Raw genomic sequence first — 55111 nt, forward strand, 5'->3', positions numbered from 1 at the left:
GACCAACGCCCTGTGGGCGTCCGGCGCCGAGGCGATCGCGGTCAACGACCAGCGGCTGACCGCGACCTCGACGATCCGCAAGGCCGGCGGCGCGATCCTGGTCGACTTCCGGCCGGTGACCAGCCCGTACGAGATCCGCGTGATCGGCCCCGGGAACCTTGAGGACCGGTTCAACGACAGCGCGGCGGCCGCCCTGATGCGTAAGGTCGCCGACGTCGAGCACATCGGGTTCGACACGCACCGGGAAGACGACCTGAACCTGCCCGCGGCCACCGAGCCGACGCTCAACTACGCGACCCGTCCGGCGCCGCCCAGCGCGACACCGACGCCCGTGACATCCTCCTCGAGCCCGTCCGGAGGCGGCTAGATGATCCCCGTACTCGCCCTCGTCGTGGGTGTCGTCCTCGGTCTGGTGTTCGGCCCGACCGTGCCCGGCTGGCTGGAGCCGTACCTGCCGATCGCGGTGGTCGCGGCCCTGGACGCGGTCTTCGGCGGCGTCCGTGCCAAGCTCGACGGCATCTTCGACGACCAGCAGTTCGTCATCTCGTTCATCTCGAACGTGCTGGTCGCCGCACTGATCGTCTACCTCGGCGACCAGCTCGGCGTGGGCGGCCAACTGTCCACCGGCGTCGTGGTCGTGCTCGGCGTGCGCATCTTCGGCAACGTGGCCGCCATCCGTCGACACCTGTTCCGGGCCTGACGCGGGAGGACCGAAGACGATGACCGACGACCCGCGCGAAAGCAGCGGCACCGAGCCCACCTCCGACGAGCCGACCCGGGCCTTGTCTCCTGAGCCGGCCAAGCCGGCCCGCCGCCCGACCCCCGGCCGTTCCGCCGCGCCCCGGCCCGCACCCGCTCCGGCCCCGGATTTGACGGAGGCCGACCAAGGCCCCGACGAGGAGACGGTGCGGCTCTCCCCGGTCACCGACGGCACAAACGGGGAGCCGTCCCCGCCCAAGGTCGACCCCGCACCGAGCGACACCGGTGCGGCCGAGGAGACGGTGGCCCTGCCCCAGACCGAGCGCTCCTCCGGGGTTACGGACGCTCCGTCGCGCGTATCAGATGACGATCCTGATTCTGAGGATCTTGACCCTCCGCCCGCTGCGACACGCAAGAAGCGCAGCACTGCTGGTGTGATCATTCTCGTGTTGTTGGCTCTGCTGGGGTTCACGCTCGCGATCCAGTTGGGCGGCAAGTCCGGCGACTCCGACCTGGCCGCCATGCGCGAGGACGACCTCGTGCGGCTCCAGTCCGACCTCCAGGCCCAGGAGGACCGTCTCCAGCGCGAGATCGCCTCCCTGCAGGACAGCCAGCGCCAGCTCCAGTCCGGCGCCCAGGGCCGCACCGCGGCGCTGGAGGAGGCCACCAAGCGGGCCGACGAGCTCGCCATCCTCGCCGGCACCGTGAAGGCGCAGGGTCCCGGGCTGACGATCCGGTTCGTCGCCGGTCCACAGGCGATCGCGGCGTCCGACATCCTCAACGCGGTGCAGGAGCTACGCGGCGCGGACGCGGAGGCGATGCAGATCGCCGGCGCGGACGGCACGCTCGTGCGGATCGTCGCGAGCACCTACTTCATCGACGCCGAGGGTGCGCTCGAGGTGTCCGGCAAGCGGCTGACCGGCCCGTACACGATCACCGTCATCGGAGATCCGCCGACGATGCGCACCGCGCTCAACATTCCGGACGGGCTGGTGCCGTCGATCAAAGCGGACGGCGGTAACGTGATCGTCGACGAGCACGACACGGTCGACGTCACGGCCATCGCCGCGCCTGTCGATCTCGAGCACGCCAAACCAGTCAGCTGACGACGAAGGAACCTCAGTGATCCCTGACGACCTGCGATACACCGCCGAGCACGAGTGGGTGCGCGGTGGCGACGGTCCGGTGCGGGTGGGCATCACCCACTTCGCGCAGGACTCCCTGGGCGACATCGTCTACGTCCAGCTTCCCGAGCAGGGCGCGCAGGTCTCCGCCGGTGACTCCTTCGGCGAGGTCGAGTCCACCAAGAGTGTCTCCGAGATCTACGCTCCTATCTCTGGGACCGTCGTCGGGCGCAACGACAAGCTCGTCGACGAACCAGAGACGATCAACGCGGACCCGTACGGGGAGGGCTGGTTGGTGGAGATCGACCCCAGCGACCCCGCGGCGTTGGACGCCCTGCTGACCGCAGACGCCTACCGCGAGCTCACCGAGGGCTGATCAAGCCTTCTCGACAGCACAGATGTGCCCGCGCGTCCGGTTGACCCTGGATTTCAGGGCTGGCTAGGCTCGCGAAGTTGTTTTTGACTTGTTCCAAGCTGCTGCCCACTGGCGGCCGGGGTGTCCGGCGCCGCTGCGAAAAGATCCGTGAGGTGGACCGATGACGCGCCCCGACGACGAGTTTCCCCCACTCGACGTCACGTCGACGCTCAACCTGGGCTCGCTCGACGAAGTGCTGGAGGGCCCCGACGCAGACGTCGTGCCCGGCCGCATGTCGGGCTCGCTGCCGCCGGGAATGGCCTTGCTGGTCGTCCGGCGCGGGCCCAACGCCGGAGCGCGGTTCCTGTTGGACCACGACGTGACCACGAGCGGCCGGCACCCCGACAGTGACATCTTCCTCGACGACGTGACGGTCTCCCGTCGCCATGCCGAGTTCCACCGCGACGGCGGCACGTTCACCGTGCGCGACGTGGGCAGCCTGAACGGCACCTACGTCAACCGCGAACGGGTCGAAGCGGCGACACTCAGCAACGGCGACGAGGTGCAGATCGGCAAGTTCCGACTGGTGTTCATCGCCGGGCCACGCCCCGACGAGGAGTCCGCGCGCGGCTAGGGAGTGGGGCGACGCGTGACCGAACGTGCCACGGGCGCGGCGGCCGGCGCCGACCCGCGCACGCTACCGCGCATGAGCATCGGCGAAGTCCTGGCGGAGTTGCGCCCGGAGTTCCCCGATACCACCATCTCCAAGCTGCGCTTCCTCGAGGCCGAAGGCCTCGTGGAGCCCCAGCGCACGGCGGCCGGCTACCGCAAGTACAGCTGGCGCGACGTGGACCGGTTGCGCTTCGTGCTGTCCGCGCAGCGCGACCGGTACCTGCCGCTGCGGGTGATCCGGGACGAGCTCGAGGCCCGGGACAGCGGTGATGACGTGGCGCCGCGCCGGCCTGTGCTGGTCGCGGTGCCCGACGAGCCGTCCGCCGCGCCTCCGGCCGACGCCCTGGTGCGCCGGGCGGAGCTGGTCGAGCGGACCGGCATCGACCCGGGCAGCCTGGCCGAGCTCGAGGACATGGGCATGATCACCCAGCGCACCCCCGGCTGGTACGACGCGGACGCGCTGGTGATCGCCGCGGCGGTGGCCGGCCTGGTGTCGTATGGGCTCGAGGTGCGGCACCTGCGCACGTACAAGGCGGCGGCCGACCGTGAGGTCGGTCTCTTCGCCCAACTGGTGGGCCCGCTGGCCCGGCAGAAGGACCCGGCGGCCCGCGCCCGGGCGGCGGCGGCCGCCCAGGAGCTGACCGGACTGGCCCAGCAACTGCGCGCGGCGCTGGTTCGGGCCGGTTTGCGCGACACCCTGGGTCGTTGACGCGCGGGCCGGACTGCCGCACCGTCACGCAGATCACGTAGGCTCGAAGCCGGTTCCCCCTCGGCACCGACGGCGCGTGCGGGACGCACTCCGCTCGCGCGTGTACCGTGCAAGGAAGGGGCCGGAAACGGTACTGGGACGACGACAACGACACGGAGGCGCAGTGCGTGAGCTGAGCGTGGTCGGGGTTCGGGTCGAGTTGCCCAGCAACCAGCCGATTGTGCTGCTCCGAGAGGTCGAGGGCGACCGCTACCTGCCGATCTGGATCGGTGCGGTGGAGGCGACGGCGATCGCCTACGAGCAGCAGGGCGTGAAGCCCGCCCGGCCGCTAACCCATGATCTTCTCCGCGACGTGCTGGCCGCGCTCAAGCAGCCGCTCAACGCCGTGGAGATCGTCGAGCTCAAGGAAAACGTCTTCTACGCGGACCTTTTGATCGGCGACAACAACCTGCGGATCTCCGCCCGGCCGAGCGACTCGATCGCCCTGGCCCTGCGGGTGGGTGCGCCGATCCGGTGCGCCGAGCAGGTCCTCTCCGAGGCCGGCATCGTCATCCCTGACGAGCAGGAAGACGAGGTGGAGAAGTTCCGGGAGTTCCTGGAGCAGGTCCGCCCTGAGGACTTCGCGGGCTGAGTCGCCCTGAGGACTTCGCGGGCTGAGCGTGGTTCTGAGCGTTGCTCGGGTGATGTCCTCAGATCGCGGCGTGTCGGCGCAAAGCCTGCGCCCCGCTGCCCGATCTGAGCTATAGGGTTGGCGCTGTTGACGGGTGCGCGTACCGGCACGACGCGGCACCCCGCTGGCGGGGAGGTAGCCACATGCCCGACCCACGTGATCCTGATCCTGCGGGTAGATCCAACGCCGACGCGGCGCAGGCCCCAACGGACGATGACTCCGTCGGCTACCGAGGCGTAACCGCCTGCCACGCGGTCGGCATCAGCTACCGCCAGCTCGACTACTGGGCTCGCACGACGCTGGTCGTGCCGAGCGTGCGCGACGCGTCCGGGTCCGGCACGCAGCGCCTCTACTCGTTCCGGGACCTCGTCGTCCTCAAGGTGGTCAAGCGCCTCCTGGACGCCGGCGTCTCGCTCCAGAACATCCGCAAGGCGATCGAGACGCTGCGCTCGCACGGCGTCGACGATCTTGCCGGGATCACGCTGATCTCCGACGGCACGACGGTCTACGAGTGCCGTTCGCCGGAGGAGGTCGTCGACCTGCTCCAGGGCGGCCAGGGCGTCTTCGGCATCGCGATCGGCGGTGCGTTCAAGGAGATCCAGGGCTCGCTGTCACACCTGCCCGCGGAGCCCGCCGAGCCGGCTCCCGCCGAGGACCCGGCCGACGACGCACCGAGCGGCGACGAGCTCGCAGCCCGCCGCGCCCGCCGCCGCGCCGGCTGACCGAAAATACTTAGCCCTTGCGCTAAGTATTTTGGGCGGCAATACTTAGCTTCATGGCACAGTATGCGGCCGAGCTCGACGGTGTGTTCGTCGCCCTGGCCGACCCGACCCGGCGCGGCGTCGTCCGGCGGCTCGGCCGGGGACCCACGAGCGTGGGAGACCTGGCGCGCGAGTTCCCGATGACACTCCCGTCGTTCATGAAACACGTGCGCACTCTCGAGACCACCGGGTTGATCCACACGGTCAAGGCCGGCCGCGTACGCACCTGCGTGCTCAACCGCGACCGCCTCGCGCTCGTGGACGACTGGCTCGCCGAACAGCGCGGGATCTGGGAAGGCCGCACCGATCGGCTGGCCAGCCTGCTCACGGAGGAGGACCAACCATGACCGATGCGGAGCTCGACCTGACGCTGGACCGGGTGATCCGGGCACCGCGGGCCGCTGTCTGGCGCGCCTGGACCGACCCGGCCCGCTTCGAGCGCTGGTGGGTGCCGGCGCCGGCCGTGTGTCGCGTCGACCGGCTGGAGGTGCGGCCGGGCGGGGCCTTCGTGACCCGTTTCAGCGAGCCCGGCGGCGTGCTCGCACCGCACATGGACGCCACCTTCCTGGTCGTCGACGACCAGGAACGGATCGTGTTCACCAACGCGGTCGACAGCGCCTGGCGCCCCGCCGCTCCGGAACCGGTCGCGATGACCGCCGAGATCACCCTCGCTGACCACCCGGACGGCACCGACTACCGGATCGTCGTCCGGCACGGCGACCCGGCGGCCCGCGCCCGGCACGCGGAGCTCGGCTTCCTTGACGGCTGGGGCACGGTCACCGCACAGCTCGCGGCGGTGGTGGAATGAGGATCGCGCTGACCGAGTTCGTCTCGCTCGACGGCGTCAGCCAGGGTCCCGGCTCGCCCGACGAGGACACCACAGGCGGCTTCACCCGCGGCGGCTGGCTGACCCCGCACCTGGACGGGCGGTTCGTCGAGGCGGCCGCACACTGGCTCTCGCTGGCCGACGGCCTGCTGCTCGGGCGCCGTACCTACGAGGAGTTCGCCGCCGCCTGGCCGCAGATCACCGACCCGGCCGACCCGTTCACGGAGCGGATGAACGGGCTGCCGAAGTACGTCGTGACCGACACGCTCGCGACGGCGGCCTGGCAACCCGCGACGCTGCTGCGGTTCGAGGACGTCGCGACGCTCAAGGACCGACCCGGACGTGAGCTGCAGATCCACGGCAGCGCCCGGCTCGGCAAGGCCCTGCTCGCGGCGGGCCTGGTCGACACGGTACGGCTCGTGGTCGCCCCGACCGTCGTCGGCACGGGCCGCCGCCTGCTCGACCACCCGGGCCGGCCGGTCGGCCTGCGCCTGGTGTCCCACGAGGCCACCGCGACGGGCGTGCTGCTCCTGGAGTACGAACCCACGGGCGCTGCGCCCGTCGGGGAGTACGCCGGCGTCGCGGCAGTCGGCTAGGACGGCGTTAGCAAGGGACCCTTCCTATGCGGAAAGCGTTAACAAGGGTCCCTTGCTTACCGCACCGCCCCGGACGTCTTGCTCGCGATCAGGCTGCTGGTGTCGACCACCTCGAAGTCGCTGCCCGTCAACGACTTCAGGGCGCGCAGGGCGTCGTTGTCCCAGTGGCTGTCGGGCGCGCCGGAGATGTACCAGGCCGAGCCGTGGTCCGCGACGATCACGCCGTACCGCTTCATCGCCTCCGCGACGATCCGCGCCTGCTTGGGCATCGATCCGGTGCCGACCGACGACTTGAGCCGCAGCCGCTGGCCGAGCTGGGGGAGGTTCGCGTCGGTGGCCGACGAGGCGGAGTGGGTGGCCGGCCAGGTGAAGCCGGTGCGGGTCTTCGGCACGGTGATCCGGATCGCGTGGTCGATCCGCCCGGTCGCGACCTCCTCGTAGCGGACCAGCCCGGCGAAGATCGAGAGGCCGGACGCGTCCGCCGAGGTCCAGCCGGCCGGCCGCAGCTTGTTGGACCGCAGGTCGAACACCGCGCCCGAGCCGGCCTTCCAGCCACTGCCCCGCGGGTACGCCGAGAACAGCTCGTAGACCTTGCACGCCGCCTTGTCGAACGCGATCACGTGCCGGTCACCGTCGGCCTGCGGGCCGCCCTCGACCTTCGCGTTGGCCGGGATCGGATACGGCCCGCGGTCGCTCTCGTCGGCGTACTCGAACTCGACCGAGATCTTCTTCTGCCCGGCCGGCACGGTGGTCACCGGTATCCCGATCGGCGCGCCCTCGTAGTCGCCAGAGCCGAAGTCGGGGTGCATCGCCGAGGACGCCCCGATGCTCGCCACCATGGCCGTCGAGCGGGCGTGCACGGGCAGCTTGGTCACGTCGGCCCGCCAGACGTTGTCGGCCGGCAGCGCGCCGTTGCAGCTCTTGGCCGGGGCCTTCGTCGGCGTCGCGGTGGGACGGGGTCCGTGGCCGAGCGCGTCGGTGCCGCCGGCGGGGGAGGCACTCGCACCGGCACCCGCCGAAGCGCCGGCGGGCGGCGCGGGGTCACTGCCGCATCCGGCCAACAGCGCCAGGAAACCGACAATCGCCACGGTACGGAAGGGAGCGCGCACCCGCGCATCCTGCCAGGGCGCTGATCAGTTGGCGAGGGCGTCCTGCACGCCGGTCTCCCGCGGCCCGAGAAACACCGGGTCCCGCCGGGTCGCGACGTCCCAGGCCGCCTTGACGCCGGCGAGCTGCTCGCGGAAGGCGCCCCAGTCCCAGGCCCGCTCGAACCGCTTCACCGTCTCGTCGCCGACGCCGACCGCGTCGATGCCGGCGTCCCGGCACAGCGCCACTGCCCGGTCGATGTGGAAGCCCTGGGTCACCACGATCATGCGGTCGACACCGAAGATCTTCTTGGCGCGTACGCACGAGTCGTAGGTGTCGAAACCGGCATGGTCCTGCACGACCTTGCGCTCCGGCACGCCCCGCTCGACCAACCACCGGCTCATCGCGCCCGGCTCGTCGTAGTGGAACTCCCGATGGTCACCGGAGACCAGCACCGCGCCCACCGTGCCGGCGGCGTAGAGCTGCCGGGCCAGGTCGAGCCGGGCGGCCAGGAACGGCGACGGTGTCCCGTCGGGATAGACCTGCGCGCCCAGCACCATGACGACCGGGGCCGCCGGCACCGAGTCGAGCGCAAAGACGTGGCCGCGGGCGCCCGCCCGCAGCCAGAGACCGGTGCCGACGACCGCGGCGGGCACGGCGACCACCACCGCGACCGCGGTGATCAGGAAGGCGCGCAGCCAGCGGCGCCTTTTCCGGGGTGGCGGCGACTCGGGTGTGGACACCGCCCCATTGTCGATCATCGCCGCCACCCCTGGCGCGGGCTCAGGCCGGGTTGGTGAGCGCCCCGTCGATCGCGTCGAGCTCACCGGCGGAGAGGGCCAGGTTGTCCAGCGCGCCGATGTTGTCCTCGAGCTGCCGGACGCTGCTCGCGCCGATGATCAGGCTGGTCATCCGCTCGTCGCGCAGCGCCCACGCCAGGGCGAGCTGGGCGAGGGTCTGGCCGCGCTCCTGGGCGATCAGGTTGAGCTCGCGGACGACCCGCATCGTCTGCTCGTCGAGCGCGCTCTCCTTGAGGAAGCCGCCGGTGGCCACCCGCGAGTCGGCGGGCACGCCGTCGAGGTAGCGGTTGGTCAGCAGGCCCTGCTGGAGCGGGCTGTAGGCGATGCAGCCCGCGCCGGCCTCGGCCAGGGTGTCGAGCAGGCTGTCGCGCTCGATCCAGCGGTTCATCATCGAGTACGAGGGCTGGTGCAGCAGCAACGGCGTGCCCAGGTCGCGCAGGATCTTCGCCGCCTCGGCGGTCTGGGCCGAGCTGTAGTTCGAGATCGCGACGTAGAGGGCGCGCCCCGACCGGACCGCGTAGTCGAGGGCCGTCATCGACTCTTCCAGCGGGGTGTCCGGGTCGGGCCGGTGGTGGTAGAACACGTCGACGTAGTCGAGGCCCATCCGCTTCAGGGACTGGTCCAGCGACGCGATCAGGCCCTTGCGGGAGCCCCATTCGCCGTACGGCCCGGGCCACATCAGGTAGCCGGCCTTGGTCGAGATGATCATCTCGTCGCGGTACGGCTTGAGGTCGCGGGCCATGATCCGGCCGAAGTTCTCCTCGGCGGAGCCGGGCGGCGGGCCGTAGTTGTTGGCCAGGTCGAAGTGGGTCACACCGAGGTCGAAGGCGCGGCGGCAGATGTCGGCCATGCGCTCGATGGGGCGCTCGTGGCCGAAGTTGTGCCAGAGACCCAGGGAGACAGCGGGGAGCCGGACCCCACTGCGGCCGGCCCGGCGGTAGGTCATCGAGTCGTAACGGTCATCGGCAGCGAGGTAGGTCACGGCTCGACAGCTTAGGTGAAGAGACCTCACGCACGCCGTTGCCCATTTGGATCATCAACACTGGTAGCGTTTGCGGTGCCGAACCATCCGCGTGGGAGAGTTCGCCGGCCTTCGGGTCGGACGGCGCCGAAGGGGCAAATCCTCCCCGGAACCTCTCAGGCAAAAGGACTGCGCGGACATGGCGACTCTGGAGGACCCGTTTCGGGTACGACAGAGGGGGAGGTTGCTTGCCGACCTCGTCCCTCGCCCCTCCAGGAGTTCCCGCCGATGAACACGTTCGCAGACCGCCACATCGGGCCGGACCGCGACAGCGAACGCCGGATGCTCGACCAGGTCGGCTACGGCACCGTCGATGAGTTGATGGACGCCGCGATCCCCGAGGTGATCCGCTGGCACGGCGGGCTCAACCTGCCGCCGGCCGCGTCCGAGGCCGAGGTGATCGCCGAGCTCCGCGCTCTCGCCGACCGCAACACCGTCAACGTCTCGATGATCGGCCTCGGCTACTACGGCACCCACACGCCGGCCGTGATCCGCCGCAACGTGCTGGAGAGCCCCGCCTGGTACACGGCCTACACGCCGTACCAGCCGGAGATCAGCCAGGGCCGGCTCGAGGCGCTGCTCAACTTCCAGACGATGATCGCCGACCTGACCGGTCTGACCACGGCCAACTCGTCGATGCTCGACGAGGGCACCGCGGCCGCCGAGGCGATGACGCTGGCCCGCCGCTCGTCCAAGAGCGGATCGCCCGTGTACGTCGTCGACGCCGACACGTTGCCGCAGACCCTGGCCGTGATCGAGGGGCGGGCCGAGCCGCTGGGCATCATCGTCCAGGTGCGCGACCTGTCCGCCGGCGCGTCCGCGCTGCCCGCGGACTTCTTCGGGCTCCACCTGCAGTACCCGGGTGCGTCCGGCGTCGTCCTGGACCACGCCGACCTGGTCACCGCCGCCCACGAGGTCGGCGCGCTGGTCACCGTCGCGGCCGACCTGCTGGCGCTGACCCTGCTGCGGTCGCCGGGCGAGATCGGGGCCGACATCGCCGCCGGCACGACCCAGCGCTTCGGTGTGCCCATGGGCTTCGGTGGCCCGCACGCCGGCTACCTCGCGGTCCGCAAGGGTCTCGAGCGGACGTTGCCCGGCCGGCTGGTCGGAGTCTCCCGCGACGCTGACGGCGCACCGGCTTACCGGCTCGCGCTCCAGACCCGCGAGCAGCACATCCGCCGCGAGAAGGCGACCAGCAACATCTGCACCGCGCAGGTGCTGCTGGCCGTGATCGCCAGCATGTACGCGGTCTACCACGGCCCCGACGGGCTGCGGGACATCGCCCGGCGCACCCACGCGCGCGCCGCCAAGCTGGCCGCCGGTCTGCGGGCCGGCGGGGTGACGGTCTCATCGGAGGCGTTCTTCGACACCGTGACCGTCTCGGTGCCGGGTCGGGCTGCCGCCGTCGTGGCCGCCGCGGCCGCGCAGGGCGTCAACCTGCGCCAGGTCGACGCCGACCGGGTCGGCATCGCGTGCGACGAGACCACGACCGACGCGCACCTGGTCCTGGTCTGGAAGGCGTTCGGCGTACCCGCGTACACCGGTGCCGTTGAAGCGGCCCTGCCGGACGCGCTCGCGCGTACCTCCGACTTCCTGACCCACCCGGTGTTCCACGCCCACCGGTCGGAGACGGCGATGCTGCGCTACCTGCGCCGGCTCTCCGACCTCGACTACGCGCTGGACCGCGGCATGATCCCGCTGGGCTCCTGCACGATGAAGCTCAACGCGACCACCGAGATGGAGCCGATCAGCTGGCCGGAGTTCGCCAACATCCACCCGCACGCGCCGGCCGCGCAGACCTCCGGTTACCGCGAGCTGATCACGTCGCTGGAGAGCTGGCTGGCCGAGGTGACCGGCTACGACGCGGTCTCGGTGCAGCCCAACGCCGGTTCGCAGGGTGAGCTGGCCGGCCTGCTGGCGATCCGCGGCTACCACCGCTCGCGCGGCGGCCACGACCGCGACGTCTGCCTGATCCCGTCGTCGGCGCACGGCACCAACGCCGCGTCCGCGGTGATGGCCGGCATGCGGGTGGTCGTGGTGGCCTGCGACGAGAACGGCAACGTCGACCTGGTCGACCTCGACGCCAAGATCGAGCAGCACGCCTCCCGGCTGGCCGCGATCATGGTCACCTACCCGTCGACGCACGGCGTCTACGAGACCGGGATCGCCTCCCTGTGCGCGAAGGTGCACGACGCGGGCGGCCAGGTCTACGTCGACGGCGCCAACCTCAACGCGCTGGTCGGCTTCGCCAAGCCCGGCCGGTTCGGCGCCGACGTGTCGCACCTGAACCTGCACAAGACGTTCTGCATCCCGCACGGCGGCGGCGGTCCGGGTGTCGGCCCGATCGGCGTACGCGGTCACCTGGCCCCGTTCCTGCCCGGCGACCCGCTGGGCGCGACGGCGTCCCGCACCTCGCACTCGGCCCGCGCCGGCGGCACGGCCGGTGGGGCGGCGGTGTCAGCGGCACGGCACGGTTCGGCGGGCATCCTGCCGATCCCGTGGGCGTACCTGCGGATGATGGGCGCCGAGGGCCTGACCCGGGCGACCGGCGCGGCGGTGCTGGCGGCCAACTACGTGGCGGCGCGGCTGCGGGAGCACTACCCGGTGCTCTACAGCGGCAACAAGGGCCTGGTGGCCCACGAGTGCATTCTCGACCTGCGGCCGCTGACCAAGGCCACCGGTGTCACGGTGGACGACGTCGCCAAGCGGCTGATCGACTACGGCTTCCACGCGCCGACGATGTCGTTCCCCGTCGCCGGGACGCTGATGGTGGAGCCGACCGAGAGCGAGGACCTGGCGGAGCTCGACCGGTTCTGCGACGCGATGATCGCCATCCGGGGCGAGATCGAGAGCGTCGGTTCGGGTACGTGGCCCCGCGACGACAACCCGCTCGCCAACGCGCCGCACACGGCGTCGATGGTGTCGGGCGACGAGTGGTCGCACGCGTACCCGCGCTCGGTGGCGGCTTATCCGTTCGGTGTCTCTCGGGTCGGCAAGTACTGGGCGCCGGTCCGCCGGATCGACGGTGCGTTCGGCGACCGCAACCTGGTCTGCGCGTGCCCGCCGCCGGAGGCGTTCGAATAAGGGCGCGCTTCACCCTTGGTCCGCGGGGGCCGGGCGGGGCGGGGGTGAGGTGAGCGACGGTGCTCGGATGGGGGAACCGGCTGGGTTCCCCCAGGCCGGCGGCTTACGATCTAGGCCGCGAGGACGGCGTGGCGGGCGGGCCCGCGGTGGGGGGCGATGCTGCTGCCGTCGGGCAGGAGCTCGCCAGTGTCCTCGAAGAGGATGACGCCGTTGCAGAGCAGGCTCCAGCCCTGCTCCGGGAAAGCAGCCACAGCCCTGGCGGCGTCGCGGTCCATCGCTTCAGCGGTGGGGCAGTGCGGTTGGTGCTGGCACATCGGGTTCTCCGGACGATGGGGGTGCTGTGTCATGGTTCACATGACCAGTGACGGAGGCTACTCCCTCAACGGGGGCACCTACGAGCAAGTAGCGGCCCAAACACGAAAGAATCCACCCTTCGTATGAGTAACCATGGGCCGGTCGGCGTGGGAACGCTTCCAGGTCTTTCTGCCGGATTGCCTGGTCGCGGGCATTTGTGCACGCTCCGTATAAGAGAGCGCTCCAGATGGGAGTGGCGCTCTACGGACGGTGGCGATCCGGCTCAGCATCTCGAAGATTTCCTTGTCGCCGACGGACTGAACGTGCGGTCCCTGTCTTCCCGAAGCCTGTCACGCTCCGTAGCCAAAAGCCAGGCCGGATCTCTTTGTGGCGCTGCTGTTTTGATCTCCGCAGCGGGCGGAGCCGCCATGCTCCGAGGTGGACCTGTGGCCCGCGCCACTCCGGCGCCGGCAGTCCCGGACCTCGTTGCCGTGATATACGAGCACACCGTCGCGGATGATGCGCCTGCGGATACGGACGGCCATCTCGTCCCCACACATGGTCACTTGCCCGCTCTGGCGCCGATAACTCCGAAAGAATCTGACGCGCGTCCGCCAGGTGGGAAATCGGCATGGCACCTGGGGGAGTGGACCCCGAGCTGGACGCCGGCGGAGCACGCGGCGGCGGTCTCCGCGGTCCGCGCGGCGATCGGCCGGGGAGACGTCTACGTGGTCAACGTCGTAGGCCACGCGTCTGCGCCGTACGTGGGGGACCCATTGCCGGCGCTGGCCCGGCTGGGTGCCCTCGCAGGCGCCCGCTACGGCGGTGTGCTCACCGGGGCGGGCTGGGCGGTGGGCTGTGCGTCACCGGAGACCCTGATCTCGGTCTCGGGCGGCCGCGTCGTGACCCGTCCGATCAAAGGCACCCGCCCGGCGACGGCGGCGGGGCGGCGCGAGCTGCTCTCGTCGGCCAAGGAGCGGGCCGAGCACATCATGATCGTGGACCTGGAGCGCAACGACCTGGCCCGGGTGGCGCGGACGGGCTCGGTCCGCGTCGACGAACTGTTCGCGATCCGGCGCTGGGTCGACCTGTGGCAGGCGGAGTCGGTGGTATCGGCCGAGCTCGCGGACGGCATGGGCCTGGCCGACCTGCTGCGCGCGACGTGCCCGGGCGGGTCGGTCACCGGCGCCCCGAAGCTGGCTGCCCTCGCGGAGATCGCCGCGCTGGAGCCGGTCGGCCGGGGTCCGAGCATGGGGGCCTTGGGCTGGATCGACGCCTCGGGCGACCTGGACCTGGGCCTGACGATCCGCACGGCGGCGGCAGACGCGGACCGCCTGCACCTGTGGGCGGGCGGAGGCATCACCTGGGACAGCGACCCGAACGCGGAGGTCGAGGAAGCGGCTGCGAAAGCGGCCCCCATCCGCCGTCTACTCGCATCTTCCTAGGACGCCCTAGGCGGTGTGACGGCGTCCAGGCCGCCCATTTCGACGACGCGTACAACCAGGGCTGCGGCGTTTTCGGCGGCGCGGGTCTGGTCACTGTCCTGCTTGTCGTGGCCCCAGTCGCAGATCCCCTTTACGAGAATCCAATCGATCTTGTTGCGGACCGCCGCCGTGTAGACCGCTCGTCCTTCCATCTCGCCGGCGATCGCCTCAGGGGCGACCGCGCGGATCTCCTCCCGGTAGGCGAACGAGTTGACCAGAACGCTCTCGGTGACGACCGGGCCGAAGCGCACCCGCGACCGCGTCCATCCGACACTCGCCGTGCGGAACCGGTCGAGAAGCTTGTGTGAGGGATGGACCTCGCCACCGCGGGTGAGCCTGCGGACCTCAGTGCGACCGGCGTCCTGCGCCATCTTTCGATGGGCGATCAGGCGTACCTGGTCCGCCACCACCACGTCGCCGATCCGCTGCGGTTCCTTGGCGTCGTCCTCTTTGAGGCCGTAGCAGATCCCGGTCAGGATGACGTGAGCCGGCGCCAGGTCAGCGATCAGCTCCGCGACGCTAGGACCTGCCGAATGTGGCGTCTCGCCGCCCGGGCCGACTCGCGCGAGAAAGAGCTCGGTCCGGCTGATGATGCCGAGCTCGAATACCGTCTGGCCCCGCAGGAACCTTGGCGTGAACGTAGGTCTGGCGTTGACCGCGGCCACCGCATCGACGACGGCGTTGAACTCGACGGCCTCGACGACGACGATCAGGGTTCCGCCGTCTCGGCGCGGCCCTTGCCGAGCCGGCTGCGTGACGGTGACCGATCCAGTCGTGCTTCCGCTACCAAATCCGATCGCTCCTGCGGTGACGTGTTCGAGTTTGTTGTGCTGGTGCGCCATGACGACTCCTACGAGGCTGACTGCGAGGCCGGAGGGGTGCCGCCCGAGGTGTGGGCGGTGCCGGTGGAGGGACCCGAGCCGAAGCTGATCGCTCCGGCCGTGACGTCGTTCAGATAGTTGTTCTGCACGTTGTTGATCACGGTTTCGACCTTGGCGAGGAAGTCGGCGGAGCTGATGTCGTGCGCGATCAGGAACTCCGCCATCGACTGGGTTAACCGTCGGTTGAGGCGAATCACCCGGTCCAGGGTGTCGCCGAGGGCGATGACGTGCATGTGTTGACCGAGGGCGAGCGCTTCGCGGAACGACAGTTGAGCGCCGAAGTCAAAGGTTGCGCCGCGGCGTCGCCGATATGAGTGATGCCAACCGCGCAGGACTCGCACCAGCGGCCGGACGGCGGACCAGGTCGCCCGTGCCATAGCGCCGAACGTGGTCGGCCAATAGGTGCGTGTTCCCACGGCCAGCCCCCGACCAACCGCCGCCTCCAGCGTCGGGATCAGCTCCTTCTCCTGACCCTGATCGGCACTATCCGCCGAGTCGAATCCGGTCGCCCGTCGAAGCAGACGGTCGAGAGCGTCGGCCTCGTCCTCGCCGCGCCCGATGACCTCAGGCAGAGCGTGGGTGGCGACCTCAAGGTGGAGGTAGTCGTCGAGAAGCACGGCGCGTACGAAGGTGGTCACGACGACGTGGCCATCCCGATCGATCATCTCGAAGCAGAGGTACGCCCGCTGGTAGTCGGTGGGTGTGCGGATTCCCTGGTCGATCAGACTCTGGTCGATGACCGAACGAGGCGGGCCCGCCGGTGACGCCTCAAGCAGGTTCTCGGTGGAGATTTCCGCAGCGGCGCCGGGTCCGCGTTCGGGGGAGTCCGTGAGCGACCGTCCGTCCACGTAGAGGCGGACCCGGGCGTTGACGGTGACATCGCTGGTGCCGATGCCAGTTCTCAGATGGTCGTAGAGGCTTCCGAGGTTGACCGGCTTCGGCTCGTGGGGGATCGCGTCGTCGGATCGCGCCCGCTTCGTGTCGACCAGAGGCGTGCGCCACGTGGCGAGCTGATGACCGGCTCCGACGAACGGACCGAGCGGGGACCGTGGACCCTTGGCCCGATCACGGGCGTAGATCAGCAGGTTGGCGGACCCGGTCGACCGTGCACGTCGCTCGAATCCGGCCGCCAGGGCGGGAGCACGGGTCAATTTGCCGACCTTGACCCGCACGGCCAGGAGCCGGGCCGCGACGGCGACCACGACCGCGACCAGCCAGCTGGCGACCATACCCACGATGACGACTAGGCCGCATCCGCGGCCCGTCGGCGTCAACACGACGGCGGCCAACGCCAGGCCTACGACCGCTGTCGCCACGAGCCTCATATTTCCGCCGGACTTCATCCATCGTTGCTTGACCGCGTCGTAGGCCCGGCGTGTGGTCATCTTCGCGCGGACCATGGAGATCCGCGCGACCGCGATTGCCACGAAGGCCGCGCCGACTGCTGCCAGCCCCTGCGGGCGCGGGCCGAAGACGGCCACGCTGACAATGATCATGACCAGCAACTGGAACGTGGTGATCACCCAGTCCCGGATCGCGTAGAGGCGGTCGGCGAGCGCCGCGTGTCGGAGCAGCGCCACCAGATCGATCGCGTAGCAGGGTGCCCATGACTGGTGCTGCCGATCGGTGAAGTGTTCGCGTACCAGGTCGCGGAGCCGGTCGTCGGTATAGACGAGTGCGCACAACGTTTTCGTCGGGTGGTTGAGCGGGACTGCGGCGTTGGGGGCGGCACCGAGCAGCAGCGGGGTGTGCGTGAACACGCCCCCGTCACGACTTGAGCGGCTGGGCCCGCCGAACCGGGAACGACCGTTGCCAACATGGGGTCGGCCGACGAACCGGGTGAGGCCGGACAGCCACAGGTGCAGGCGATGGGACTGGCGCTCGCGCCAGCCCACCGCGTTCGAGTCCAGCATTGACTCGCCTCTCGATCGAGGACATGGGGCAGGTCGTACGCGTCGAGCGACGCCGCTATTCGAATGGCGCCCGGGGTTGCGAAGGCTCTGCGTCCGTGTTGCTGGCGAGTTGGTGAGCGAGAACCGCGGTAGCGAGCAGTCCCACCGTCGCGAGGACGAGGATCGGGAGAGAGGAGAATGCGCTGTCCGAGTTCGCCACCACTGCCGCGACGGCTGGCCCGCAGAACGTCAGCAGCGAGACGATCACCTGAATGCGCTTGTGCAGGCGGTAGCCTGGCCGGCACCGATGAGCCGCTTCCCAGGTGAAGGTTCCGGTCGTCGGCGTCAGCCGAGGTGCGAGCACGTGTTCGATATGGCGCCCGATCTGCGTGACCTTGCGGTCGGTGCTCACGTACGTCCAGCCGAGGACCACGGACACGACGGGGACCAGTAGCAGGATCGTGCGGGCGCCAGCCTGCAGGGCGGCGCCGCCGACCGCCCCCGCAGTCGCCAGTGCCGCGTAGACGAGATGGTCTCGGCTCGTGATCCGTTGTCGCTGCTCTTCTTTTAGCTGTTGATACTCGATGATCACCAGCTCGGCACGGTCGTCGGGCACGTGCAGGCATCCAGGGTTGCGCATGATCCCTCCATCCGAGGGCAGCGACGACTTCCTATCCCGACGGTACGAACAACGGCTCGTTCATGTCAATATGACAATTAAGAAACCCGTCGATTTCTCCGGCGCCGTGATCCGGGACCGCGGTACTGCCGCGTCAGGAGTCCATCGAGGAACGGAGCATCGCCGGGTTGAGCCGCCGGATCGGGCCACGGCGGTAGAGGGCGGCAGGCCGCCCGACCCCGTCCGTCCGGCGGCTACCCACCGGCTCGACGAAGCCTTGGGTTTTCGTGACCTTGCGACTGAAGTTTCGCGGGTCCAGCGCGACACCCCAGACCGCCTCGTAGACGCCCCGCAGCTCGCCCATCGTGAATTGCTCACCGCAGAACATCGCCGCCACGGTGGTGGTCTCCAGGCTGGCGCGAGCACGTTCAACGGCGAGGTCCAGGATGTCGCAGTGGTCGAAGGCCAGCGTGGCGTCATCCAGAATCGAGGCCACCGGTGACCAATGGGCGCTGGTCGCGTCCGAGCCCGCTGTCGGCACCGGCAGGTCGGGGGCGATCGCGAGGTAGGGGACGCTGACTACCCGCCCGCGCGGGTCACGATCGGGGGCACCGAAGATCGGCAGCTGTTCCAGATGCAGCCGCAGACCGTCGAGACTGGTCTCCTCGCCCAACTCCCGCACCGCCGCCGCGAGGGGTTCCTCGTCCGGCCTCAGGAAGCCGCCGGGAAGCGCCAGATGGCCAACGAAAGGCTCGTTGCCCCGCTTGACCACGAGCACGTGAAGCCGACCGTCGCGGACGGTCAGGATGCTCAGATCCACCGCGAGGCGGAGGACAGCGTGGTCACGCGCCATGCCCGGAGCATAGCGAGATGTCACTCTGACATGAAGTGCACCGTCGGCGTAAGGAATGGATCAGACCCTATCATCCTAGGATGCTCTACAGGGTGTGCGCCGGCTGGCAACATTGGTGAAAGCAACGACGGGGGAGAGGGTCGGCCGTGCGCGTTTCGATGCCGAGTGATGCGGATTCCTGGTTGCGGATCACGTTGGACGTGCCGGGTGCGTCACCGGCCGACGTGGTCGGTGCCTTTCTCGACCCCGCTGCGGTCAACCGCTGGTGGGGCGGCACCCAGCTCACCGTCGAGGAAGAGGTAGGCGGCCAGTACGTCGCGTATTTCGACCGCCTCGACCAGACCATGCGCGGCGTCATCACCGAGCTCGACCCCGACGCCGGGCGGTTCGGTTTTTCCTGGGCCTGGGACCATGCGCCCGAACTGCCCCGCCGCCGGGTGGACGTGACCGTCGACCCGGGTGCCGTCCTACGACTGAACCACGGCGAGTACGACCACGCCAGCCGGATCGATCGGGACGACGCCGTCAGTCATCGCGATGGTTGGGAGTTCTTCCTGCCGCGGCTTGCCGAGGTTGTGCGGGCTCAGCGATAACGGGTTTCGGGTCAAAGCCGTCAGGGAACTCTCACAGTTGTCCGGGGGAAACAAATTTCGGCGACTGGAGTGACGATGAGCTTCACCGACAAGGTGCGCAACAAGGTCGAGGAAATCAAGGGCGGCGCCAAGGAGAAGTACGGCGACGCGACCGACAACGAGCAGCTTCAGGCTGAGGGCCAGGTCGACCAGACCGAGGCGCACGCCAAGCAGGCCGGCGAGCACGTCAAGGACGCCGGGCGCGATATCAAGGACGCGTTCAACAAGTAGCGAGAAAACAATGGGGGCCCCGAACCGGGGCCCCCATTGTCATGCCTGCGTCGCCCACCAGTCCTGGCCGGACTTGGGGAGCGTGTCGATCGGGTCGTAGTACGGGAAGCGCTTCGTCAACGCCTCGCCGTCGGCGGCCTCGATGGAGGTGCGGTAGTTCTTGGTCCAGTACGAGATGCCGCGCTCGCGGTCGTACTCGGTGAGCATGTGCACCCACCGCTTCCCCACGAACGGCACGTCGCAGACGATCCGCGGGGTCGCGTACCCGGGCAGGTAGCCCATCACGTCGTGCTGGAGCTGGTGGGCCTGCCACACCGGCACCCGCCAGTGCTCGGCGTTCGGGATCATGTCGCACATGTAGAAGTAGTACGGCAGGATCCCGGCCTCCCCCTGCAGCGCGAAGCAGAGGTCGAGCAGGTCGGCGGTGGTGGCGTTGACACCGCGCATCAGCACGCCCTGGTTGCGTACGTCGCGGACGCCGACTTCCAGTGCGGTCTGCGCGGCGCGCGCCACCAGCGGAGTCAGCGACTGCGCGTGGTTGACGTGCGTGTGGATGGCCAGGTTGACGCCGCGGCGGGAGGCGGTGCGGGCGACCCGCTCCAGGCCCTCGACCACGTCGGGCTGGAGCCAGTGCTGCGGCAGCCCCATGAGCGCTTTGGTGGCCAGCCGGATGTCCCGGACGGTCTCGATCGAGAGCAGGCTCATCAGGTACGACTCGAGGTTGCGCCACGGCACGTTGGCGACGTCTCCGCCGGAGACGACGACGTCACGTACGCCGGGATGCGCCTTCAGATAGGCGATGTGGGCGTCGTAGCGGTCGACCGGCTTCAGCGTCAGCTTGAGCTTCTCCACGGCGGGCGTGGAGTTGCCGACGAGGTCCATCCGGGTGCAGTGGCCGCAGTACTGCGGGCACGTCGAGAGGAGCTCGGCGAGCACCTTGGTCGGGTACCGGTGGGTGAGGCCCTCGGCGACCCACATGTCGTGCTCGTGCAGCGAGTCCCGGGAGGCATAAGGGTGGGACGGCCAGTCGGTGCGCCGGTCGGAGGCGACCGGGATCATGTAGCGCCGGATCGGGTCGAGGTAGAACGCCTCGGTGTCCATCTGGCCGGTGGGCATCATCGTGTTGATCATTTGCGGCGGTACGAGCATGGACATGGTGGCGAGGGCCTTCTGGTCCTCGATCAGGTCCTTGTAGAACGTCTCGCCGACCAGGTCGCCGAGGACGGCCTGGAGTTGTTTGACGTTCTTGACGCAGTTGACGCGTTGCCACTGCGCGGACTCCCACTGGTCGCGGGTGATGTGCCGCCAGCCGGGGAAACGGGTCCAGTCGGGTTCGACCAGGGGGCGCCGTCGGTATTCGTACGGCTGGCCGGCGGCCGCGGCGCCCGCCGCGGTGGGTATCGCTTCGGGGGTCCGCGAGCCGAGGTCGACGGTCACGTGGTTCCTCCTCTTTCCCGGCGGTGGGGTATACCGCAGCGAGCGAAGGCTACTGGAAAATCTTTTGTCTACAAACTATTCTGCCGTAAGTTTTCCTGCCGCACCGATTTGATCAAGGAGTCGTCCCGTGACCTCACCCGTCGGTCTGCACCGCGTCGTCGAACCGGCGGGCGTGCTGCCCCAGGCAGCGTGGCGTGTGGACAATCGTCCCGAAATCGGGCCGAACGAGGTGCGGATTCGGGTAGAAAGGCTCAATCTCGACGCGGCCAGCTACCGACAGTTGCGGGAGAAGCACGGTGGCGACGGCGAGGCGGTGCGCACCGAGGTGCTGAGCATCGTGGACGGCCGGGGCAAAATGCACAATCCGGTCACGGGTTCGGGCGGGATGCTGATCGGTGTCGTCGAGGCGGTGGGCGTCCGCTCTCCCCTCGGCCTCACGCCGGGTGACCGGGTGGCCACGCTCGTGTCGCTGACGCTGACCCCGCTGCGGCTCACCGACGGGCTCAAGAGCTGGGACGGCAACAGCGAGCAGGTCCCCGCCGAGGGCCACGCGATCCTGTTCGCGCGTTCGATCGTGGCCAAGCTCCCTGACGACCTGCCCGCCGCGCTCGCTCTCGCGGTGCTCGACGTGTGCGGCGCGCCGGCGCTGACAGCGAGGGTGGTCCAAGCCGGCGACACGGTGGCGGTGCTCGGTGGTGCGGGCAAGAGCGGTTCGCTCGCGCTCGCGGCCGCCCGGCGCGCCGGCGCGCGTCGCACGGTCGGCATCGTGCCGACGGAGGCGGAAGCACAGCGACTCCACGCGGCCGGCCTGGCCGACACCGTCGCCATCGCCGACGCCCGCGACCCGGTCAAGCTGGCCGAGGCCGTCACCCGCGCGCTGGGCAAGCCCGCGGACGTCACCGTGGTCTGTGTTGACGTGCCGGGCTGCGAGCACGGCGCGATCCTCGGGACCGACGACGGCGGCACAGTGATCTTCTTCTCGATGGCGACGAGCTTCGCCGCCGCGGCGCTGGGCGCCGAGGGCCTGGCGGCCGACGTGACCATGCTGGTCGGCAACGGGTACGTGCCGGGGCATGCCGAGTTCGCGCTGAACCTGCTGCGCACCGAGCCCGGCGTTCGGAACCTCTTCGACGCGCGCCTGCGGGCAGACTGAGCCCATGGAATCGACGCTCTACACGGGTGGCGCCCTCTACGCGCCGGCCGAGCCGAAGGCGACCGCCCTGCTCGTACAGGACGGCCGGATCGCCTGGTTGGGTCCCGACGCGGACGCGCCGAAGGCGGATGTCACCGTCGACCTCGGCGGCGCCCTGGTCACGCCGGCGTTCGTCGACGCGCACGTGCACGCCACCGACACCGGCCTGGTGCTGGGCGGGTTGGACCTGAGCGCGGCGGCGTCGGCCGGTGAGCTGCTGGACGCGGTGGCCCTCTACGCGACCACGCAGCCGTCCGACGGGCTCGTCATGGGCCACGGCTGGGACGAGTCGAAGTGGCCGGCGCAGGTCCCCCCGACCGCAGCCGACCTGGACCGGGTGGCGGGCGGCCGCCGGGTCTACCTGACGCAGGCGTCGGTGCACAGCGCCCTGGCCTCGACCGCCCTGCTCCAAGCGGCACCCCGGGCAACACAGGAGCCGGGCTTCTCTGACACCGGTTGGGTGCGGGAGGAAGCCCATCACGCGGTACGCGAGGTCGCGCTCGGCTCCATCAGCACGGCCCAGCGGGAACACGCGCAGCGGACGGCGCTGAGAAGGGCCGCGCAGCTCGGCATAGGCGCCCTGCACGAGTGTGGCGGCCCCGGCACGTCGAACGAGGCCGACTTCACCGGCCTGCTCGCCCTCGCGGGCCCGGAGCACGGGCTGCCCGAGGTGTACGGCTGGTGGGGCGAGCTGATGGCCGCCGCGAAGGCCAAGGAGCTGGGCGCGGTCGGTGCGGGCGGCGACCTGTACGCCGACGGCGCGCTCGGCTCGCGGACCGCGTACCTGCGGGAGCCGTTCCTGGGCGGTGGCGGTTGCGGCTTCTCCTACGTGTCGGCGGACCAGGCCCGCGACCACATCCTGGACTGCCACGCGCACGGCACCCAGGGCGGTTTCCACGCGATCGGCGACGCGGCGCTGCACGACGTCCTGGAGGGCCTGGCGGGAGCGGCGAAGGTGCTCGGCCTCGACGCGGTCCGGCAGGCCCGGCACCGGGTCGAGCACGCGGAGCTCGTCGACAAGGCGATGATCGCGGCGTTCGTCGAGCTGAACCTGACGGCGAGCATGCAGCCGGCCTTCGACCGGCTGTGGGGCGGACCGCGCCAGATGTACGCGCAGCGCCTGGGCGTGACCCGGTCGATGGAGTCGAACCCGATGGGTGCGATGCACGGCGTCGGTGTGCTGCTGGCGTTCGGCTCGGACTCGCCGGTGACGCCGCTGGACCCGTGGGGTTCGGTGCGCGCCGCGGTGTCGCACTTCAACCCGGCGCACCGGATGGCGCTGCGGTCGGCGTTCGCGTCGCACACCAAGGGCGCCTGGCGCTCGATCCACCGCGACAGTGAGGGCGTGCTGGCCAAGGGCGCGCCGGCCACGTTCGCGGTGTGGCAGACCCCGGCGGGTGTGACGGGCGGCCTGCCGAACCTGGTGTCCACCAACCCGGAGGAGCGCGGTCCGGACGACCCGACCCCTCTTCCCCGGGCGCTGCGCACAGTCGTACGCGGAGTGACGGTCTTCAAGGAATGAGTGAAGTGATGGCGAAGCTGGATCTCGACCCGGCGCTCGTGTCCCGGGCCCGGGAGCTGGCCCGCCGGGCCGGTCAACCGGTCGTGGACCTGGCCCGCAGCCACACGACGGTGTCGGTGGAGCGGGCGGTGCTGCGGCTGGCCGGGGTGACCGGTGCCGACCCTGACGGGATCCCGTGGGTCAACCGCCTCGTCGACGCGGTGGTCGACGAGGTCGGTCTGGAGCACGGGGTGGCGCTGCCGGTCTTCGACGCGCTCGCGCGGGAGGGCCTGCCGGCGGGTGACCTGACGCTGCTGGCACAGAAGGCGGCGGCGGGCAGCGTCCGGTTCGGCGTACCCACCGGGAAGGCGGCCACGGCGGCCCGCAAGGTGGCCAGCAAGGCGACTGGAGCGGGCCTGAAGGCCATCGACCGGCGGCGGGCCGAACGTGACCGGCTGATCAAGCGGTTCGGCGACCCGAAGCAGCGGCCGTGGATCTACCTGATCGTCGCGACGGGCGACATCTACGAGGACATCCCGCAGGCGCAGGCGGCGGCGCGGGCGGGCGCCGACGTGATCGCGGTGATCCGCTCGACGGGACAGTCGCTGCTGGACTACGTGCCCGAGGGACCGACCCGGGAGGGCTTCGCCGGCACGTACGCGACGCAGGAGAACTTCCGCCTGATGCGGGCGGCCCTCGACGAGTCGTCGCGGGAGCTGAAGCGGTACGTGCGGCTGACGAACTACGCGTCGGGTCTGTGCATGCCGGAGATGGCGACCCTGGCGGGCCTCGAGCGCCTCGACATGATGCTGAACGACTCGATGTACGGGATCCTGTTCCGCGACATCAATCCGATCCGCACGTTCGTCGACCAGCGGTTCTCGCGGCAGGTGCACGCCCGCGCCGGCATCATCATCAACACCGGCGAGGACAACTACCTGACGACGGCGGACGCGGTCGACGAGGCGCACACGGTGACGGTGTCGCAGTTGCTCAACGAGTTCTTCGCGCACGAGGCGGGCCTGGCGAACTGGCAGCTCGGGCTCGGCCACGCGTTCGAGATCAACCCGGAGGTGCCGGAGTCGTTCCGGCTGGAGCTCGCGCACGCGCTGCTGGCCCGGGAGCTGTTCCCGGACGCGCCGCTGAAGTGGATGCCGCCGACCAAGCACATGACCGGCGACGTGTTCCGCGGCAACCTGCTCGACGGCTTCTTCAACCTGGCCGGCGCGATGACGGGCCAGGGCATCCTGCTGGTCGGCATGATGACCGAGGCGGTCGTGACGCCGTGGCTGTCGGACCGCGACATCGCCCTGCAGAACGTCCGCTACGTGCTCGGCGCGGCCGGCGGCCTACACGAGGACTTCGTGCCGGCGCCGGGCGGCTTCATCCAGCAGCGCGCGAACCTGGTCCTGGCCGAGGCGGTGCGGTTGCTGGAGAAGATCGAGGGCGACACCCTCCTTCAGGCGATCGCCGAGGGCACCTTCGGGATCATGAAGCGCCCCGCGGACCGCGGCAAGGGCCTGGCCGGGGTGGCCAAGCACGCCGACGACTACTTCAACCCGGCGACCGAGCTGCTGGAGGCGTCGTGAGCGACATCGTGCGGCCCTACGGCGACACCACCGGCGACGGGATGGTGCAGCTGTCGTTCACGCTGCCGATCGCCCACGACAAGCGGGCCGAGGGTGCGGCGCTGCAGCTCGCCGGCAAGATGGGCATGGACCCGGCGATGCTGGTGCACGCCAAGCAAATGGGTGACGGGTTCACCTTCTTCGTCGTGTACGGGCGGGTCAACCACCTCGTCGACACCTCCAAGGTCGAGGTCGTCGAGCGGGACTTCCCGCTGTTGTCGGCCAAGGAGGTCAACGCGCTGGTGAAGCGGGGGCTGCGGCGCAAGCTGTCCGTGGTCGGCGCGTGCATCGGCACCGACGCGCACACCGTCGGCATCGACGCGATCCTCAACGTCAAGGGCATCGCCGGCGAGAAGGGTCTGGAGTACTACCGGGAGTTGAAGGTGACGAACCTGGGCGCCCAGGTGACCGTGCCGGAGCTGGTCGCGGCGGCGCAGCGGGAGCGGGCCGACGCGGTGCTGGTGTCGCAGGTCGTCACCCAGCGGGACGCGCACCTGCACAACACCCGGGAGATGTCGGCGGCGTTCCGGGAGGCGCTGCCGGCCGACAAGCGGCCGTTGCTGGTGGTCGGCGGGCCGAGGTTCGACGAGTCGATGGCGGGAGAGTTGGGCGTGGACCGGATCTTCGGACGGGGTACGACACCGGGCGAGGTGGCCTCCTACCTGGTGCACGAGCTGGTGCAGCCATGATCACTGTCAAGCATCGGCGGTACGTGCCGTACTCGCACGCCCACTACGGCGGCAACCTCGTCGACGGCGCCTACGTCATCGGGCTCTTCGGTGACGTCGCCACCGAGGTGTGCATCCAGATGGACGGCGACGAGGGCCTGTTCGCGTCCTACCAGGACATCCAGTTCCGGGCGCCGGTCCGGGCCGGCGACATCCTCGACATCGAGGCGCGGGTGGTCGACGTCGGCAACCGCAGCCGGGTGATCGAGTTCGAGTGCCGGGTGGTCTGCCGGGCCAAGCCGCACCACAGCGAGTCCGCGGCCGAGGTCCTCGACCCGCCGATCGTGGCGACGACCGCGATCGGCACGGTGGTCGTCCCGCCGAAGCCGTGAACCTGGCGCTGTGCGCCGACGTCGGGTCGACGTACACGAAGGTCGTGGTGGTCGACCTCGATAAGGGCGCGGTCGTCGCGGCGGCCGACCACCCGACGACGGCGGCCACCGACGTGCTGCACGGCCTGGACGCCGCCGCTGCCGCGACCGGGGTCACCGTCCCGCCAGAGCGTTGGTACGTGTGCTCGTCGGCCGGTGGTGGCCTGCGATTGGCCGTGGTCGGCTACGAAGCGCTCGTCACGGCGCAGGCGGGGCACCGGGTCGGCCTGTCCGCGGGTGCCCGGGTCGTGCACGTCTCGGCGGGGCCGCTGGATTCCCTCGCGGAGCTTCGGGCGTCCAGGCCGGACGTGGTGCTGCTGGTCGGCGGCACCGACGGCGGCGACGCGGCCGTGTTGGCGCACAACGCGCGGCGGCTGGCCCGGGCGCGCTGGCGGGTGCCGGTCGTCCTGGCCGGCAACGCGGACGCCCGTGAGGAGCTGACAGCGGTGCTGGCGGCCGCCGGGGTACCCGTCACCGCGACCGGCAACGTTCTGCCCCGCATCGGCGTGCTGGAGCCCTCGCCGGCCCGCGCGGCGATCCGTGAGGTGTTCCTGTCGCACGTGATCGGCGGCAAGCGGCTCTCCAAGGGCCGGCGGTTCCCGTCGCTGGTCCGGGCGGCCACCCCGGACGCGGTGCTCACCGGTGTGGAGACCCTGGCCGACCACCTGGGCGGCGACCTGCTGGTCGTCGACGTCGGCGGCGCCACCACGGACGTCTACTCGGTCCTGACCCCCGACGGCCGCACCGACGACGTGGCCGGCACGCTGTGGCGCTCCCGCACGGTCGAGGGCGACCTGGGAATGCGCTGGACGGCCCCGGACGTCGTCGCCGCCGCCACCGCGGAGCGCCTGCTAAGCAACGGTCCCTTGTTAACGCATTCCGCAGCGCAAGGGACCCTTACTAACGCCGGGGCCGAGGAGGGCGACGCTGGCGAGTTGGCCGCGCTGGAGACGGCGGCCGCGATGCGGGCCGGCACGCCCGGGTTCGTGCCCGACAGCGACGCGGAGCGGGCCATGGACCGCCGCATCGCGGCCCTGGCCGCCACCGTCGCGGTCCGGCGCCACGCCCGGGGGCCAGCCGGCCGGGTCGCCCGGGACCTGCGGGACGTGCGGCTCCTGGTCGGGTCCGGTGGGGTGCTCCGGCACGCCGACCCGGGGGAGGCCAAGGAGGTGCTCGACGCGGTCCTGACGGACTACGCGGGCGGGTGGCCGGTGCCGCGGGCCGCGCACCCGGTGGTCGACACGTCCTATGTGCTGGCCGCGGCCGGGCTGCTCGCCGCGGACCATCCGAACGCCGCACGGGCGCTCCTCGATCGGCACCTGCGCGGGGCATGATCGGGCATCCGCCGACGCCGATCGAGCCCCAATCCCAACACGCCGACGGCGACACGCCGGAACGCGGAATCCGCTATCTCACAACGGTTGACACGGACCCCGGTCCGCCGCGTACCTTCGTTGAGTCCTACAACGGGAAGCGATCTGTCGTTCGCTCTTCCCTCATTCCCGCTGGCCGAGCGGGGCCGGTGGTCCGCGACCGTCCGGCGCCTGCGGCGGCCAGGTCCAGCGGGTCGAGGGACGGCCGGCGCGGGGCGGCGCACCGAGCCGCCACGAATGACGGAACGCCGATTCCGGTGTACGGGCAAGGGGGTAGGCGCGGCCAGTAGACAACGGCCCGGCGGGGGTATCCAACCGTCGTCAGGTCGGAACGAAGGTCACGCGGAAAGCCTTTGCCGCACCGGCCGGGGATGGGCCTGGGAGCATCGGGGCGTGATCGCGAGATCACGCCCCGATTTCTGTGCCGGCACCGCCGTTCCCGGCACAGCTCGTGATCTTGGTTAAGGGCTGCCGTACCCTTCCCGGCATGGGTGAGCGATGGTGACCATGGTCGAGGTGGCGCCCGAGACGGTCGTGCCGCCGGCCCCGCGGCCGCTGCCGGCCAAGGTCGCGCTGCCGATGGCGCTCGCGGCGGGCCTGACCCAGTTGCTGGCGTTCCCCCGCTACGACCTGTGGTGGCTCGCACCCGTCTCCGTCGCCCTGCTCGCCGCCGCGGTCCACCGCCGCCGCGCCCGGGCCGGCGCCGGCCTGGGCCTGCTCGCCGGGCTGGTGTTCTTCGGCCCGCTGCTCGAGTGGACCAACCTGCACACCGGCATGCTGCCGTGGATCCTGCTGTTCGTCGCCGAGTCGCTGTTCATCGCGCTGCTCGGCGCCCTGGCCGCGTACGCGAGCCCGCTCGTCGACCGCCACCGCTGGACCTGGCCCCTGCTGACCGGGCTGCTCTGGGTCGGTCAGGAGGCGGCCCGCGACCGGCTCCCGTTCGGCGGCTTCCCGTGGGGCCGGCTGGCGTTCAGTCAGGGTGACGCGCCCACGCTGCGGTTCGCGGCCCTCGGCGGCGCACCCCTCGTCACGTTCGTCGTCGCGCTCGCCGGCGGCCTGCTCGTCGCCGCGGTGTGGCGCCGCAAGGGCCTGCCCAGCGTGCTGCTCGGCGCCGGAGCGGTCGCCGTCGCGGTGGTCGGCCTCCTGGTCCCGGTCGGCGGCGGCGCCGGAGACAAACCGGTGCGGGTCGCGATCGTGCAGGGCAACGTGCCGCGCCTCGGCCTCGACTTCAACGCCCAGCGCCGCGCCGTGCTGAACAACCACGTCACCGGCACCGTCGAGCTCGCCGGGCGGGTGGCCACCGGGCAGGAGCAGCAGCCCGACCTGGTCATCTGGCCGGAGAACTCCAGCGACGTCGACCCGTTCCTGGACCCGGAGGCGGCCGCCGCGATCAGCCGCGCCGCCGACTCGATCAAGGCGCCGATCCTGGTCGGTGCGGTGCTGCGCGGACCCGGTGAGAACGAGGTCCGCAACGCCGGTGTCGTCTGGCTGCCCGGGCAGGGCCCCGACGAGTCCCGGATGTACGTCAAGCAGCACCCGGTCCCGTTCGCCGAGTACATCCCGCTGCGCAACATCGCCCGCATGGTCAGCAAGGAGGTCGACCGGGTCCGGTCCGACTTCGTCGCCGGTGACAAGCCCGGCGTGCTCGACATGGGTCCGGCCACGATCGGCGACGTGATCTGCTTCGAGGTCGCCTACGACGGCATCGTCCGCGACACCGTGACCGCCGGCGGCGGGATCCTCGCCGTGCAGACCAACAACGCGACGTTCGACGAGTCCGAGGCCCGCCAGCAGCTCGCCATGGTGCGGCTGCGGGCCGTCGAGCACGGCCGGGACTCCCTGATGGCGTCCACGGTCGGAGTGTCCGGTTTCGTGTCCTCCGACGGCACCGTGCACCAGGAGACGGGGTTCAACACCCCAGGAGTCGTGGTCGCCGAACTGACGCCACGCGCAACGCGTACGCTTGCTACGCAGTTGGGCTATTGGCCCGAGATGGTGCTGTCCGGGCTCGCGGTGGCCACGCTGGTCGCCGCGGCCGTGATCCGGCGCCGCCGGCCCGTGCCCGGGACACCCGGCGGAACAGACCCGGATCCGGCACCATTGGCACCAGCAACATCACACACATCGACGCCGCCGGACGAGGTCGACGGGTCGCGAACGGAGGCAGGGTGAGCGAGGGCAACACGCCGGTTGGCGACGTGACGGAGGGCTACCCCGGTGTCGGACGGGTGCTCGTCGTGGTGCCCACCTACAACGAGGCCGACAACCTCGAGGTCATCACCGGCCGGATCCGGCGCGCGGTACCCGCCGTCGAGATCCTGGTAGCCGACGACAACAGCCCCGACGGGACCGGCGAGATCGCCGACCGGCTCGCGGCCGCCGACGACCACATCCACGTGCTGCACCGCCCCGGCAAGGCCGGCCTCGGTGCCGCCTACGTGCAGGGTTTCCGGTGGGCCATCGACCACGGCTACGACGCCGTCGTCGAGATGGACGCCGACGGCTCGCACGCCCCCGAGCAGCTCTCCCACCTGCTCGACGCCGCCCGCACCGCCGACGCCGTGATCGGCTCGCGCTGGACGCCCGGCGGCAAGGTCGTCAACTGGCCCTGGCACCGGTTCGTGATCTCCCGCGTCGGCAACACGTACGTGCGGCTCGCGCTGGGCATGCCGCACGGCGACGCGACCGGCGGCTACCGGGTCTACAAGGTCCCGGTCCTGGAGAAGATCGACTTCGAGTCGGTGTCGTCGCAGGGCTACTCGTTCCAGGTCGAGCTGACCTGGCGTACGCACAAGGCCGGTTTCCGGATCGTCGAAGTGCCGATCACCTTCGCCGAGCGCGAGCGGGGCGCGAGCAAGATGAGCTCGTCGATCGTCCGCGAGGCGCTGATGCGGGTGACCGTGTGGGGCCTGCGTTCCCGCCGGGACGCGCTGTTCGGCCGCCGCGACACCGGGGACAAACCCTGACGCGACCCTGACGCCGGCCGTGCACCCGCGTGTCATGCTGGATTGATGCGACGTCGAGGACTGATCCGGTGGCTGCCGCTGGCGATTTTGCTCACAGCGGCGGTCGAGATCGCCGTCTTCATCCTGGTCGCACACCTGATCGGCTTCGGCTTCTCGGTCCTGCTGGTGCTGGTCGCCTCGGCCGCCGGCGTGTTGCTGCTGCGCCGGGAGGGTACGCGGGCCTGGCGTGGCTTCAAGGCCGCCGCCGACGCCGGCCAGCCACCCGGCGCCCAGGTCACTGACGGGCTCGTCGGGCTCTTCGCCGGCGTGCTGCTGGCGATCCCGGGTCTGGTCACGGCCGCGCTGGGGATCCTGCTGGCGCTGCCGCCCGGGCGGCAGATCGCCCGGCTCGTGGTGCGTCGGGCCACCGAGCGGCGCCTGTCCTCCGCGCAGGCCGGTGACCTTTTCGGACCCCGGCGGGTACGCGTCAAGCGTGGCGCTCCCCGTCCGCCCGACGACGGCGGTGGCGCCGCTGGTCCTGGGCAGCCGCCGACCACCGGCCCCGCGCCGTCCGGTCCCACCGTCACGGGCCCGGCGGAGGCCGGCCCGCGGATCCATGCCACGACGCCCGACCCTGGTCCCAGCGGCGATCCTGGCCCCGTGATCGAGGGCGAGGTCGTCGAAGGCGAGATCGTCGAGCCCGGCCACCGCCGCTGAACGCGTGAAGAAAGCCCCCGCACCGGTTGGGTGCGGGGGCTTTCTCGTCAGCTAAGGCGGTTACTTGCCGCCGCGCCGGGCCCGGACCTCTTCCAGGCGCTCGGCCAGGATGTCCTCGAGCTCAGCGATGGAACGCCGCTCCAGGAGCATGTCCCAGTGCGTACGCGGCGGCTTGACCTTCTTCTGCTCCGGCTCGCTGCCGTCGACCAGCCGGGCCACGCTGCCGTCGAACTTGCACTCCCAGGTCATCGGGACCTCGGCGTCGACTGCGAACGGCACCTCGAACTGGTGCCCCTTCGCGCACAGGTACTCGCGGGTCTGGCGTGGGGCGAGCTCGGTGTTGCGGTCGGATTCGTAGCTGACTGCGCCTAGACGGCTGCCGCGCAGCATGCGCTCGCCCATGATCGGCTCTTCCCCTCGGTCGTCTTGCTAGTAGTCCACACGAAACAACGACGGGAGAAGCCGGGGGATTCCCGGCACTCACGCGCGTCTCGCTCCTTACAAAGGTACGTCGTCGTAAACGGTCAGAGCGTAGCGGCAGACGCGCGTTCATGAGCGGTTGTAGAACAGCGCGCCCTCGGACTTCTGGCGCCTAGTGTCCGGTATGTACGCGGTGTCCGTGGGCAAACGTCCGTTCAGCCGATGCGATCTAGGTCACCAGGCTCGCCAACCTGTGCGGGAGCTGTGGATCTGGGCTCGGGCGTGGCCGCGCGGGCCGCACCAAGGGCCGCCAGCGCGCCCGCGAGGTCACCGACCTGGCCGGCGAGCTGGGCGACCCGGTCGCGGGCCGCGTCCCGCTCCGCGGTGGCATCCGTTAGCCGTGCCCGCAGCTCCGCGAGCGCGGCCTCACCCGCCGCTTTGACCTGCCGCAGCTCGGCGTCCCGGGCGAGTTCGCGCTGCCCAGCCCGGTCGCGTTCGGCGGTGAGCTCCTTCTCACCGGCGACCACGGCGGCGCGGGCCTCGTCGGCCTCGGTCGTCGCCCGGACGGCTTCGGCGCGGGCCTGCGTCGCGTCCTGCCCGGCCGCGGTTGCCTCCGCGCGGAACCGGGCCGCCTGCTCGACCGCGCTCGCGGCGGAGTCGGTCGCCCGGCGTGCGTCGGCGAGCGCGGTGTCCCGTTCCCGACTCAGTTCGGCGACCTGCCGGCTGCTCGCCTCGAGCTCGCCGCGTAGCGCCCGCACGTCCCGCCGGGCCGCGTCCCGGTCGGCCTCCGCCTGCGCCCGCAGCGCCGCGGCGGCCGACGCGGCCTGCCGGGCGCCGTCACTGACCCGCTCGGCCTCCCGGGCCCGGGCGAGGGCCTCGTCGGCCTCCCGGCGGGCGGTGTCGGCGGCGTCCTTGGCGGTGGCGGCGTCGCGGTGGGCCTGGTCACGTTCCTGCCGGGCCGCGTGGGCGTCTGCGGCGCCCTGCTCGGCGGAGCGGCGGGCGTCGTCGCGCTCGGTCTGCGCGGCGGCGACGGCGTTGGCCGCCTCCGCCCGCACCTGGGCGACCTGCCGCTCCACACCGGCCGGCGACAGCTCCGCGTGCAGGGCGTCAGAGAGCGTCTCCACCACCTGGTCGAGTCGGTCCACGACCTCCCACGTGCGTGCGAGCTGCCCCGTCAGCCCGGGGGCGCCGCGCTGACGCATCCGCGCGTTACGGGACGCCTTCTGGCACTCGCCGTCGTTGTCGCGGCAGTAACGGAAGGGGCGCCCGGCACCCACGTTCTGCTCGACGGAGCGGCCACAGTGGGCGCAGGGCCGGGTCTCGACGGCAACGATGTCCACGGTGAAGGCACGCTACCGACCGCGGCGCGCCGGGCCGCCGCGCCGCGCCGCTTTGCTCTGCACCCATATCCGCAACACCCCCGCTGACCTGCGGTGCGTATTTGGGTGCAGAGCAAAGCGGCGAGATGGCATGCTCCACCGGCCAGGAAGGAGCCCGACATGACGAAGGCCTGGACCACCCGCCCTGAGCGCCCGAGCGACGTCGCGGCGATCCGCGCGATCAACGCCGGCGCGTTCCCCACCCAGGAGGAAGCCGACCTGGTTGACGCGTTGCGCGCCGACCCGGCCGTGTGGCTGCCCGACCTGTCGTGGGTCGCCGTCGCACCCGACGGCACCGTCGCTGGGTACGCGCTGCTGACCCGTTGCCACGTCGGCGACATCCCGGCGCTGGCGCTGGCCCCGTGTGCCGTGCTGCCCGAGCATCAGGGCCGGGGCGCAGGCTCCGCCGCGATCGTGGCGGCGTTGGATGCCGCCCGCCGCAGGGGTGAGAACCTCGTGCTCGTCCTCGGCCACGCCGACTACTACCCGAGGTTCGGCTTCACGCCGGCCTCCGGGCACGGGATCCGCCCACCGTTCGACGTCCCGGACGAGAACATGATGGCGCTGACCTTCGACCCCGCACATCCGGTCCCCGCCGGCACCATCCGCTACGCGGCACCGTTCGGCGTCTGACTGTCCGTAATGTCGACGCGGGCCTATGTGGACAGTGATGGATGGCTAGCGTTCCGCGCATGCGAGCATTGACGCCGTTCACTGACCGGCCACCGGCTACCCGCTCCAGACGCCGCGGTCTCATCCGGGCCGTCGCCGTCCTTCTCCTCGTGCCGTTGGCCCTGCCCTGGGGCGCGGCCGCGTCGGCCGGCGACGCCGAGAAGCCTCCGACACCGGTGTTCGACCCGCAGTCTGTCGACCACATCGATCCCGCCATCCGTGCCGAGATGCTTCAACAGGCCAAGCTGCAGCCGGCCGTCGACGCTCTGCACGAGGCGTCGCTGAAGACCAAGGACTCCGGCCTCGCCGGGGTCGCGTACGAGGGATCCGGTGTGACGCTCTACTACAGCGGCGCGCTGCCACCCACGATGTCCGCCGCGGTCGCCCGGGCCCGCGCGTACGGGTCGGTGACGGTGAAGCCGGCCGCCCACTCATTCGCCACACTTCAGCGCAACAGCGACAAGATCACTTCGGCCGCGGTCAAGGCGGGAAGCGACATCCAGGCCGTTCACCTGGCGTACGACGGCAGCGGGCTCACCGTCGAGCGGCTGCCCGGAGACGCCGCCGCGACGATGGCGGGCAAGCGGGCGCGGCTCGGCCTGGCCGCCGCCGTCCCCGCCCAGCAGATCGTCAAGACCGCGCGGGTCGACGTGCCCGTCACCATCACGACCGGCACCGAGACGATCGAGCCCGGGTACAGCCGCACCGACGACTTCGCACCCTGGAACGGCGGCGCGCGATGGGAGTCGTGGCGCAACGGTGCCGGGCGCCTGGTCTGCACCACGGGTTTCGGCACGAAGAACAGTGCCGGGCAGCGCTTCGTCCTGACCGCCGCGCACTGCGCCACGCCGCCCGACTACGCCCAACAAGGGCTGGGCGCCACCCTGGAATACATGGGGCCCTTCTACGACCAGTCGGTGTCCTACGACCTCGGGATCATCCGGGCGAACGGATCGTCGACCATCTTCGACGGCACGAACACCACCTCGAACACCAGGCACGTCGCCGGCTGGGCGCACTGGTCCACGAACCAGCTCGTCTGCCAGTCCGGCATCACCAGCGGCACGGTCTGCGGCATCCGGCAGCAGAACAGCATGGACAAGATCATGGGATGCTGCGATTCCGACGGCGACCAGGGCTACACGATCCGGGGGCTCATCCGGGCGCCCCGGGACGGCGGCGGCATCGCGTTCCGCAAGGGAGACAGCGGCGGCCCGGTCTTCACGATCAGCGGCGCGGACGTGCTCGCCAAGGGCATCTCGTCGCTCGGAGCGGACACCTCGACCCTGTACTTCCAGGACTGGGCCGACGTCACCCGGATCTGGGGTCTGACCCCGTTCTGATCCTGACCACCGTCGCCAGGCCCGTTCGTGGGCCTGGCGACGGTGAAGGTCTCGGGAGCGGCTAGCGGTCCAGGTTGCGGTAGCGGGCCACCGACAGCGGGAAGAACACCGCGATCAGCAGGACCGGCCACACGACCGCCATCAGGATCGCGTGTTGGGCCACCCACGAGTCGCCGCCCCAGCCGGGGTTGCCGAACAGCTCGCGGGCCGCGCCGACCGTTGACGACAGTGGGTTCCACTCGGCGATCGTGCCCAGCCAGCCCGGCATCGTCGACGGCGCCGCGAAGGTGTTGGAGAGGAAGCCCAGCGGCCAGACCAGGATCTGCACCGCGACCAGGGCACCTTCGCCGCGTACGACCAGGCCCAGGTAGATGCCGATCCAGAGCATCGCGAACCGCAGCAGCAGCAACAGCCCGAACGCCGCCAGCGCCGCTGCCAGGCCTGAGTGCCAGCGCCAGCCGATCGCCAGGCCGGACAGGGCCAGCACGCTCAGCGAGACGACGGCGTTGAGCAGGTCCGCGACGCTGCGTCCGACGACCACCGCCGAGGACGCCATCGGCATCGAACGGAACCGGTCGGTGACACCGCGGGACACGTCGGTCTTGATGGCCTGGAAGGTGCCCTCCAGGCCGAACACCATGGTCAGGGCCAGGGTGCCGGGGATCAGGAACTCCCGGTAGCCGGCCGCGCCGCTGCCGCCGGGCACGGTCATGCCGCCGCCCAGCAGGTAGCCGAACATCAGCACGATCATCACCGGGAACAGCAGCCCGATCACGACCTGGGCCGGCTGCCGCGCCCAGTGGTCGAGGTCGCGGCGGGTCAGGGTGGCGCCGTCGGCGAACGCCCAACGCAACCGGTTCACGCGGTCACCTTCTCAGCGTCGGAGTTGGAGTCGGTGGCGGTCAGGTGCAGGAAGACCTCGTCGAGGGTGGGCCGGCGCAGGGTCACGTCGTCGACCGCGATCCCGGAGTCGGCCAGCGCGCGTACGGTCGCCGTCAACGCCGCCATCCGGTCGGTGACCGCGACACCCACGCGGCGGTGGTCCTCGTCGGTGTCCGGGGTGTCGCCCGTGATCCGGGCCAGCAGCGCCGCCGTGGCCGGCAGATCGACAAGGTCGGCGACGACCACGTCGATCCGGTCCCCGCCGAGCTGTCCCTTGAGGGCGGACGGTGTGCCCGTGGCGATGACCCGGCCGTGGTCGATCACCGTGACCTGGTCGGCGAGCCGGTCGACCTCCTCCAGGTACTGGGTTGTGAGCAGCACCGTCGTGCCGCCGGCGACCAGGGCGCGGACCGCGTCCCAGACCTCGCCGCGGCTGCGCGGGTCGAGCCCGGTGGTCGGCTCGTCGAGGAACAGCACCGGCGGCGCGGTGATCAGGCTCGCCGCCAGGTCGAGGCGGCGGCGCATCCCACCGGAGTACGTGCTGACCGCCCGTGTCCCGGTGTCGGCCAGCCCGAACTCGGCCAGCAGCGCGTCGGCCCGTGCCCGCGCGGCCACCCGGCCCAAGTGGTAGAGGCGACCGAACATCTCCAGGTTCTGCCGGCCGGACAGGATCTCGTCGACCGCCGCGTGCTGGCCGACCAGGCCGATGTGCGCGCGGACCCGGTCGGGCTCGCGGCGCACGTCGAACCCGGCCACCGTCGCGGTGCCGTCGGTCGCGCGCAGCAGTGTGGTCAGGATCCGCACGAGCGTGGTCTTGCCCGCGCCGTTCGGACCGAGCAGCCCGTGCACCGAGCCCGCCGGTATCGCCAGGTCGACGCCGGCGAGCGCCTCGACCGAGCCGAACCGGCGGCGCAGGGCATGCGCCGTCACAGCCTCCATGGGCCACCCCTTATGATCAGTACGCTGTACGGAACGTTCCGTACGGCGTACGGTACACCGTACGGAACGAGGTGCCAAACGAAATGGCGATCGAATACAGCGGAACCGGTGACCCGGCGCGCAGCATGGCGCTGCTGTGGCGTGCCGCCGACCGGGAAGGCCGCACGGGCCTGTCGGTCGACCGGATCGTCGCCGCGGCCATCGAGCTCGCCGACGGCGACGGGGTGGCGGCGCTGTCCATGCGCAAGGTCGCCGAGCGGCTCGGCGTCGGCGCGATGTCGCTCTACACGTACGTGCCCGGCAAGGGCGAGCTGATCGACCTCATGATCGACCAGGTGCTCGGCGAGCCCGAACGCCCGGAGCTGCCCGCGAACTGGCGGGCCCGGCTCGAGCACGTCGCCCGCTCCAATCTGGCGCTCTACCGGGCGCACCCTTGGATGCTCCAGGTCGGCACTGCCCGGCCGCCGATGGGCCCGAACCTGCTCGCCAAGTACGACTACGAGCTCGGCGCGCTGGAGGGCACCGGCCTGTCCGACGTGGACATCGACACGGCGCTCACCTCGGTGCTGGCCTACGTGAACGGCGCCGCGTCCGCGGCCGTAGAGTCCGCCCAGGCGCCCGGCCGCAGCGGCATGAGCGACGAAGCGTGGTGGGAGGTGCAGGCACCCCTGCTGGAGAAGGTCTTCGACCCGAAACGGTTCCCCCTGGCCGCCCGCGTCGGTGCCGCCGCCGGCGAGGCGTACGGGCTGATCGACCCGGACCACGCCTTCGACTTCGGCCTGCAGCGGCTCCTGGACGGCATCGAGGCGTTCATCGCGAGCCGCTGAAACCCGGCTGCCCGTGGAGGCCCGAGCTGGATAGGTTGGCGTGATGGACCTCGACCAGCGCCGTGAGCGGATCCTGTCCGCGTTCCTCCACGACGGCCGCCTCACGTCGATCCCGGCCCGCGCCGCCAAGCGCCAGGTCGTGCTCGAGCACATCGTCACGGTCTTCGAGCCGGGCGTGAAGTTCCCGGAGAAAGAGGTCGACGCGGCCCTGCGGGCGTTCTACGAGCCGGACTGGGTCTCGCTGCGCCGCCACCTGATCGACACCGGCCTGATGGCCCGCGCCGACGGGCTCTACTGGCGCACCGGCGGCTACGTCGAGATCTGAGCCGCCCGACCCGCCAGATAGGCGCGCTCCGGCTCGCTGAGCGTCTGCCGGGCGGCCTGCTCGTACGCGGCCTTCGCACCGGCCCGGTCTCCGGCCGTCTCCAGCAGGTGCGCGCGGACCGCCGCCACCCGGTGGTGTGCGCCCAGGGCCGGCTCGGCGGCCGAGAGGGCGGCCAGGCCCGCGTCCGGCCCGTGCACCATCGCCACCGCGACGACCCGGTTCAGCGTCACCATCGGCCCCGGCGCGATCCGGTCCAGGGCGTCGTACAGGCCGAGGATCTGCGGCCAGTCGGTGTCGGCGGCGCTGGGCGCCTCGTCGTGCACCGCCGCGATCGCCGCTTGGAGCTGGTAGGGCCCGACCGCCGTCTGGGTCAACGCCGCACTGACCAGGTCGACGCCCTCGACGATCGCCGACCGGTCCCAGCGAGCCCGGTCCTGCTCGGCCAGGGGCACCAACGCGCCGTCGGGGCGGGTACGGGCCGGCCGGCGGGCGTCGGTGAGCAGCATCAGCGCCAGCAACCCGGCCACCTCGCCGTCGCGCGGCAGCCGCGCGTGGAGCGCGCGAACCAGGCGGATCGCCTCCGCCGTCAGCTCGACGCGGTGCAGCCGCTCGCCGGAGCTGGCCGTGTAACCCTCGTTGAAGATCAGATAGAGCACGTGGAGTACGGCGGCCAGCCGCGCCGGCAGCTCCTCGACCGGCGGCAGCGTGAACCGCGCGCCCGCCGCCCGGATCTTCTGCTTCGCGCGGCTGATCCGCTGCGCCACCGTCGCCTCGGCCACCAGTAGCGCCCGGGCGATCTCCGCCGTGGTCAGCCCACCGACCGCCCGCAGCGTCAACGCGACCTGGGAGGCCGGGGTCAGCGCCGGGTGGCAGCACAGCAGCAGCAGGGTCAGCGTGTCGTCGGCGGCCGGCGCCGGCGCGGCCGCGGGCGCGTCCAGGCGGGTCGCCGTGCGCTCGCGGCGGTCGCGGGCGCTGTCGCGGCGCCAGGCCGCGATCCGGGCCCGGGACGCCACCGTGATCAGCCAACCGCGGGGGTTGTCGGGCATCCCGTTGACCGGCCACTGGGTCGCGGCGGCCAGTAGCGCCTCCTGCACCGCGTCCTCGCCGGCGTCGAAGTCGCCGTACTGGCGCACGACCGCGGCCAGGACCTGCGGTGCGAGGTCCCGCAGCAGCGGTTCGAGGTCGGCCACCGCCCGATTCTCGCTCGCGCACCGCCCGCCGCGCGGGCACACTGCCGGCGTGAGCGAGATACCGAGGTTCCTGCGCCCGTTCGTCGCCGAGCACCCCGACCTGCCGCCGCCCGTCGCGGTCGCGGCGAACCTCGACCTGTACCTGCCCGACGGCCCCGGACCACACCCGGTCGTCCTGCTCGTGCACGGCGGGCCGATCCCCGACGACCTCGACGTCCCGCCGCGTGGCTGGCCGGTCAAGCACGGCTACGCGGCCCTGCTGCGCGCCGCCGGGCTCGCCGCTGCCGTGGTCGACCACCGGCTGCACGTCGTCGACGGGACCGTCGACGCGGTCACCGCCGCCGCCGACGTCGCCGCCGCGACCGCCGCACTGCGGGCCCACCCGGACGTCGACGGCGACCGGGTGCTCTACTGGGCGTTCTCCGGCGGCGGGCTGCTGTCCGCCGACTGGATCCGGGCACGGCCGGCCTGGCTGCGGGCGATCTTCCTGAGCTACCCGCTGCTGGCCTCGCCGGCGCCGTACCTACCGGAAGAGGACCGTCTGACCATCGACCCGCGGTTCGCGCCGATCGACGCGGTCGCCGAGGCCGGCGCCGCCGCGCCGCTGATCGTGCTGACCCGCTGCGGCCGGGAACGCCCGCTGCTGGCCGGGTTCGTCGAGCAGTTCGTCGCCGCCGCGTCCCCGGAGATCATCGACGTGCCGGACGGGCAGCACGCGTTCGACGTCCTCGACGACATCGACCAGTCCCGGGCCGCCCTGACCAGGGCCGTCGCCCGTGCGGCGGAGGTGCTGAACGAGAAGGTGATTTACGATCCGGAACGTGCCGCCCGCTGAACCGCTCGTCGTCGACGACTCCGCCGCCTCACCCGACCTCGCCGCCCTGCGGCGGGCACTGGACGTTCGCGACTGGGACGCCGCGACCGGAGTCCTGGCCGGCCCGCGCACCGACGGCCGCACGATGCTGATCCGCTGGGCGGCCAAGGACGCCGACCTCGACTTCCTGCGCAAGATCCACGAGAGCGACCCGGCGGACAGCACCGCCGGCGCCATGCTCGGGGAGCGCCTGATCCTCGACGCGTGGGCGATCCGCAGCACCAGACGGGCGCGCCACGTGTCCCAGGCGCAGTTCGACGCCTTCCACGCCGGCCTGGTCGAAGCGGAGCAGGTGCTCGCCGCCACCGCCGCCCATGACCCGGCCGACCCCGCGGTCTGGACCTCGCGGCTCAAGACCGCCCGCGGCCTGGAGATGGGCGAGGCCGAGACCCGCCGCCGGTACGCCGCCCTGGCCGCGATCGACCCGCACCACACCAGCGGCCAGTGGCAGCTCATGCAGCGGCTGTGCCCGAAATGGAGCGGCTCGCTGGACGCGATGCACGCGTTCGCCCGCGAGTGCATGCTGGCCGCCCCCGAGGGCGGGCACGCCGGGTTCCTCGTCGCGGACGCGTACCTGGAGGAGGTCGGTGACCTGCCCGACGCGGCGGCGCAGTCGCGCTTCCTCGGTCACCGCAGCGTCCGCGCGGCGCTGCGCGAAGCCGCAGCGCGTTCCGTGCTGCATCCCTCGTTCACGCGTACGCCCGGCTGGGTCCAGGTCGCTGGCACGTTCGGGATGATCCTCAGCTACGCCGGCGAGCTCGACCTGGCCCACCGCAGCTTCCAGCTCGTCGGGCCGTGGGTCTCGGCGTACCCGTGGGGTGCGACGGCCGACCCGGTCGGCTACTTCCGGCGGATCCGGGCCGAGTCCGCCACCGGCCGGCAGCGCGCCACCGCGGCCGTGCGACGGGCGTTAGGGCGCCCGCCGCGCTGATTGTCCGGCGGGACCGCGGCACCACAAAAGATCATTTACGCTCCGGCGCATGTCCGCCATGATCCGCACCGAGGTCGACGGGGTGCCGACCCTCGTCGCGCCGACGGTCGGGCCACGCCGGGCCGGACTGGTGTTCCGGGTCGGGCAGGCCGACGAGACCCTGGCCCGGCGGGGCATCACCCACCTGGTCGAGCACCTCGCACTGCACCCGATCGGCGGCAGCGCCTACCACCACAACGGCAGCACCGGCCTGACCGCCACCACGTTCTACGTCCAGGGCGACGACGGCGACATCGTCGACTTCCTCGCCCGCGTCACCCGGTCGCTGACCGAGCCGGACACCGGGCGCCTGCCGGCCGAACGCGACGTGCTGCGCACCGAGGAACACGGACGCGGCACCGGGCCGACCCGCGACCTGCCGCTGTGGCGGTACGGCGCGCAGGGCTACGGCCTGGTCAGCTACCCCGAGTGGGGACTGCACGCGATCACCCCGGACGACGTGCGCGCCTGGGCCGCGGCCCACTTCACCCTGGACAACGCCGTGCTGTGGATCGCCGGCGACGGCGTGCCGGCCGGGCTGCGCCTGCACCTGCCGTCCGGCCGGCGGCTGCCAGTCCCGGCGGCCACCTCGACGCTGCCGGTCGCCCCGGCCTTCTTCGCCAGCGGCGGGCCGCACACCGCGGTCGACGCGGTCGTGCCCGAGTCGCCGGCCGCCCTCGTCTACGCCCACCTGCTCCAGCGCCGCCTGCACCGGTCGCTGCGGCTCGAGGGCGGGCTGTCGTACACCACCGCCGTCGAGTATGCCGAGCGCGGCGACGGCCAGGCGGTGCTCAGCGCGTACGCCGACGCGCTGCCCGACAAGCAGGGCGCGGTGCTCGGCGGATTCGTCGACGTGCTCGCCGGACTGTTCGCCGTCCCCGCCGCAGACGCGGAGGTCGCGACCGCGCGCGCCACCGCCGTCCGCGAGGCCGCCGCGCCCGACGCCGCCGCCAACGAGCTGCCCACGCAGGCGTTCCGGCTGCTCACCGGCCGCCCGCTGGGCGACGCCGCGAGCGAGGTCGAGGAACTGCGGGCGGTCACCGCCGAGGCGGCGCACGAGGTCGCCCGGGCGGTGCGCGCGACGGCGCTGCTGATGACGCCGCCCGGCGGTGCCCAATGGGCCGGGTACACCCAGGCGCCGATCGCCTCGGAGACCCGGGCCGGCGGACGCGGCCACGTGCCCGTCGGTGGCGGCGGGCCGACGATCCACGTCGGCGACGACGGCGTCAGCGCGGTCGACACCGACGGCAAGATCGCCACCGTGCGGTTCGCGGAGTGCGCCGCCGTGCTGGTCAATCCGGACGGATCGCGGGTGGTGATCGGCCACGACGGGATGGTGGTCGTCGTCGAGCCCGCCCGCTACGCCGACCTGCACGCCGGGACCATCGACCGACGGGTGCCGGCCGAGCTGCTCGTGCCGATGCCGGGCCGCCCGTCAGAGTCGTCGCCGGAATCCGCTCCCGTGTCCGCGCGGCGCCGCCGGCTCGTGCCGGCCTGGCGCGACTGGCTCATGCCGGCGTGGCTGCGGGTGGGAGCGCTCGGACTCGTCACCGTCGTGGTCGGTGGTGCCGCGCTGGCGTACACGGTGGGGATGATCGCGGGTGTCGCCCAGGTCCGGGTGCTGGGTCTGATCGGCGGGTGGCTGATCGCCGGCTGGGTCGGGCGGGCGTTCCTGCGGGCCTGGTCCGCGCAGCGGGCCGGATCATGATGCGAGAATCGCCTGCGTGAGAGCTCCCACCTTCGACGACGTCCGCTCCGCCGCCGACCGGATCGCCGGGGTCGCGCACCGCACCCCGGTCGTGCGGTCCCGGACCCTGGACGCGCGCGCCGGCGCCCAGGTGTTCCTCAAGTGCGAGAACCTGCAGCGGATCGGCGCGTTCAAGTTCCGGGGCGCCTACAACGCGGTGTCGCGGCTGTCGGACGCGCAGCTCTCCCGGGGCATCGCCGCCTACTCGTCCGGCAACCACGCCCAGGCGGTCGCCCTCGCCGCCCGCGAGCTCGGCAGCACGGCGGTGATCCTGATGCCGGCCGACACCCCGGAGTCCAAGCGCGCGGCCGTCGAAGGGTACGGGGCGGAGCTGCACACCTACGACCGCTACACCGGCGACCGGGTCGCGCTCGGCGAGGCCCTGGCGGCGTCGCGGGGGCTGACGTTGATCCCGCCGTACGAGCACCCCGACGTGATCGCCGGCCAGGGCACCGCGGCGCTGGAACTGCTCGACGAGGCCGGCTCGTTGGACACGGTCGTGGCGCCGGTCGGTGGCGGCGGGCTGATCGCCGGGACCGCGACGGCCGCCAAGGGCCTGCATCCCGGCATCCGGGTGGTCGGCGTCGAGCCGGTCGACGGCGACGACACCCGCCGGTCCCTGGCCGCCGGTGAGCGCGTACGCATCCCGGTGCCCCGCACGATCGCCGACGGGCAGGCCGCCGACATCCCCGGCGAGCTCACCTTCTCGGTCAACCGCCGGCTCGTCGACGAGATCGTCCTGGTCACCGACGACCAGATCCGCGACGCGATGCGGTTCGCCTTCGACCGCCTCAAGATCGTGCTCGAGCCCAGCGGGGCGACCGGACTGGCCGCCGTGCTCACCGGACAGCTCAGCGGCCGCGTCGGCGTTATCCTCTCCGGCGGCAACATCGACACCGCGCGGTTCGCGAAACTGCTGGCCGGCTGACATGGTGGACGGGTGAACCTGGAAGACCTGGTCCGGCTGCGCCGCGCCCGCGACGCGATGGACCGCGACTACGCCGAGCCGCTCGACGTGCCGATGCTGGCCCGGGGCGCCCTGATGTCACCCGGTCACTTCTCCCGCAGTTTCCGTGCCGCGTTCGGCGAGACGCCGTACAGCTATCTGATGACCCGCCGGATCGAGCGGGCCAAGGCCCTGCTGCGGCGCGGCGACCTGTCGGTGACGGAGGTCTGCTTCGCCGTCGGATGTACGTCGCTGGGCTCGTTCAGCACCCGGTTCACCGAGCTCGTCGGCGAGAGCCCGAGCGCGTACCGGTCCCGCAGCCACGACGACGGCGCCGCGATCCCACCCTGCGTCGCCAAGATCTACACGCGGCCGATCAGGAACGGATAAGCGCGACCCGGTGGCCGCCCACTAGCGTGTGCGGCATGGCAATCTCGCTTTCCACCTGCTTCATCGCGGTCGACGACTTCGACAAGGCGATCGCCTTCTACCGCGACGTGCTCGGCATGGAGGTCCGCAACGACGTCGGCTTCGAGGGCATGCGCTGGGTGACCGTCGGCTCGCCGGAACAGCCGGGCGTGGACATCGTGCTCGAACCGCCCCTGGCGGACCCGAACGCCTCGCAGTCGGACAAACAGAGCATGGCCGAGCTGCTGGCCAAGGGACTGTTGCGCGGCGTCATCTTCACCACCGACAACGTCGACGCCACGTTCGAGCGCATCCGCGCCGCGGGCGGCGAGGTGCTCCAGGAGCCGATGGACCAGCCCTACGGGGTACGCGACTGCGCGTTCCGTGACCCGTCGGGGAACATGCTGCGCTTCAACCAGCCTCGGAAGGCCTGATCCGGGCGTTGAGGCGCGCGGCCTGGCGCGTCAGGTGGTCGCGTTCCGGGAGGTTCGGCGCCGCGCGCGCCGCCTCCGCGTAGAGCCGCGCCGCCGTGACCGGGTCGCCGGCCCGCTCCCGCAGGTACGCCTCGGCCGCCGTGTAGCGCGGCAGGGTCGGTTCGAGCTTGCCCAGCGCGGCCAGGCCAGCGTGCGCACCGTCGGCCTCGCCGACCGCGACGGCCCGGTTCAGGTGGGCCACCGGGTTGTCGGTGAGCGTCAGTAGCTCGTCGTACCACTCGACGATCTGCACCCAGTCGGTCTCGTCGGCGGCCTGCGCGTCGGCGTGCAGGGCGGCGATGGCGGCCTGGGCCTGGAACTCGCCGAGCTGGTCACGGGCCAGGGCGGCCTGGAGTACGTCGACACCCTCGGCGATCAGCGCGGTGTCCCACTTCCCGCGGTCCTGCTCGGCGAGGGGCACGAGCCGGCCGTCGGGATCGGTGCGGGCCGGGCGCCGGGCGTGGTGGAGCAGCATCAGCGCGAGCAGGCCGGCGACCTCCGCGTGGTCGATCGCGGCCGCGAGCTGGCGGGTCAGCCGGATCGCCTCGGCGGACAGGTCGACGTCGCCGGAGTAGCCCTCGTTGAAGACCAGGTAGAGCACGCGCAGCACGGTGGCGACGTCGCCGGGCTGGTCGAAGCGGACGCCCGAGACGGTCTTCTTGGCCCGGCTGATGCGCTGGGCCATCGTCGCCTCGGGCACGAGGTAGGCCTGCGCGATCTGCCGCGTGGTCAGGCCGCCGACCGCGCGCAGCGTGAGCGCGACGGCCGAGGCCGGGGTCAGCGACGGGTGCGCGCACAGGAAGTAGAGCTGGAGCGTGTCGTCGGACTCCCTGGCCGGACCCGGCTCCGGCTCGACCTCGACGCGCTCCTCACGGGCCCGGCGGGAGGCCTCGGAGCGGGCGGCGTCGACGAACTTGCGCCAGGAGACGGTGACCAGCCAGCCCTTGGGGTCGCGCGGCGGGTCGTCCGGCCACACCCGCAGGGCCTCGACCAGGGCCTCCTGGACGGCGTCCTCGGCCGCCGCGAAGTCCGCTCCGCGCCGGCCGAGGATCCCGATCACCGTGGGGGTGAGGGTCCGCAGCAGGGACTCGTCGACCACTAGTGGCAGTCCGTGGTGGTCTCGGGCTCGGTCAGGAACGGGCGCAGCTCCAGCCACTCGTGGATCGGCCTGCCACCCGCGCCGGGAGCCGCGGACAGCTCGCCGGCGAGCGCGACCGCCCGCTCGTACGAGTCGACGTCGATCACCATCCAGCCGGCGATCAGGTCCTTGGTCTCCGCGAACGGGCCGTCGGTGACCGGCGGGCGGCCCTCGCCGTCGTAGCGGACGAACGTGCCCTCCGGGGACAGCGCCTGACCGTCGACGAACTCGCCGGTGCCTTCGAGCCGCCGGGCGAAGTCGTTCATGTACTGGATGTGCGCCGTGATCTCCTCCGGCGTCCACTTGTCCATCGGCACGTCGTTGACCGCTGCCGGCGCGCCACGGTAGTGCTTGAGCAACAGGTACTTGGCCATCTTTGTACTCCTTGGTGAGGTACGGCCCCCATTCTGGCCGTGTTCCACTGCGGGGACGGAGCCGCCCGGCGGTTCTCGACATCACCCCGCCAGATTTTTCCGCGTGCGCTTCTCGATCAACTCCTCGACCGCGCTCGGCAGGGTCGTCTCGAAGTCGATCAGCTTCGCCCAGGTCGGTGTCACGACGATCCGGACCATCCGCTCGTAGAGCGAGCGCACCTCCGCCTCCCAGTGCACCCGCTGCTCGGCCGTCATCTCGTACGTGCCGTTCATCTGGAGGTACTCGTCGGGAATGCCCTCGACGACGTCGAGCTCGACCCGGCCACGGATGAGCAGGATCTTCGGCGGATGCACCTCGGTGTCGATCGTGAGCGCGACGACCGGGTTGTGCCGCAACGCCACCATCTTCGGGGCGTTCGGCGTGGTGCACATGACGACCTCGGACCCGTTCCAGGTGAACCCGATCGGGACGGTACGTGGCGTGCCGTCCTTGGCGACGTACGCCAGGCGGGTCAGGTCGCGGGCCAGCAACTCCCGGCTGAGCGGTCGGTTCAGAACCTCGGTGACCTCGTTCGGTTGCACGGCTCGTTCCTCCTCGGACAGTGCGCGGCGCGTTCTGGCCGCGTTCAGTCCAGGGACGGAGCTGCCCGGTCGTTCTCGACATCAGCGTTGCCGGTATTAGCGAATTACTGTTATTGGTAATCCAGTAATCCTCTGAGGGGTTCCTGGCGACAAAAAGCGCGTACACCATAATGACCGTTATGGTGTAACGCCAGGAAACCTGGTTGTGGGCCGTCCAGATGCTGCGGTGTTCTTGTCCCGTGACCCGACCCACCCTTGTCCTGACCGTCGGCCTGCCGGGTTCGGGAAAGACGACGTTGGCAAAGCGCGTCGCGGCGGAGCGGCGGATGCTGCGGCTCACCCCGGACGAGTGGATGGCGCCGCTGTTCCAGGACAGCGAGGCGGGCGGCCGCCGCGACATCCTCGAAGGCCGGATGATCTGGACCGCCCACGAGGTGCTGCGCGGCGGAGCCTCCGTGATCCTCGACTTCGGCTGCTGGTCGCCGGAGGAGCGCTACGCGATCCGCGCGATCGCTTCTGTCGCGGGCGCCGGGTTCGAGCTGTGCTATCTGGAGCTGACCGAGGAAGAACGTCGGTCGCGAGCCAGCCGCCGCTGGGATGAGAGACCGGAGTCGACCTTCGCGATGACCGACGCCGACCACGACCGGTTCCTGGCGCTGTTTCAGCCGCCGACGCCTAACGAGTTGGCCTACGGACCGATGCCCGCCCCGCCGCCCGGTTTCGACAGTTGGCCGCAGTGGGCCAGTGATCGGTGGCCGACCCTGCCGGAGCTGTCATGACGTACGCCGCTCTGCTGGCCCGCGCCGAAGCCGACCCGGACGTGGTCGGGGTCATCCTTTCCGGGTCGAAGGCGCGCGGCACCGACGGCCCGCACTCCGACTGGGACGTCCACGTCGTCGTGCGGGAGCAGACCCCGCGCTGGACCGGCTCCCACACTCGTGAGCTGGACACCGCCGTGCTGACCCTCGCGGCCCTCGCCGACGTCTCCGACCGTTGGGCGCGGTACGCGTACCGTGGCGCGGTCGTGCTCCTCGACCGCGGTGGCATCGCCGAGCTCGTCCACGCCCAGGCCACCCTGTCGCCGGCCGAAGTGGACCCGTTCGTGCGGGAGGAACTGGACGGGTACATCAACTTCGTCTACCGGGCCGCGAAGAGCCGCCGCGACGGCCACCACGACCTGGCCCGGCTCGACGAGCTCGAGGCCGGGCCCTGGTTCCTGTGGACGCTGTTCGCGTTGTACGGGCGGGTCCGGCCGTACAACAAATATCTGCGTTGGGAGCTCGACAACCATCCGCTGCCGGCGCCGTGGACCTTCGAACGGCTGGTCTCGACGCCGTCGGCGGTGTTCACCGACCTGGAGCGGCTCGCCCGCTCGCGGGGCTACGGCGACGTCTTCGACGCCTGGGAAGATCTGGACCTTCTGCGCTGAGCGCGGCCTCGGTCGCCTATCGCAACGCGATCCAGGTGAGCCTGGGCAGCCCGCAGGTGTTCGCCCAGTACCTGCGGGCCGCCCACGAGGCCTAGCTGAAGGGGACCTCGTCGGGTTGGCAGGTCGTGCCGCGGGCCGGGACGGTCAGGTCCACGAGGTAGCGGGTCCGCACCTCGTCGATGCACGCGCTGGCGATCTGGTAGCTCGGGTGGCCCCAGCCCTCGAGGGTGACCAGCACCGCGTTGGCCAGGCGCTTTTCGGTCGCCACGGCGTTGCGGTACGGGGTGCCGGGGTCGTACCGCGCGCTCAGCAGCAGGACCGGGTTCTCGGTCTGGGCGTTCCACGGCCCGGTGTAGCGGTCGGTCGCGTCGGCGGGCCAGCCGGACGCGCACGGCGCCCACAGCCACCAGCCGTTGACGGGACCCCACAACTCGCCGGCCTCGGTGAAGCGGGCGATCTGGGTGGGCCAGTCCGACGACGGCACGCGGGCGGGAGCGTCGCCGCAGGAGATCGCGGCCGACGTGGTCGCGGCGGTGAAACCGGCCGGCGTCTGCATCGCCCGCGCGGCGGTCAACAGGGCGCTGGCGTCCCCCTCGACGGCCGCGTCCAGGTCCTCCGCGAACTGGGGCCAGTCCGGCGGCACCCGCAGCGGGTTGAAGGTGGCGACCTGCAGGTCGCCGTAGGTGAGCTCGCCGGGCGGGTCCGCGTTCGGCGCCGGGATCGGCGTCAGACGGGCCTGGGTGAACAGGCGGGCCACCCGCTGCTGGACCGGCTCGTCGTGGCCGGCGAGCGCGCACTCTCCGGGCGCGCCGTTCTGGCACAGGTCGAGGAACTGCCGGAAGACCTCGTCGGCGGACGAGACGGTGTTGCCGATGTTCGTTTCCATGCTGGTGGTCGCGTCGACCGCGTCGACGATGCCGTCCATGACGATCGCCCGGACCCGTCCCGGGAACAGGTTGAGGTACGTCTGCCCGATCAACGAGCCGTAGGAGAGGCCGACGTAGGTGATCCGCTCCTCGCCCACGCCGGCCCGCAGCCGGTCGAGATCCCGGGCGGTGTCTGCGGTGGTGATGTGGGACAGCAGGTCGCCGCTGACCTCACCGCAGCGCTTGGCCAGCTCGACGGTCTTGCGCTGGTAGGCGGCGGACTCTTCCGGCGTGCTGGGAATGGACACGCCGTCCCAGAACGCGGCCTCCTCCTCGGCGCTGGTGAAGCACCGCACCGGTGAGCTGTCGTTGGTGCCGCGGGGGTCCCAGCCCACCAGGTCGAAGCGCCCGTCACCCCAGGCGTCGAGCTCTTCGCCGCTGTCGCCTACCAGGCCGACACCGCTCTGGCCCGGTCCGCCGGGGTCGATGAACATCGTCCCGATCCGCTCGTCGGGCTTGCTCGCGAGGTGCTTCATCACGGCCAGCTCGATCTGCTCGCCGTCGGGCTCGTCCCAGTCGAGCGGCACCGGGACCCGCGCGCACTGGAACTGATCGCCGAGCCCTTCGCAGCTCGTCCACTCGATGGTGGGTGCGCTCGGTGGTGGACCGTCCGAAGCCGCGGCGTGCCGGGCGCCGCCGGCGACCGCGGTGAGCGAGGCGACGAGTACGGCCGAGACCGCGCGCCGCGTGAGCCTGTTGTTGGTCATCCTGACCCCCGTCTTCCGATGACCGATTCCACTCAGGCTAACCAACCGTCACTCAACGTGAACCAGGTTTGCGTTCGCCTCAGTCCACTCTGGCCGCCGCGTGGGCGTCGGCCATCGCCAGGTCGGCGTTGATCATCGCGCCCGCGTTGAGGCCGGCGGCCGCGCTGACGATGACCTGGGCGCGCAGGTCGGTGACGTTGCCGGCCACCCAGACGCCGGGCACCGAGGTGGCGCCGTTCGCGTCGGCCTTGACGGCCACGCCGACCTCGATGTCGCCCATCAGCACCGGCCCGGTCTCGACGCCCAGGTCGGTCAGCAGGTCGTCGCGGGCCGTCATCCGGGTCGGGACCACCCAGACGTCGGGGGTCAGGGTCGCGCCGCCGGCCAGGTGGGCCGTGCGGTCCGGGTCAAGGGCGGTGACCCGGTCGTCGACGAGCGTGATGCCGCGGGCGGCCAGCAGTGCCGCGTCCTGCCCGGTCGGGGCGGGCTGGCCGTTGAGGACGACCGTGACGTCGGCACTCCACTGCCGCCAGAGCAGGGCCACGTGGGCGACGGCGGCCGTGGTGGCGATGATGCCGATCGCCTGGTCGCGGACCTCCCAACCGTGGCAGTACGGGCAGTGCAGCACGTCGCTGCCCAGCCGTCCGGCCAGACCCGGGATGTCGGGCAGCTCGTCGGCCAGGCCGGTGGTCACCAGCAGCCGGCGGGCCTTGAAGGTGCGGCCGTCGTCGAGGGTGAGGGTGAAGCTGTCGGCTGTTGCCTTGGCGCCGGTCGCCGTACCCGTGGCGAAGGTCGCCCCGTAGCCCTCGACCTCGGCCCGGCCTATCGCGAGCAGCTCGGCCGGCGGGGTGCCGTCCCGGGTGAGGAAGTTGTGGACGTGGCCGGCGGCGGCGTTGCGCGGCGTGCCGTTGTCGACCACCAGCACGCTGCGTCGTGCGCGCGCCAGGGTGAGTGCGCCGGCGAGCCCCGCGGGACCACCGCCGACGATGATGACGTCATAGGTTTCCATGCCCTGGACGCTCCCGCATGACTGCCAAAAGTGGCAACATTCGTTGCCGCTCTGGCAAATTCTGTGTCATGGACCCGAAAACGGTGGGCGAACGGCTACGCGCGCTGCGCAAAGAGCGCGGAGCCACCCTCGCGGAGCTGTCCGAGGAGACCGGCATCTCGGTCAGCACCCTGTCCCGGCTCGAGTCCGGCGGCCGCCGCCCGACCCTGGAGCTGCTGATGCCGCTGGCGCGGGCCCACCAGGTCCCACTGGACGAGCTCGTCGGCGCGCCACAGACCGGTGACCCGCGCGTGCACGCCCGCCCGATCCGCCGGGGCGCGCTCACGTTCCTGCCGCTGAGCCGGCGTCCGGGCGGCGTCCAGGCGTTCAAGTGGATCTTCCCGGCCCGCTACGAGCCACACGCGGAGCTGCAACGGCACGAGGGGTACGAGTGGTTCTACGTCCTCTACGGCCGCGTCCGGCTGCGCCTCGGCGACCACGACCTGACGCTGGAGGAGGGCGAGGTCGCCGAGTTCGACACCCGGACCCCGCACGCCATCAGCAACCCCTACGACCAGGCCGCGGAGCTGCTCAGCCTGTTCGGGCCGCAAGGCGAACGGATGCACGTCCGGGCCCGAACCGGCCCTAAGGATGCAGGGTCGCGCCCTTGAGGATCTTGTCGATGTCGTTGCGTGGGCCGTGGAGGGCGATCCCGACCAGGTCGAGCTTGTCGGCGTGTACGGCGGCCACCGCCTCCCGGTTGGCGGCGTCGTGGCCGGTGGCGAACAGGTCCGTGGTGAAGATCGCCGGGGTCAGGCCGCGCCGCAGCGCCCGTTCCCGGGCCGCGGTGAGCAGGACGGCGTCGCCCGCGAAGACCATCACCGGTTGGCGGAACATCGGCAGGTACGGGGTGCCGTCCGCGTCCGCGTACGGCTGGCCGATGGTTTCCGGTCGGGTGCCGGCGATCCCGCTGACCAGGAACGCGGTCACGTTGAGCCGCTGCCACGTCGCCAGGTCGTCGCGGAGCAACACGGCGATCTTCGTCTCGAACCTCATGCCGCCCAGCGTGCCGCCGCCCGCACCCGCCGGTCTTGTACGTTCCTGACATGGAGGGCCAGCGGTTGCGCGCCTGGCGTCCGGCGGTGCCGGGGGTCGCCGAGGTGCTGCACGCCCGGTTCGTGACGCACGCGTACCCGCCGCACACCCACGACGCCTGGACGCTGCTGGTCGTGGACGACGGCGCGATCCGCTACGACCTGGACCGGCACGGACACGGCGCGGTCGCCGACCAGGTCACGCTGCTGCCGCCGCACGTGCCGCACGACGGCCGCGCCGCCACACCGGGCGGCTTCGTCAAGCGGGTCGTCTACCTCGACGCCGACGTGGTCGGGCGGGAGCTGACCGGTGCCGCGGTCGACCATCCGGCGCTGGCCGACCCGCTGCTGCGCCGGCGGGTGGCTGAGCTGCACCGGGTGCTCGACGGTCCCGGCGAGGAGTTACACGCGGAGAGCCGGCTGGCCCTGGTGGTGGACCGGCTCCGCAGCCACCTGGGCGCGCCGCACCCGCAGCGGCCGCCGCGGCGGCTCGCCCAGGACCTGCGCGATCTCCTTGATGCGCACGTGACCAGCGGACTGACCCTGGAGGCCGCCGCGGCCCGGCTCGGTGCCCATCCGACCCATCTGGTCCGGGCGTTCACGGCGGCGTTCGGGCTGCCGCCCCACGCGTACCTGGTCGGCCGCCGCGTCGACCGCGCCCGAGCGCTCCTGCTGGCCGGCCATCCCACGGCGGGCGTGGCGGCCGAGGCCGGTTTCTACGACCAGGCACACCTGACGCGTACGTTCCGTCGCTACCTCGGCACCACTCCGGCGAAGTTCGCGGGCGGCGCGGCGCGCCGCGCGGCCGCGCCGCCGCCCGCTGGCTAGCGTCTGCGCGTGACCTCGCTCGTGCCGGCCGGCCGCAGTGTGCCGGCGCCGCGGTCCGGTGCGGGCGAGTTCACGGACGCGTGGCTCGCCAACCGGCGGTTGTCGGTGCACACGCGGGCCGCCTACAAGCGAGACGTCGGCCGGTGGCTGGCCTGGTGCGGCGAACACGGCGTCGACCCGCTCGCGGCGACGTTCCTGGACGTCAACGCGTACGCCCGCGAAGTCGAGGAAACGTCCGCCCCGACCACGGTCGCCCGCAAGATGTCGGCCCTGTCGAGCTGGTACGACTTCCTCGTCAAACTGCGCGCCCTGGACGCCAACCCGGTCTCCGGCGCGGACCGCCCCCGCGTCGACCGCGACCACTCGGCCACCGTCGGCCTGGCGCCCGAGGAGGTCGACGCGCTCCTGCGCGCGGCCGCCGTCGCGACCGGACCGACCGCCGCCCGGACCAGGGCCGCCCTGGCACTGCTCGCCGACCTCGGGCTGCGGGTAGGTGAGCTGGTCTCACTCGACGTCGCCGACCTGGGGGAGGAGCGCGGCCATCGCAGCATCCGCTTCACGGGCAAGGGCGGCAAGCATCGCCGCCGGGCACTGACGCCGGGCACCGCGGCGGCCGTCGACACCTATCTCGCCTCACGCGCCGAGGCGGCCGGCGTCCGCGCCGCCGACCTGACCGGCCCGCTGCTGGCGACGGCGTCCGGCGGTCGGTTGGATCGGCACGCGGTCTTCCGCCTGGTCCGCAAGGTCGCGCGCGACGCAGGCATCCCGGCCGCGGACCGGTTGTCGCCGCACTCGCTGCGCCACGCGTTCGCGACGACGGCCCGCTCGGAGGGCGTCGCGCTGGAGGACGTGCAGGACGCCATGGGCCACGCGGACCCGCGCACCACCCGCCGCTACGACCGCGACCGCCACAACCTGGACCGCGACCCGGCCTACGCCATCTGGGCCGCCCGCGCCCGCCGCACCCCGTAACGCCCGCCGCGCACCACTGCCGTCGTGGTGACCCCCCGCGCAGGACCAGCAGCGCCGCGACGCGTTGCCTGCGGACGCGGGGCGTTCGCGGGAGCCGACATGTTCTTCCATGTAGGCACACGGGAAAACACGTCGGCTCCCGCGAGACACCACCCCTGAGCCGCCGACACGCCCGCGGGCAGCGCGTCACGCCGACGAGGACTGCAGGCCAGACCTACGCGGATAGCTCCCGCTCAAGCGGCGTGCGGAACTTTGGCTTGACCCGGGCGTCGCCCAGCCAGTCCTCCAGTTCGGACGCGGCTGTCGTGATGCGCTTCTTGGTGCCGGCAGGCACCTCTTCGAGTAGTCGGTGCACGATCTTGCCGTCGGGGCGTTGCGACCAGCCGCCGACCACCCGGCCGTCGACCCAGACCGTCGGGCCAGGGTTGCCCGAGCGGTCGAACAGGGCCGGCGAGTGCGGCCCGAGGTACCACTCGCGACCGACCCAACCCATGATCGTCGGATCGAGAGCCGGCAGTAGGGCCACCCAAGGATCAGGCGACGAGACCGGGGCGACGTCGTCGGCCAGCACCACCCCGGCCGCGCCGTCTTCGAGGGTCACCTCTTCGACGTCGAGCCCAGCCAGGGCGGCCTTGACCTGGGCGCCCGTCCAGCCCGCCCACCACTTGAGGTCGGCCGGCATGGCCGGGCCGAACCGGGCCAGCCACAACCGGGCGAGCTCGATGCGGGCCGCCGCCGCGTCGTGCCGGTGGAGGCCCCCGGGAACCCACACGGACGCGGGCGCCCACTCGTATTGCGTCGACAACCACGACCCGCGCGGACGTCCACGGACGATCAGGCCCTGCATGGACAGCAGGTTGAGCACCCGGGAGGTGATCGCGGGCGCGGCACCGTAGGGCTTGTCCTCGTCGATCGAGAGCTGGGTGCGTAGTCGCGGCTCGTCGGCGGATAGCTGCGCCGCGGTGGCCGAGCCCCGGGCGACCAGGGCGGCCAACGTGGCCTGCTCGACGTCGCGTAGCCACGGGTCACCGAGGTCGTGGCCGGCCTCGGTCAGGTGCTTGAGCAGTAGCTTGCGCTGCACCACGGCGATCGCGTCGGTGCAGGCGGCCTGCACGATCGGGGCGTGCTCGACGGGCGCCACGAACATGGTGCGCCGCATGCCGAGCATCCGGATCAGCGTGCGGTCCGCGTACAACGCGTGCTCGAGGTCCTTGATGACCGGCGCGTGCAGCCGCGCCGCGGCGCCTAGATAGACGGTGGCCGCGTCGGTGGCGTGCAGCACCACGAGGTCGCGGGTGACCTCGACCGGGTCATGGGCGGGCGGGCCCGCCAGGCGGTGGCGGAGGGCCAGCCGGGCCCGGCGCTCGGTGTTGTCCATGCGTCGCGTCACGGCAGGAATCGTCGCACGACCCACCGACAAGAACCGGATGCAAAGGATTGCTTGCAAAGAAGTCTTGGCAAAGATACCTTTGCATACATGACAGAGCGCGAAGTCAA

The 55111-nt window shown here is 71.5% G+C and carries 61 protein-coding genes and 1 riboswitch (2 of these 62 cut by a window edge); of the genes, 40 read left to right on the plus strand and 21 right to left on the minus strand.

Annotated elements, in window-relative coordinates:
• From BLV39_RS25680 to BLV39_RS25730, 11 genes are all read left to right on the plus strand, one after another.
• Positions 1-367 carry the 3' end of a DUF881 domain-containing protein gene (locus tag BLV39_RS25680; RefSeq protein WP_090798447.1) on the plus strand. The gene continues 527 nt to the left of window position 1, outside the view, so the window shows 367 of its 894 coding nt (coding positions 528-894); its start codon lies off the left edge, out of view; it ends in the stop codon at positions 365-367.
• A complete protein-coding gene (locus BLV39_RS25685; protein ID WP_089243522.1) occupies positions 368-700 on the plus strand; it encodes a small basic family protein in 333 nt (110 codons plus the stop codon).
• Between the two features lie 19 nt (positions 701-719).
• Positions 720-1805 carry a DUF881 domain-containing protein gene (locus BLV39_RS25690; protein ID WP_090798449.1) on the plus strand — a complete coding sequence of 362 codons (1086 nt, stop codon included), beginning with the start codon at positions 720-722 and terminating at the stop codon, positions 1803-1805.
• 16 nt (positions 1806-1821) lie between these two features.
• Positions 1822-2199, plus strand: a complete 378-nt coding sequence (gcvH, locus tag BLV39_RS25695; protein ID WP_090798451.1) for a glycine cleavage system protein GcvH — start codon at positions 1822-1824, stop codon at positions 2197-2199.
• A 160-nt stretch (positions 2200-2359) separates the two neighbouring features.
• The gene (odhI, locus tag BLV39_RS25700; RefSeq protein WP_089243529.1) at positions 2360-2812 is read left to right on the plus strand and encodes an oxoglutarate dehydrogenase inhibitor Odhl; all 453 of its coding nucleotides are present in this window, start codon (positions 2360-2362) and stop codon (positions 2810-2812) included.
• Between the two features lie 72 nt (positions 2813-2884).
• The gene (ftsR, locus tag BLV39_RS25705) at positions 2885-3559 is read left to right on the plus strand and encodes a transcriptional regulator FtsR (protein ID WP_090800584.1); all 675 of its coding nucleotides are present in this window, start codon (positions 2885-2887) and stop codon (positions 3557-3559) included.
• 163 nt (positions 3560-3722) lie between these two features.
• Complete coding sequence (locus tag BLV39_RS25710) at positions 3723-4190, plus strand: bifunctional nuclease family protein (protein WP_089243531.1); 468 nt, start codon at positions 3723-3725, stop codon at positions 4188-4190.
• Positions 4191-4372: 182 nt separating this feature from the next.
• A complete protein-coding gene (locus BLV39_RS25715) occupies positions 4373-4951 on the plus strand; it encodes a MerR family transcriptional regulator (RefSeq protein WP_090798453.1) in 579 nt (192 codons plus the stop codon).
• Positions 4952-5004: 53 nt separating this feature from the next.
• Positions 5005-5337 carry an ArsR/SmtB family transcription factor gene (locus BLV39_RS25720; protein ID WP_090798455.1) on the plus strand — a complete coding sequence of 111 codons (333 nt, stop codon included), beginning with the start codon at positions 5005-5007 and terminating at the stop codon, positions 5335-5337.
• Entirely contained in the window at positions 5334-5798 is a 465-nt protein-coding gene (locus tag BLV39_RS25725) for an SRPBCC domain-containing protein (protein WP_090798457.1), read from the plus strand. Before BLV39_RS25720 ends, BLV39_RS25725 begins: the two co-directional genes overlap by 4 nt.
• Positions 5795-6412: a dihydrofolate reductase family protein gene (locus BLV39_RS25730; RefSeq protein WP_090798459.1), complete on the plus strand. Its 618-nt coding sequence runs from the start codon at positions 5795-5797 to the stop codon at positions 6410-6412. The genes BLV39_RS25725 and BLV39_RS25730 overlap by 4 nt, the downstream gene beginning before the upstream one ends.
• 56 nt (positions 6413-6468) lie before the next feature.
• On the opposite strand, the gene BLV39_RS25735 is transcribed toward BLV39_RS25730, so the two are convergent.
• The 3 genes from BLV39_RS25735 to mgrA are packed head-to-tail and all read right to left on the minus strand — an operon-like array spanning position 6469 to position 9280.
• Positions 6469-7521, minus strand: a complete 1053-nt coding sequence (locus tag BLV39_RS25735) for a hypothetical protein (protein WP_090798461.1) — start codon at positions 7519-7521, stop codon at positions 6469-6471.
• 24 nt (positions 7522-7545) lie between these two features.
• Complete coding sequence (locus BLV39_RS25740; protein WP_090800587.1) at positions 7546-8259, minus strand: SanA/YdcF family protein; 714 nt, start codon at positions 8257-8259, stop codon at positions 7546-7548.
• A gap of 22 nt (positions 8260-8281) precedes the next feature.
• On the minus strand, positions 8282-9280 hold the full coding sequence (mgrA, locus tag BLV39_RS25745; RefSeq protein ID WP_090798463.1) for an L-glyceraldehyde 3-phosphate reductase: 999 nt from the start codon (positions 9278-9280) through the stop codon (positions 8282-8284).
• An 82-nt stretch (positions 9281-9362) separates the two neighbouring features.
• A riboswitch (glycine riboswitch) is annotated at positions 9363-9461 on the plus strand.
• 86 nt (positions 9462-9547) lie between these two features.
• Between mgrA and gcvP the strand changes: the two genes are divergently transcribed.
• The gene (gene gcvP, locus BLV39_RS25750; protein WP_090798465.1) at positions 9548-12403 is read left to right on the plus strand and encodes an aminomethyl-transferring glycine dehydrogenase; all 2856 of its coding nucleotides are present in this window, start codon (positions 9548-9550) and stop codon (positions 12401-12403) included.
• A gap of 110 nt (positions 12404-12513) precedes the next feature.
• Here the strand turns inward: gcvP and BLV39_RS25755 are convergent, their stop codons facing one another.
• Positions 12514-12717, minus strand: a complete 204-nt coding sequence (locus BLV39_RS25755; protein WP_090798467.1) for a DUF5999 family protein — start codon at positions 12715-12717, stop codon at positions 12514-12516.
• A gap of 123 nt (positions 12718-12840) precedes the next feature.
• Here BLV39_RS25755 and BLV39_RS25760 point away from each other — a divergent pair, with 123 nt between their 5' ends.
• Complete coding sequence (locus tag BLV39_RS25760) at positions 12841-14142, plus strand: chorismate-binding protein (protein WP_090798470.1); 1302 nt, start codon at positions 12841-12843, stop codon at positions 14140-14142.
• On the opposite strand, the gene BLV39_RS25765 is transcribed toward BLV39_RS25760, so the two are convergent.
• The 4 genes from BLV39_RS25765 to BLV39_RS25780 all read right to left on the minus strand — a co-directional run bounded on the left by BLV39_RS25765 (position 14139) and on the right by BLV39_RS25780 (position 18426).
• Positions 14139-15023 carry a 5'-methylthioadenosine/S-adenosylhomocysteine nucleosidase family protein gene (locus BLV39_RS25765; protein WP_090798472.1) on the minus strand — a complete coding sequence of 295 codons (885 nt, stop codon included), beginning with the start codon at positions 15021-15023 and terminating at the stop codon, positions 14139-14141. The two genes, BLV39_RS25760 and BLV39_RS25765, sit on opposite strands and share 4 nt — an antisense overlap.
• A gap of 8 nt (positions 15024-15031) precedes the next feature.
• Positions 15032-16975, minus strand: coding sequence for a hypothetical protein (locus tag BLV39_RS25770; RefSeq protein WP_090798474.1), 1944 nt, complete (start codon positions 16973-16975; stop codon positions 15032-15034).
• A 55-nt stretch (positions 16976-17030) separates the two neighbouring features.
• Positions 17031-17594 carry a hypothetical protein gene (locus BLV39_RS25775; protein ID WP_090798476.1) on the minus strand — a complete coding sequence of 188 codons (564 nt, stop codon included), beginning with the start codon at positions 17592-17594 and terminating at the stop codon, positions 17031-17033.
• A gap of 133 nt (positions 17595-17727) precedes the next feature.
• The gene (locus BLV39_RS25780; RefSeq protein ID WP_090798478.1) at positions 17728-18426 is read right to left on the minus strand and encodes an NUDIX hydrolase; all 699 of its coding nucleotides are present in this window, start codon (positions 18424-18426) and stop codon (positions 17728-17730) included.
• A gap of 182 nt (positions 18427-18608) precedes the next feature.
• Between BLV39_RS25780 and BLV39_RS25785 the strand changes: the two genes are divergently transcribed.
• Both BLV39_RS25785 and BLV39_RS25790 read left to right on the plus strand, forming a co-directional pair.
• Entirely contained in the window at positions 18609-19019 is a 411-nt protein-coding gene (locus BLV39_RS25785) for an SRPBCC domain-containing protein (protein ID WP_176985078.1), read from the plus strand.
• A 75-nt stretch (positions 19020-19094) separates the two neighbouring features.
• Entirely contained in the window at positions 19095-19289 is a 195-nt protein-coding gene (locus tag BLV39_RS25790) for a CsbD family protein (protein WP_090800590.1), read from the plus strand.
• Between the two features lie 39 nt (positions 19290-19328).
• Here the strand turns inward: BLV39_RS25790 and BLV39_RS25795 are convergent, their stop codons facing one another.
• Positions 19329-20726 carry a KamA family radical SAM protein gene (locus BLV39_RS25795; RefSeq protein ID WP_373315211.1) on the minus strand — a complete coding sequence of 466 codons (1398 nt, stop codon included), beginning with the start codon at positions 20724-20726 and terminating at the stop codon, positions 19329-19331.
• Between the two features lie 127 nt (positions 20727-20853).
• On the opposite strand from BLV39_RS25795, the gene kdd reads away from it, so the two are divergent.
• From kdd to BLV39_RS25840, 9 genes are all read left to right on the plus strand, one after another.
• Positions 20854-21879 (plus strand): L-erythro-3,5-diaminohexanoate dehydrogenase, encoded by a 1026-nt coding sequence (gene kdd / locus BLV39_RS25800; RefSeq protein WP_090798482.1) that lies wholly within the window; start codon positions 20854-20856, stop codon positions 21877-21879.
• Between the two features lie 4 nt (positions 21880-21883).
• Positions 21884-23440 (plus strand): amidohydrolase, encoded by a 1557-nt coding sequence (locus tag BLV39_RS25805; protein WP_090798483.1) that lies wholly within the window; start codon positions 21884-21886, stop codon positions 23438-23440.
• A 5-nt stretch (positions 23441-23445) separates the two neighbouring features.
• Positions 23446-25008, plus strand: a complete 1563-nt coding sequence (gene kamD / locus BLV39_RS25810; RefSeq protein WP_090798485.1) for a lysine 5,6-aminomutase subunit alpha — start codon at positions 23446-23448, stop codon at positions 25006-25008.
• Positions 25005-25736 carry a lysine 5,6-aminomutase subunit beta gene (gene kamE / locus BLV39_RS25815; protein ID WP_090798487.1) on the plus strand — a complete coding sequence of 244 codons (732 nt, stop codon included), beginning with the start codon at positions 25005-25007 and terminating at the stop codon, positions 25734-25736. Before kamD ends, kamE begins: the two co-directional genes overlap by 4 nt.
• Positions 25733-26107 (plus strand): 3-aminobutyryl-CoA ammonia lyase, encoded by a 375-nt coding sequence (kal, locus tag BLV39_RS25820; protein ID WP_090798489.1) that lies wholly within the window; start codon positions 25733-25735, stop codon positions 26105-26107. The genes kamE and kal overlap by 4 nt, the downstream gene beginning before the upstream one ends.
• On the plus strand, positions 26104-27480 hold the full coding sequence (locus tag BLV39_RS25825; protein WP_090798491.1) for a glutamate mutase L: 1377 nt from the start codon (positions 26104-26106) through the stop codon (positions 27478-27480). The genes kal and BLV39_RS25825 overlap by 4 nt, the downstream gene beginning before the upstream one ends.
• A 537-nt stretch (positions 27481-28017) precedes the next feature.
• The gene (gene lnt / locus BLV39_RS25830; protein ID WP_090798493.1) at positions 28018-29691 is read left to right on the plus strand and encodes an apolipoprotein N-acyltransferase; all 1674 of its coding nucleotides are present in this window, start codon (positions 28018-28020) and stop codon (positions 29689-29691) included.
• Positions 29688-30485, plus strand: coding sequence for a polyprenol monophosphomannose synthase (locus BLV39_RS25835; protein WP_090798496.1), 798 nt, complete (start codon positions 29688-29690; stop codon positions 30483-30485). Before lnt ends, BLV39_RS25835 begins: the two co-directional genes overlap by 4 nt.
• A gap of 45 nt (positions 30486-30530) precedes the next feature.
• Positions 30531-31181 carry an FxsA family protein gene (locus tag BLV39_RS25840; RefSeq protein WP_090798498.1) on the plus strand — a complete coding sequence of 217 codons (651 nt, stop codon included), beginning with the start codon at positions 30531-30533 and terminating at the stop codon, positions 31179-31181.
• Positions 31182-31241: 60 nt separating this feature from the next.
• Here the strand turns inward: BLV39_RS25840 and BLV39_RS25845 are convergent, their stop codons facing one another.
• A complete protein-coding gene (locus tag BLV39_RS25845; protein ID WP_089243573.1) occupies positions 31242-31583 on the minus strand; it encodes an RNA polymerase-binding protein RbpA in 342 nt (113 codons plus the stop codon).
• 233 nt (positions 31584-31816) lie between these two features.
• A complete protein-coding gene (locus tag BLV39_RS25850) occupies positions 31817-32941 on the minus strand; it encodes a hypothetical protein (protein WP_090798500.1) in 1125 nt (374 codons plus the stop codon).
• 159 nt (positions 32942-33100) lie between these two features.
• Between BLV39_RS25850 and BLV39_RS25855 the strand changes: the two genes are divergently transcribed.
• Both BLV39_RS25855 and BLV39_RS25860 read left to right on the plus strand, forming a co-directional pair.
• Entirely contained in the window at positions 33101-33613 is a 513-nt protein-coding gene (locus BLV39_RS25855) for a GNAT family N-acetyltransferase (protein ID WP_090798502.1), read from the plus strand.
• Between the two features lie 59 nt (positions 33614-33672).
• Positions 33673-34995: a trypsin-like serine protease gene (locus BLV39_RS25860; protein ID WP_176985079.1), complete on the plus strand. Its 1323-nt coding sequence runs from the start codon at positions 33673-33675 to the stop codon at positions 34993-34995.
• Positions 34996-35056: 61 nt separating this feature from the next.
• Here the strand turns inward: BLV39_RS25860 and BLV39_RS25865 are convergent, their stop codons facing one another.
• Together BLV39_RS25865 and BLV39_RS25870 are read right to left on the minus strand one after the other, a co-directional pair.
• Positions 35057-35857, minus strand: coding sequence for an ABC transporter permease (locus BLV39_RS25865; protein WP_090798506.1), 801 nt, complete (start codon positions 35855-35857; stop codon positions 35057-35059).
• Complete coding sequence (locus tag BLV39_RS25870) at positions 35854-36816, minus strand: ATP-binding cassette domain-containing protein (RefSeq protein WP_090798508.1); 963 nt, start codon at positions 36814-36816, stop codon at positions 35854-35856. Before BLV39_RS25870 ends, BLV39_RS25865 begins: the two co-directional genes overlap by 4 nt.
• Positions 36817-36899: 83 nt before the next feature.
• On the opposite strand from BLV39_RS25870, the gene BLV39_RS25875 reads away from it, so the two are divergent.
• Both BLV39_RS25875 and BLV39_RS25880 read left to right on the plus strand, forming a co-directional pair.
• Complete coding sequence (locus BLV39_RS25875; RefSeq protein ID WP_090798510.1) at positions 36900-37643, plus strand: TetR/AcrR family transcriptional regulator; 744 nt, start codon at positions 36900-36902, stop codon at positions 37641-37643.
• A 43-nt stretch (positions 37644-37686) separates the two neighbouring features.
• Positions 37687-37968: a DUF2087 domain-containing protein gene (locus BLV39_RS25880; protein ID WP_090798513.1), complete on the plus strand. Its 282-nt coding sequence runs from the start codon at positions 37687-37689 to the stop codon at positions 37966-37968.
• Here BLV39_RS25880 and BLV39_RS25885 read toward each other — a convergent pair.
• On the minus strand, positions 37953-39158 hold the full coding sequence (locus tag BLV39_RS25885; protein ID WP_090798515.1) for an RNA polymerase sigma factor: 1206 nt from the start codon (positions 39156-39158) through the stop codon (positions 37953-37955). The genes BLV39_RS25880 and BLV39_RS25885 overlap by 16 nt on opposite strands.
• Positions 39159-39207: 49 nt before the next feature.
• On the opposite strand from BLV39_RS25885, the gene BLV39_RS25890 reads away from it, so the two are divergent.
• Genes BLV39_RS25890 through BLV39_RS25915 form a run of 6 tightly spaced genes read left to right on the plus strand, consistent with a single transcriptional unit; the run spans position 39208 to position 44537 of the window.
• The gene (locus tag BLV39_RS25890) at positions 39208-39993 is read left to right on the plus strand and encodes an alpha/beta hydrolase (RefSeq protein WP_239083472.1); all 786 of its coding nucleotides are present in this window, start codon (positions 39208-39210) and stop codon (positions 39991-39993) included.
• Complete coding sequence (locus BLV39_RS25895; protein ID WP_090798517.1) at positions 39980-40963, plus strand: hypothetical protein; 984 nt, start codon at positions 39980-39982, stop codon at positions 40961-40963. The genes BLV39_RS25890 and BLV39_RS25895 overlap by 14 nt, the downstream gene beginning before the upstream one ends.
• Positions 40964-41012: 49 nt before the next feature.
• A complete protein-coding gene (locus BLV39_RS25900) occupies positions 41013-42710 on the plus strand; it encodes a M16 family metallopeptidase (protein WP_090798519.1) in 1698 nt (565 codons plus the stop codon).
• 16 nt (positions 42711-42726) lie between these two features.
• Positions 42727-43677, plus strand: coding sequence for a pyridoxal-phosphate dependent enzyme (locus tag BLV39_RS25905; protein ID WP_090798521.1), 951 nt, complete (start codon positions 42727-42729; stop codon positions 43675-43677).
• Between the two features lie 57 nt (positions 43678-43734).
• Complete coding sequence (locus BLV39_RS25910; protein WP_204082635.1) at positions 43735-44085, plus strand: helix-turn-helix transcriptional regulator; 351 nt, start codon at positions 43735-43737, stop codon at positions 44083-44085.
• Positions 44086-44120: 35 nt separating this feature from the next.
• Positions 44121-44537: a VOC family protein gene (locus BLV39_RS25915; RefSeq protein ID WP_090798526.1), complete on the plus strand. Its 417-nt coding sequence runs from the start codon at positions 44121-44123 to the stop codon at positions 44535-44537.
• On the opposite strand, the gene BLV39_RS25920 is transcribed toward BLV39_RS25915, so the two are convergent.
• The 3 genes from BLV39_RS25920 to BLV39_RS25930 form a co-directional block, all read right to left on the minus strand.
• Entirely contained in the window at positions 44515-45675 is a 1161-nt protein-coding gene (locus BLV39_RS25920) for an RNA polymerase sigma factor (protein ID WP_090798528.1), read from the minus strand. The genes BLV39_RS25915 and BLV39_RS25920 overlap by 23 nt on opposite strands.
• The gene (locus BLV39_RS25925) at positions 45675-46088 is read right to left on the minus strand and encodes a YciI family protein (protein WP_090798530.1); all 414 of its coding nucleotides are present in this window, start codon (positions 46086-46088) and stop codon (positions 45675-45677) included. The genes BLV39_RS25920 and BLV39_RS25925 overlap by 1 nt, the downstream gene beginning before the upstream one ends.
• Before the next feature lie 81 nt (positions 46089-46169).
• Positions 46170-46670: a pyridoxamine 5'-phosphate oxidase family protein gene (locus BLV39_RS25930; protein ID WP_090798532.1), complete on the minus strand. Its 501-nt coding sequence runs from the start codon at positions 46668-46670 to the stop codon at positions 46170-46172.
• Between the two features lie 239 nt (positions 46671-46909).
• Between BLV39_RS25930 and BLV39_RS25935 the strand changes: the two genes are divergently transcribed.
• Both BLV39_RS25935 and BLV39_RS25940 read left to right on the plus strand, forming a co-directional pair.
• The gene (locus BLV39_RS25935) at positions 46910-47449 is read left to right on the plus strand and encodes a P-loop nucleotide/nucleoside kinase family protein (RefSeq protein ID WP_204082633.1); all 540 of its coding nucleotides are present in this window, start codon (positions 46910-46912) and stop codon (positions 47447-47449) included.
• Positions 47446-48099: a nucleotidyltransferase domain-containing protein gene (locus BLV39_RS25940; RefSeq protein ID WP_090798536.1), complete on the plus strand. Its 654-nt coding sequence runs from the start codon at positions 47446-47448 to the stop codon at positions 48097-48099. The genes BLV39_RS25935 and BLV39_RS25940 overlap by 4 nt, the downstream gene beginning before the upstream one ends.
• A gap of 91 nt (positions 48100-48190) precedes the next feature.
• Here BLV39_RS25940 and BLV39_RS25945 read toward each other — a convergent pair whose 3' ends face one another.
• Both BLV39_RS25945 and BLV39_RS25950 read right to left on the minus strand, forming a co-directional pair.
• The gene (locus tag BLV39_RS25945) at positions 48191-49732 is read right to left on the minus strand and encodes an alpha/beta hydrolase (RefSeq protein ID WP_090798538.1); all 1542 of its coding nucleotides are present in this window, start codon (positions 49730-49732) and stop codon (positions 48191-48193) included.
• Positions 49733-49811: 79 nt separating this feature from the next.
• Positions 49812-50741, minus strand: coding sequence for an NAD(P)/FAD-dependent oxidoreductase (locus BLV39_RS25950; RefSeq protein ID WP_090798540.1), 930 nt, complete (start codon positions 50739-50741; stop codon positions 49812-49814).
• Positions 50742-50809: 68 nt separating this feature from the next.
• Between BLV39_RS25950 and BLV39_RS25955 the strand changes: the two genes are divergently transcribed.
• A complete protein-coding gene (locus BLV39_RS25955) occupies positions 50810-51391 on the plus strand; it encodes a helix-turn-helix domain-containing protein (protein WP_090798542.1) in 582 nt (193 codons plus the stop codon).
• On the opposite strand, the gene BLV39_RS25960 is transcribed toward BLV39_RS25955, so the two are convergent.
• The gene (locus tag BLV39_RS25960; RefSeq protein WP_090798544.1) at positions 51366-51776 is read right to left on the minus strand and encodes a DUF2000 domain-containing protein; all 411 of its coding nucleotides are present in this window, start codon (positions 51774-51776) and stop codon (positions 51366-51368) included. The two genes, BLV39_RS25955 and BLV39_RS25960, sit on opposite strands and share 26 nt — an antisense overlap.
• A 50-nt stretch (positions 51777-51826) precedes the next feature.
• Between BLV39_RS25960 and BLV39_RS25965 the strand changes: the two genes are divergently transcribed.
• Both BLV39_RS25965 and BLV39_RS25970 read left to right on the plus strand, forming a co-directional pair.
• Positions 51827-52642, plus strand: coding sequence for a helix-turn-helix transcriptional regulator (locus BLV39_RS25965; RefSeq protein ID WP_090798546.1), 816 nt, complete (start codon positions 51827-51829; stop codon positions 52640-52642).
• Between the two features lie 21 nt (positions 52643-52663).
• Positions 52664-53614, plus strand: a complete 951-nt coding sequence (locus BLV39_RS25970; RefSeq protein ID WP_373315214.1) for a tyrosine-type recombinase/integrase — start codon at positions 52664-52666, stop codon at positions 53612-53614.
• Positions 53615-53828: 214 nt separating this feature from the next.
• Here BLV39_RS25970 and BLV39_RS25975 read toward each other — a convergent pair whose 3' ends face one another.
• Positions 53829-55004: a winged helix DNA-binding domain-containing protein gene (locus BLV39_RS25975; protein ID WP_204082632.1), complete on the minus strand. Its 1176-nt coding sequence runs from the start codon at positions 55002-55004 to the stop codon at positions 53829-53831.
• 87 nt (positions 55005-55091) lie between these two features.
• Here BLV39_RS25975 and BLV39_RS25980 point away from each other — a divergent pair, with 87 nt between their 5' ends.
• On the plus strand, positions 55092-55111 hold the start of the coding sequence (locus BLV39_RS25980) for an ArsR/SmtB family transcription factor (protein WP_090798552.1). The gene runs 559 nt beyond the window's last position; only the first 20 of its 579 coding nucleotides appear in the window; it begins with the start codon at positions 55092-55094; the stop codon falls past the right edge of the window.

The organism is Asanoa ishikariensis (assembly GCF_900107455.1).
In the GTDB taxonomy this organism is placed as follows: Bacteria; Actinomycetota; Actinomycetes; order Mycobacteriales; family Micromonosporaceae; genus Asanoa; species Asanoa ishikariensis.

Excerpts from the sequence above, each read along its gene's own strand:
- BLV39_RS25685 (WP_089243522.1), top strand. The coding sequence starts at position 368 with ATGATCCCCGTACTCGCCCTCGTCGTGGGTGTCGTCCTCGGTCTGGTG.
- BLV39_RS25690 (WP_090798449.1), top strand. The coding sequence starts at position 720 with ATGACCGACGACCCGCGCGAAAGCAGCGGCACCGAGCCCACCTCCGAC.
- odhI (WP_089243529.1), top strand. The coding sequence starts at position 2,360 with ATGACGCGCCCCGACGACGAGTTTCCCCCACTCGACGTCACGTCGACG.
- ftsR (WP_090800584.1), top strand. The coding sequence starts at position 2,885 with ATGAGCATCGGCGAAGTCCTGGCGGAGTTGCGCCCGGAGTTCCCCGAT.
- BLV39_RS25715 (WP_090798453.1), top strand. The coding sequence starts at position 4,373 with ATGCCCGACCCACGTGATCCTGATCCTGCGGGTAGATCCAACGCCGAC.
- BLV39_RS25720 (WP_090798455.1), top strand. The coding sequence starts at position 5,005 with ATGGCACAGTATGCGGCCGAGCTCGACGGTGTGTTCGTCGCCCTGGCC.
- BLV39_RS25725 (WP_090798457.1), top strand. The coding sequence starts at position 5,334 with ATGACCGATGCGGAGCTCGACCTGACGCTGGACCGGGTGATCCGGGCA.
- BLV39_RS25730 (WP_090798459.1), top strand. The coding sequence starts at position 5,795 with ATGAGGATCGCGCTGACCGAGTTCGTCTCGCTCGACGGCGTCAGCCAG.
- BLV39_RS25740 (WP_090800587.1), bottom strand. The coding sequence starts at position 8,259 with ATGATCGACAATGGGGCGGTGTCCACACCCGAGTCGCCGCCACCCCGG.
- gcvP (WP_090798465.1), top strand. The coding sequence starts at position 9,548 with ATGAACACGTTCGCAGACCGCCACATCGGGCCGGACCGCGACAGCGAA.
- BLV39_RS25755 (WP_090798467.1), bottom strand. The coding sequence starts at position 12,717 with ATGTGCCAGCACCAACCGCACTGCCCCACCGCTGAAGCGATGGACCGC.
- BLV39_RS25760 (WP_090798470.1), top strand. The coding sequence starts at position 12,841 with ATGAGTAACCATGGGCCGGTCGGCGTGGGAACGCTTCCAGGTCTTTCT.
- BLV39_RS25765 (WP_090798472.1), bottom strand. The coding sequence starts at position 15,023 with ATGGCGCACCAGCACAACAAACTCGAACACGTCACCGCAGGAGCGATC.
- BLV39_RS25770 (WP_090798474.1), bottom strand. The coding sequence starts at position 16,975 with ATGCTGGACTCGAACGCGGTGGGCTGGCGCGAGCGCCAGTCCCATCGC.
- BLV39_RS25775 (WP_090798476.1), bottom strand. The coding sequence starts at position 17,594 with ATGCGCAACCCTGGATGCCTGCACGTGCCCGACGACCGTGCCGAGCTG.
- BLV39_RS25780 (WP_090798478.1), bottom strand. The coding sequence starts at position 18,426 with ATGGCGCGTGACCACGCTGTCCTCCGCCTCGCGGTGGATCTGAGCATC.
- BLV39_RS25790 (WP_090800590.1), top strand. The coding sequence starts at position 19,095 with ATGAGCTTCACCGACAAGGTGCGCAACAAGGTCGAGGAAATCAAGGGC.
- BLV39_RS25805 (WP_090798483.1), top strand. The coding sequence starts at position 21,884 with ATGGAATCGACGCTCTACACGGGTGGCGCCCTCTACGCGCCGGCCGAG.
- kal (WP_090798489.1), top strand. The coding sequence starts at position 25,733 with ATGATCACTGTCAAGCATCGGCGGTACGTGCCGTACTCGCACGCCCAC.
- lnt (WP_090798493.1), top strand. The coding sequence starts at position 28,018 with ATGGTGACCATGGTCGAGGTGGCGCCCGAGACGGTCGTGCCGCCGGCC.
- BLV39_RS25840 (WP_090798498.1), top strand. The coding sequence starts at position 30,531 with ATGCGACGTCGAGGACTGATCCGGTGGCTGCCGCTGGCGATTTTGCTC.
- BLV39_RS25845 (WP_089243573.1), bottom strand. The coding sequence starts at position 31,583 with ATGGGCGAGCGCATGCTGCGCGGCAGCCGTCTAGGCGCAGTCAGCTAC.
- BLV39_RS25855 (WP_090798502.1), top strand. The coding sequence starts at position 33,101 with ATGACGAAGGCCTGGACCACCCGCCCTGAGCGCCCGAGCGACGTCGCG.
- BLV39_RS25860 (WP_176985079.1), top strand. The coding sequence starts at position 33,673 with ATGCGAGCATTGACGCCGTTCACTGACCGGCCACCGGCTACCCGCTCC.
- BLV39_RS25870 (WP_090798508.1), bottom strand. The coding sequence starts at position 36,816 with ATGGAGGCTGTGACGGCGCATGCCCTGCGCCGCCGGTTCGGCTCGGTC.
- BLV39_RS25875 (WP_090798510.1), top strand. The coding sequence starts at position 36,900 with ATGGCGATCGAATACAGCGGAACCGGTGACCCGGCGCGCAGCATGGCG.
- BLV39_RS25880 (WP_090798513.1), top strand. The coding sequence starts at position 37,687 with ATGGACCTCGACCAGCGCCGTGAGCGGATCCTGTCCGCGTTCCTCCAC.
- BLV39_RS25900 (WP_090798519.1), top strand. The coding sequence starts at position 41,013 with ATGTCCGCCATGATCCGCACCGAGGTCGACGGGGTGCCGACCCTCGTC.
- BLV39_RS25910 (WP_204082635.1), top strand. The coding sequence starts at position 43,735 with ATGGACCGCGACTACGCCGAGCCGCTCGACGTGCCGATGCTGGCCCGG.
- BLV39_RS25915 (WP_090798526.1), top strand. The coding sequence starts at position 44,121 with ATGGCAATCTCGCTTTCCACCTGCTTCATCGCGGTCGACGACTTCGAC.
- BLV39_RS25925 (WP_090798530.1), bottom strand. The coding sequence starts at position 46,088 with ATGGCCAAGTACCTGTTGCTCAAGCACTACCGTGGCGCGCCGGCAGCG.
- BLV39_RS25940 (WP_090798536.1), top strand. The coding sequence starts at position 47,446 with ATGACGTACGCCGCTCTGCTGGCCCGCGCCGAAGCCGACCCGGACGTG.
- BLV39_RS25945 (WP_090798538.1), bottom strand. The coding sequence starts at position 49,732 with ATGACCAACAACAGGCTCACGCGGCGCGCGGTCTCGGCCGTACTCGTC.
- BLV39_RS25950 (WP_090798540.1), bottom strand. The coding sequence starts at position 50,741 with ATGGAAACCTATGACGTCATCATCGTCGGCGGTGGTCCCGCGGGGCTC.
- BLV39_RS25955 (WP_090798542.1), top strand. The coding sequence starts at position 50,810 with ATGGACCCGAAAACGGTGGGCGAACGGCTACGCGCGCTGCGCAAAGAG.
- BLV39_RS25960 (WP_090798544.1), bottom strand. The coding sequence starts at position 51,776 with ATGAGGTTCGAGACGAAGATCGCCGTGTTGCTCCGCGACGACCTGGCG.
- BLV39_RS25965 (WP_090798546.1), top strand. The coding sequence starts at position 51,827 with ATGGAGGGCCAGCGGTTGCGCGCCTGGCGTCCGGCGGTGCCGGGGGTC.